Consider the following 57,671-nt stretch of genomic DNA (forward strand, 5'->3'; position numbering starts at 1 on the left):
CGCCCCGGACAATCTGCTCGATCTCCTGGAACTGTTCCGGCCCGCAGATCAGCGGCGGCGAGAACTGGATCACCGGTTCGGCACGGTCGTCCGCGCGGCAGTAGAGGCCGTTCGCGAACAGCTCCCGCGAGACGTGGTTGCGCAGAACGCGAGTGGATTCCTCATCGGTGAAGCGTTCCCGGGTGTTCTTGTCCTTGACCAATTCCACCGCCCAGAAGAACCCGGCACCGCGCACCTCGCCGACGATCGGTAGGTCTTCGAGCTTGGAAAGCGTTGTGCGGAAAGCCTCTTCGTTATCGCGCACATGCTGATACAGCCCCTCGCCCTCGAGGATATCGAGGTTGGCCAGTGCCACCGCGCAGGACACCGGATGTCCTCCGTAGGTGGAGCCGTGCATGAACATATCGTTCGAGCGCTGGAACGGTTCCATGATGCGGTCACTGATCATGACCGCGCCCAGCGGCGCGTATCCGGAGGTGAGCCCCTTGGCGGTGGTGATCATATCCGGCTGATAGCCGAAACGGTCTGCGCCGAAAGCGGTTCCGAGCCGCCCGAACGCGCAGATCACCTCATCGGAGATGAGCAGCACATCGTGCCGATCGCAGATTTCGCGCACCCGCTGGAAGTAACCCGGCGGCGGTACGAAACAGCCGCCGGTGTTCTGCACCGGCTCCAGGAATACCGCGGCCACGGTATCCGCGCCCTCGAAGAGAATGGCCTCCTCGATCCGGTCCGCCGCCCACAGCCCGTATGCCTCGTAATCGTCGGCATGTTCGGTCGCCCGATAGAAGTTGGTGTTCGGCACCCGAATGGTGCTCGGCACCAGCGGTTCGAAAGGTGCTTTGGCACTGGGGATTCCGGTGATCGACAGCGCTCCCAGCGATGTCCCGTGATACGCCATGGATCGGCTGATCGCCTTGTGCTTGGTCGGCTTGCCGATCACCTTGAAGTACTGCCGCGCGAGTTTCCATGCGGTCTCGACGGATTCGCCGCCGCTGACGGTGAAGAACACCCGATTCAGGTCACCGGGGGCCGAAGCCGCCAGCCGGTCGGCCAATTCGATGGCCGGGGGATGGGCGTAACCCCAGAGCGGGAAGTACGGCAGCGTCCGCATCTGCCGGGCCGCTGCCTCGGCGAGTTCCTCGCGCCCGTGCCCGACCTGGACGGCGAAGAGTCCCGCCAGCCCGTCCAGATAGCGCTTGCCCTTGTCATCGAAGAGATATGCGCCCTCGCCTCGCACAATCACCGGGGTGTCGGCCTCGTCCTGCCCGTTGTGGCTGGCGAAGTGCATCCAGAGGTGGTCACGGACGACGCGGGACGCGTCGACGGTATGGACGGGTTCGGCGGTGGCGGTCATGGTGGGACTCCTCGAAGTCTTGATGTACTTCGGTTATCCCATATTCAAGCCGCCTCGGCAACCGATTTCGTTGTTACAAGATTGTCAGCTTCGGATTTCGTTGCGACATTAGCGGGTGCCCCACTTGTACGTCTGTTTGTTCAGCTTGAGGTACATCATGATCTCCGCATGCCGCACCCCGTCCAGCGCGCGAATGTGGTTCGACACCAGGTCGAGCAGCGCTTCGTCATCCGGGCACACCGCCTCGCACAGCACGTCGTAGCGGCCCGCGCACACCACCACGTAGTTGATCTCGTCGATGGCGGACAGCGCATCGGCCACCACCTGCACCGGACCGTCCACCGTGATGGCGATCATGGCCTGCCGGAACAGTCCGACCTGTAGTGGATCGGTCACCGCGACGATCTGGATCACACCGGCGTCGGCGAGTTTCTGCACCCGCTGCCGCACCGCGGCCTCGGACAGGCCGACGGCCTTGCCGATGGTCGCGTAGGCGCGCCGCCCGTCTTCCTGTAGCTGGGCGATGATCCGCTTGGAGATGTCATCGAGCGCCGGAGTGCTCCGGCTGGAAGTCAGGTCGCTCACCCCGATCATCCTTCCGGACACGGTGGTATCCCACCAATCGTGCTCGGGGCGAGTCGTCCCCGCGCATATGGCTCGCACACCTCGCGGCAGTGCATTACGGTGCGGTGGCGGCCGCAGTTCGGCAACCGCTGATCGCGGCCGAAGGCGAGCGGGAGGGCGCGAGGCCATGGCGTTGGCAGCGGGATCGGTGTTCGCCGGATTCACCATCGACATCCTGTTGGGCGCGGGCGGTATGGGCGAGGTCTACCGGGCCCAGCATCCGCGCCTGCCGCGCATGGTCGCGCTGAAGGTGCTGTCCGACAGCACCGCGGCCGATCCGTCCTTCCGCGCCCGCTTCGATCGCGAGGCCGATCTGGCGGCGCGGCTCAACCACCGCAATATCGTGACCATCCACGATCGCGGGGTCGAGGCCGAGCGGCCCTGGATCTGCATGGAATACGTACCGGGCACCGATGTCGCGCACGCGATCAAACAGCAGGGCGACGGCTTGAATCCCGCACGCGCCGTGCACATTCTCACCGAGGCGGCGCGCGGCATCGACCACGCGCATTCGAACGGCCTGCTGCACCGCGATATCAAACCCGCCAATATCCTGCTCTCACCCGGTGATCCGGGCGACCCGGAACGAGTCGTGGTGTCCGACTTCGGCATAGCCCGCCGCGTCGATCAATCCACCGCCCTCACCGAAACCGGCACCTTCGTCGCCACCCTCGCCTACGCCGCCCCGGAAATCTTCACCGGCGATCCGGTCGATCACCGCACCGACCTCTACGCCCTCGGCGCGACCCTCTACGAAATGCTCACCGGCACAGTCCCATACCCCCGCACCACCCCCGCCGCCGTCCTGCACGCCCACCTCATGCAGCCCCCGCCCAAACTCACCGCGCACAACCCCGCCCTGCCCCGCGAACTCGACGACATCATCGCCCGTGCACTGGCCAAGAGCCCCGCCGAAAGATTCAGCACCGCAAGAGAATTGGCGACCTCGGTAGCCGGGGCGCTGTCACGCCCGCAGCCCCTCCGTTCACCAGCTCAGCCGCCCCGCCCGACCCCGCCGCAGCCACCGCGCACCACTCTCGAACAGGGGCGGATCGCACCACCCCCGCTCGCCGAGGGCGCGCCCGCCGCGCGGCGTGAGCGGTCGCACGCCGCATCGAGTGCACCCCCAACTCGAACACCGGTCGATCCCGCTCCCACCGCGCCGCCCGGCCGCTCCGAATCGGCCGCGGCCGCTGCGGGGCAGGGGAGCGGCCGCCGCCGGTCGCGTATCGGCCCGCCTTATCGGCTGGCGATCATTTCGCTCGCCGTCGTGCTGATCCTGACACTGGGGATTCTCGTGCTCTACACGGCGGCTCGCCGTGACTACTACATCGCCGAGGACAACGGGGCCGTGGTGATCGAGCGCGGCCGACCGGGTTCGGTGCTGGGGATGTCATGGCACAGTCCGGAATTGATCGGCTGTGTCACCGTCGCCGGAGAGCTGACCCTGTCCGCCACGGCATCGGGTTTTCCCGCGGGCTGCCGGGCGTTGCGGATCACCGACCTCACCGCATCCGGCCGGAATAGCCTGCGGCAGGGGCTGCCGCGCGGTTCGCTCGTCGACGCGACCAAGTGGTTACAAGCGCTCGTCACCAGCGAACTGCTGCCGGCCTGCGAAAATGCCCCTGCTCCCGGCGGATTGGCCCAGGCCCCGACCGGGACGGCCACTACCACCCGGAGCGTCGTGCCCACCGCCCCTCCCTTGGGAAGCGCACCGACCACATCCGGTTCCCCAGCTCCCGTCACACCCGGCCAGATCTGTCGCACCACGGGGTGAGACTTTTCTCCCCCGGCCACCAGTGCCCGGTACGGGTATCGTCGTGGCGGGGGAATCGACGGCATCGGGCACCGGTCCACGCCAATGTATTCATGAGGATTGACTCTGTTGAACCGAATTCCCCGCCAGGTGTTCATGCTGGTGATTCCGGCGCTGCTCTTCCTGGTCCCGTGGTGGCTGCTGGTCTTCACCACCACTTCCGGTGCGGTGTGCTGGGCGTTGTCGGCGTTGTTCGTGCTCGGCTATATCGGCCTGCCGCTGGCCATGTTCACCGGTCACGGACCGAAACAGTCCGATACCGCCGCACTGATCGGTGATACCGCGCTCGGTGTGATGTGGGTGCTGTTCAGCTGGTCGGTGATCGGCACGGTGGTGCGCACCGGACTGATCATCGCGGGCGTGGATGATCCCGCCCGCTCACTCATCGTCGCCCTTGGCGTGCTTGCGATTTCGGCCGCGCTCACGGTGTGGGGCATCTATGAGGCCCGCCGCATTCCGCGCGTGAAGACCGTCGAGGTGACCATCCCCAAGCTGGCCCCCGGTCTGGACGGCCTGCGCATGGTCGTCATCACCGATACCCACTACGCCGCCACCGACCGCCTGCGCTGGTCCGAGCGCGTGGTCGAGATCGTGAACGAGCAGCGCCCCGATATCGCCTGCCACGCAGGCGATCTGGCCGACGGTTCGGTGGTCAAGCGCCGCGCCCAGGTCGATCCGCTGGGCAAGGTGCAAGCCGAGCTCGGCCGTTTCTACATCACCGGCAATCACGAATACTTCGGTGACGCCGCGGGCTGGATCGAGCATATGGCTGGCCTGGGCTGGCAGCCCATGCACAATCAGCACGAGGTCCTCACCCGCGACGGTGACCGCCTCATCATGGCGGGCATCGACGACCCCACCGGCGTCTCCCTCCCCGGCCACGGCCCCGACCTCCCCGCCGCCCTCTCCGGCGCGGACCCCGACCTCCCGGTAATCCTGCTCGCCCACCAGCCCAAGCAGATCACCGACGCAGTCAAAGCCGGTGTGGCCCTGCAAATCTCCGGCCACACCCACGGCGGCCAAATCTGGCCCTTCCGCTACCTGGTCCGCTTGGACCAGCCCGTGGTCGCGGGCCTGAGCCGCCACGGCGACACCCAGCTCTACACCAGCCGCGGCACCGGTTTCTGGGGCCCTCAACTCCGAGTCTTCGCCCCCAGCGAGATCACGGTGCTGATCCTGCGCAGCCCGCAGCAGTAACGATCCGATCCCAGGGCCCGCGAACAGTCGTGGCGCGCCTTCGACGGGGTCCGAGCCCACGTCGAAGGCGCTCGGTTTCCGGCCGCGAACGCTGAATTCACCCGCGGCCGGGGATGGTTCGGCCGAGCCTCAGCTGTCGAACCCCAATCCGGTGGCGTCCATGATGCGCAGCCACAGGTTTCGTTTACCGCCGTGCTGGTCGGCGCGGGCCAGTGACCAGCGGGTCAGCTGAATGCCGATGGAGCGGAACGGCTCCGGCGGCATGGGGAGCGGGCGGGATTTCACCATGCGCAGCCGGGTGCGTTCGGTGTCGAGGTTCCAGAGCCGGTCCAGCATTACCTCCGCGCCGAATCGTGTTGCGCCGACGCCCAATCCGGTATATCCGACGGCGTAGGCCAGCTTGCCCTTGTACGCCCTGCCGAAGAATGCGCAGAACCGACCACAGGTGTCGATGATGCCGCCCCAGCGGTGCGTGAAGCGCACACCGTCCAGCTGCGGGAAGATCTGGAAGAAGTGCTGGGAGAGCCGCTCGAAGGTTTCCTCGTTGTAATCCTGTGCGGGAGAGATCTTTCCGTTGTAGTGGTAGATCGCGTCGTAGCCGCCGAACAGAATGCGATTATCGCTGGTCAGGCGGTAGTAGTGGAACCGGTACGAGGCATCGCCCAGACCCATGCGGTGTTTGCCCCAGCCGATCGAGTCCAATTGCTCCTCGGTCAGTGGTTCGGTCATGAGCGCGTAGTCGTAGACGGGCACCACATGCCGGGACACCTTGGCCAGCGGTCCCTGGAATGCGCTGGTGCACAGCGCGACCCGGGGTGCGCGCACCTCACCGTGCGGGGTGTGCAGGGTCAGCGTGCCGCCGCCGGACTTGGAAATGCGCTGCACCGGTGTGCCTTCGTAGATGCGCACACCCTTCTCCAGACAGGCGCGCCGCAGTCCCCAGGCCAGGCGAGCCGGATCCAGCATTGCCACGCCGTCGCGGTCCCACCAGCCGCCGAGGTAGGTGGGGGAGTGGACGAGGTTCTGCACCTCCTCCGCGCTGAGTAGCTCACTGCGATAACCGAGTTCGATCGCGGCGTCATGGCTCTCCTGCAGCCATTCCAGCTCGTGCGGCGCGGTGGCGACTTCGAGTTCGCCGGTGCGCTCGAAATCGCAGTCGATGTTGTACCGGCGGATGGTGGCCTCGATGGCGTCCAGGTTCTCCCGGCCCATCCGTTCGAGGACGTCGATCTCATCGGGGAAGCGGTCCACACCGTTGGAGAGCCCGTGCGTCAGGCTGGCCGCGCAGAAGCCGCCGTTGCGGCCGGAGGCGGCATGCCCGCATATCGCGGATTCGACCAGTACGACATCTATTTCGGGGTACCTCTCCTTGGCCAGCAACGCCGTCCACAGCCCGCTGTAGCCGCCGCCGATGACGGCCAGATCGGCGGTCGTGGCAGTGGTGAGCGGATCATTGGGGTGCGGACGCTCCGGCCGGTCGGTCCAGAACGGCGTCGGCGCTGCCTCGGAGAGTGCCGACGCCAACAGTTTGCTTCCTTTGGCCTGCATGGCCGATCAACTCCTTCTCTCTTGCCGCACGGTCCGGCCGCGCGGCCCAACTCACTGTTGTGTTGGTCTTGGTGGGGGTACGCGAAAGCCGCCGGCGGTCGCTACGACCTGGCCCGGCGGCTCGCGGGGGAATCAGCTGGTGGCGGCGCGATCGTCCGAGCGGCGGCGATTACGCAGCTGCCCGGCGATGACGAAGACCAGCGATAGCAGGAAAGTGAGGCTGGCGACCGCGTTCACCTGCGGCGGAATACCGCGCAGGTTGATACCCCAGACATACATGGGGAAGGTTTCGGCGGTGCCCGCCGTGAAATTGGTGACCACGAAATCATCGAAGGACAGCGAGAACGCCAAAAGCGCCGCCGCCATGATGCCGGGCCATACGAGGGGGAGCACAACGGACCGGAACGCCTGCACGGGCGTCGCGTAGAGGTCCATGGCCGCCTCCTGGAGCCTGGGGTCCAATCCCGCCAGTCGCGCTTTTACGGTGACAACCACGAACGACAGGCAGAACATGACGTGTGCGATGAGAATAGCCCAAAAACCGAGCGGGATACCGAATCCGATGAACAGTGTCAGCAGTGACGAACCCATTACGATTTCCGGCGTCGCCATCGGCAGGAAGATCAGCGCCTGCACCGCGGAGCGCCCGGTGAAGCGATAGCGCGCCAGCGCGAACGCGATTCCGGTGCCGAGCGCGGTCGCGATGATCGCGGCCAGCGCACCGATGAGCAGGCTCAACAGCAGTGCGTCCCGCAGCCCGGCCGGATCGAACATATTCGTCCAGTTGTGCCAGGTGAAATGGAATTCATCGAGGTTGAGCACATAGGTGGTGTTGCGGCTGCCGGGTTGATTGAACGACAGCAGAATCACCACGGCGATGGGCGCGAGCATGTACGCCAGAATCACGAGGCCGAGCATGAGCACCGCGTTCTTGCGAATCCAGGACCACAGTCGATGTGCCATCTAGACCACCTCATCGGTATCGGTCTTGCGCAGATACAGCATGACCAGCACCAGAATCGCCACCATCAGCACCACCGACAGCGCGGAACCCACGGGCAGATCCTTGACCACCAGCAATCGGGACTGAATGACATTGCCGATCATGGTGGTATTGGTATTGCCGAGCAACTGCGAATTCACATAGTCGCCGGTGGCCGGGACGAAGGTGAGCAGTGTTCCCGCCACGATGCCGGGCATGGTGAGCGGCAATGTGACTCGCAGGAAGGTGCGCACGGGTCCGTGTGCGAGATCGGCCGAAGCCTCCAGCAATCGCGGATCCAGCTTGTCCAGGGAGGTGTACAGCGGCAGCACCGTGAACGGCAGGAAGTTGTAGACCAGCCCCGCGATCACCGCGATCGGCGTGGCCAGCAACCGCCCGTCCGGTCCGAGCAGATGCACCGCCCGCAGGACCGAGACCAGCGGACCGGTATCGGCGAGAATGGCTTTCCACGCGAAGGTGCGCACCAGGAAGCTGGTGAAGAACGGCGCGATCACCGCGATCAGCATGAGGTTCTTCCACCGCCCGCCCTTGAGCGCGATGGCGTATGCCAGCGGATAGCCGATCACAATGCAGAGCACCGTGCAGATGAGCGCGTACGCCAGCGACCGGAAGATCTGCGGCTGATACAGATTCCACGCGTAGCCGAAGTTGTCCAGCGAGAACGTCTGCGCGTAACCGGTTTCGATGGATCCGGTGCGGTCGTACATGCTGGCCGCCAGCAGCTGCACGGTCGGCACCGCGAAGAACACCAGCAGGAAGATCAATCCGGGCGCGAGCAGCAGATACGGTGTGAGACCGCGCTTTCCGCGCGGTGCGTCGACGGAGGCCGCGGGTGGTGCGGCGGCCGCGGACGCGGGCAGTACGGCGGGCATCAGGACCGCCCGAGCAGGAATGCGTGTTCGGGTTGCCAGTGCACCGCCACCTGCGAACCGGGCGCGATCACATTGCCGGGTCCGGCGTTCGGCACCTGCGCGGTGAGCTCCTGCCCCCAGGGCGCACGCACCAGATACTGCGTGGACACACCCAGGAAGATGGCATCGGTGACGACGCCGGCGACCTGCGCCCGGCCTTCCGGGACGGTGTCGGAATCGCTTGCGAGGGCGACTTTTTCGGGCCGAATGCCGAGTGAGGCCGCACCCGAGGTGGCCCGGCAGCGCGTCGAGGGCACCGCCAGCCGATGCCCCTGCGCGTCGATGCTCACCGCATCCCCGCTCCCGGTGACGGTCGCCTCGATGAGGTTCGTCTGCCCGAGGAAATTGGCCACGAAGGCGCTGGCCGGAAAATCGTAGATCTCCTGCGGCGCACCGGATTGCTCCAGCTTGCCGCCGTTCATCACCGCCACGGTATCGGCCATGCTCATGGCCTCCTCCTGATCGTGGGTGATGTGCACGAAGGTGATGCCGACCTCGGTCTGCAACCGCTTGAGCTCGAGCTGCATCTGCCGCCGCAGCTTGAGATCCAGTGCGCCCAAAGGCTCGTCGAGCAGCAGCACCTCGGGATGATTGACCAGCGCGCGGGCCAGCGCCACGCGCTGCTGCTGCCCGCCGGACAGCTGTGCGGGCTTGCGCCCCGAGAATCCTTCCAACTGCACCAGTTTCAGCATCTGATGCGCCTGTTCGCGGGCGGCGGTCTTACCGATCCCCTTGCGCCGCAGGCCGTACGAGACATTGTCCTCGACGGTCATATGCGGGAACAGCGCATAGCTCTGGAACACGGTGTTGATCGGTCTTCGATACGGGCGCAGGGCGGTGATGTCCTTATCGCCCAGCATGATTCGCCCGGCGGTGGGCTCCTCCAGCCCGGCGATCATGCGCAGCGTGGTGGTCTTACCGCAGCCCGATGCGCCGATAATGGCGAAGAAGGAGCCGTCCGGAATGGTGAGGTTCAGATCGTCGACGGCATGGAAATCGCCGAAACTCTTGGTGACGCCCTCGATACGTAAGTCTTGTGCGGACATGGCGATTATCACGCCCCCGTCAGGGCCTGGAACTTGGACTGATAGTCCTTCTCCTTGGCCTCGGTCAGCGACATGAAGATCTGCAACTTCTTTTGGGTCTCCACGGACGGGAAGATCAATTCGTTCTGTGCCAGTTCGGGATTGAACTTGGCCATCTCCTCCTGCGCCCCGGCGACCGGGCATACGTAGTTCACGAATGCCGACAGCCGCGCCGCGATGGCCGGGTCATAGTAGAAGTCCAGCAGTGCCATGGCATTCGCGGCATGCGCGGAGGTGACCGGGATCAGCGCCTCATCGGAGTAGAGCACCGCGCCCTCGTCCGGGCTGATGAACTTGATCTTCGGATCGGTGGCATTGAGCTGAATGACATCGCCCGACCACGCCATACAGGCCGCGATATCGCCCTTGGCCAGATCCTGGACGTAATCATTGCCGGTGAACTTGCGCACGTGCCCGGACTGAACGGCCTTCTGCAACTTGGCGATCGCGTTGTCGTAGTCGTCATCGGTGAACTTGGCCGCGCTCTTGCCGATGGAGTGCAGCATCAACCCCATGGTGTCCGGCATTTCGGTGAGGCAGACGACCTTGCCCTTGAGATCGGGCCGGGTGAGCAATTCATCGATGGTGTGCACCTCACCGGTGACATTGGTATTCACCCCGATGCCGACCAGACCGGACTGCCACGGCGCCATGCGATTGTTCTGCGGATCGACATCGCTGCCGCGCAGCATGGGATGCAGATTCTTGGCGAAGTTCGGCATCTTCGACACATCGAGCGGCTGGGTGTAACCCTGCCGGACCACGCGCACCGCGGTGGAATCCGAGAGCACCATGATGTCGCGCGAGATGCTCTGACAATTGGTCAGCTGCGCGCTGACCTTGCCCCAGAACTCGTTGTTGTCATTGACATCCGCGACATAGGAGACCTTGACCCCGGACTTGGCGGTGAATTCGGCCATGGTCGGATGCACTTCGGCATTGCCGGGCGCCTCATCGAGATATCCGGGCCAATTGGAGAAGTTGATCGTCTTCTCCGCGGCCGAATTGTCGGCGGGCGGTGTGCACGCGGGGGAGCCGCTATTCGAGGACGACCCCTTGGTGCCGCAGGCGGCGAGGGTGCCCGCGGCGGCGATGAGGCCACCGGTGCGCAGCAGGCCGCGGCGCGAAGGCCGGGCGGAGAGCAGGCTACGTAGCTCGGGAGGCAGGGAGTCCGGGGACTTGTTCATGAGGGTCGCACCTTCACCGGGACGGAATATCGAAGCTCGCAGCGAGGCTGCGGTGTGGAACTGATAGTTCCATAGTCCCGTTGCAAATCAAGCGATTCCATTGAAAATTCCACGTTACGCAACTGATTTAGTTGTGGGACATGGAATGGCTGCACAAGGCACGACTGTGAGGACGGACGCCGATGGGGTACATCGGCGGCCGCCCTCGGTGGGCGCTATTCGATTGGGGAAGTGTGCTATTCGGCCGTGAAGATCACGTCGTGCCACGGCTTGTGCGCGGCGGCGGTGATATCCGACATGACGTGCTTGATGTTGGTGTACTCGTCGAATGCGTACGCGGACATGTCTTTTCCGAATCCGGACGCCTTGTATCCGCCGTGCGGCATTTCGCTGATGATCGGAATGTGATCGTTGATCCACACGCATCCGGCCTGGATCTCCCGGCTCGCGCGTTGCGTGCGATACACATTCGTGGACCAGGCCGATGCGGCCAGGCCGTAGGCGGTGTCATTGGCGAGGGCGATGGCCTCGTCATCGGTATCGAACGGCAATACCACCAGCACCGGTCCGAAGACCTCGTTCTGCACGATCTCCGAATCCTGTGCCACCCCGGTGATCAACGTGGGCTCGTAATAGGAGCCGCCCGCCGCGGTGTGCTCGGGAATTCGCCCGCCGCGCACCACTTTCGCGCCGTATTCGCGGGCGCGATCGACCATGCCGATCACCTTGTCCCGGTGCTGCATCGAAATCAGCGGTCCCAGATCGGTTTCCGGATCCTCCACCGGCCCAATGGTCACCTGATCCATGATTTCGGCTACCCGCGAGACGAATTCGTCGAACAGCGGCCGCTGCACATAGGCGCGGGTGGCGGCGGTGCAATCCTGGCCGGCATTGATCAGCGATCCCGCGACCGCGCCGCGCGCGGCGCCTTCCAGATCGGCGTCGTCGAACACCACGAACGGCGCTTTACCGCCGAGTTCGAGATGCACCCGCTTCACCGATCCGGCCGCGGTGGCGGCCACCTGACGGCCCACCACGGTGGACCCGGTGAACGACACCATGGCCACCGCGGGATGTTCCACCAGCGCCTGACCCGCGATCGGCCCGACGCCGGTGAGCACATTGATCACCCCCGCCGGAACACCCGCCTCGGTCGCGATCTCCGCGAACAACAGTGAGGTCAGCGGCGTCAATTCGGAAGGTTTGAGCACAATGGTGTTCCCGGCCGCGACGGCGGGCAGAATCTTCCACGCCGCCATCTGCAACGGGTAATTCCACGGCGATATGGAGCCGACCACGCCGATCGCCTCGCGGCGAATCGCGGAGGTGTGATCGGCGGAGTACTCCGCCGCCGCCTTCCCCTCCAGATTGCGTGCCGCCCCCGCGAAGAACGCGGTGTTGTCGATGGTGCCGGGCACATCGAATTCGGTGGCGAGCCGAATCGGCTTACCGGCATTGCGGCTTTCGACGGCGGCGAGCTCATCGGCCCGCTCGCGCAGCAGTCGCGCCCAGTTGTGCATGATGTCCGACCGCTCACCGGGGGTCATGCCCGACCACTGCGGGAATGCCGCCCGTGCGGCCGCGACGGCGGCCTCCACATCGGCGATGCTCGCGCTCGCGCCGGACGCGATGACCTCACCGGTGGCCGGGGCGATGACGGACAGCGGCTCACCCGACCCGGGTCGGCGGAGTCCGCCGATGAATTGCAGTTCCTGCGTACTCACTGCTCTCCTAGCTTGTGTCGGTGCACCGTAGCGACACCGTATGTTCGCTTTGTTACCGGTGGTTTGCCAGCGGCCTGTGCGGTATTCCGCACAGGCCGCCATAGCGAACGACTACTACAGGTGCGAATCCGCCACTGTCAGAGCCTGATCCAGGATCGCCAGCCCCTCCTTGGCCTCGGCCTCGGAGACGGTGCACGGCGGAACCACGTGGATGCGATTGAAATTCATGAACAGCAACAGTCCGGCGGCCTTGGCGGCGGCGATCGTCTCGGTCATGGCCGCACTGGTGCCGCCGTACGGTGCGAGCGGTTCCCGCGTCGCGCGATCACTCACCAATTCCAGCGCCCAGAACACCCCGAGCCCGCGCACCTCACCGATGCTCGGATGCCGCTCGGCCAGTTCCCGCAGCGCGGGGCCGAGCACGTTCTCACCCATATGCGCGGCATTCTCGACAATGCCCTCATCGCGCATGGCGGTGATGGTCGCCACCGCCGCCGCCGTGGCGAGCGGATGTCCGGAGTAGGTGAGCCCACCCGGGTACGGGCGATCATCGAAGGTGGCCGCGATATGCGGTGCGATGGCGACGCCGCCGAGCGGGACATAACCCGAGTTGACGCCCTTGGCGAAGGTGATCAGATCCGGCACGACACCGAAATTGTCTATGGCGAACCACTTTCCGGTGCGCCCGAACCCCGCCATCACCTCATCGGCGATGAACACGATGCCGTGCCGATCGCAGATCTCCCGCACGCCCGCCAGATATCCCGGTGGCGGCACCATGATTCCGGCCGTCCCCGGTACCGACTCCAGCACGATCGCCGCGATGGTGTTCGGCCCCTCGAACGCGATGGTCTGCTCGAGATGCTCCAGCGCCCGCTGCGACTCCTGCTCCTCGGAGTCGGCGTGGAACTGCGACCGATACAGGAACGGCCCGAAGAAGTGCCCGATCCCGCTGTTGCCGTGGTCATTCGGCCAGCGCCGCGGATCACCGGTGAGGTTGATCGCGGTCTCGGTGCCGCCGTGGTACGAGCGATACCGGGACAGCACCTTGTACCGCCCGGTGTGCAACCGCGCCATTCGCACCGCGTGCTCGACGGCATCCGCGCCGCCATTGGTGAAGAAGATGCGGTTCAGCTCACCCGGGGTGCGCTCGGCGATCAGCCGGGCCGCCTCCGAGCGCGCGTCGTTCACATGCTGCGGTGCGATCGTGCACAGCTTGGCGGCCTGTTCCTGAATGGCCGCAACGACTTTCGGATGCTGATGCCCGATATTGGTGTTCACCAGTTGTGAGGAGAAGTCCAGCAGCCGGTTGCCGTCGCCGTCCCACACGTACGAGCCCTGGGTGGCCGTGACGACCATCGGCTTCAGTTGCGCCTGCGCCGACCACGAATGGAATACGTGTTTGCGATCGAGTTCATAAGCGCGCGCGGCCTGTTCACGTGCGTCCGCCTCGGAGAGGCCATTGGGAAGTGTCATCGCAACGTCCTGTCAGCTGTTCTGCGGGAAACCGAGATTCAGGCCGCCGTGGCTCGGGTCGAGCCAGCGTGAGGTGACGGCCTTGGTGCGGGTGAAGAAGTGCACGCCGTCGATGCCGTGCGCATGCGAATCGCCGAAGAGGGAGTTCTTCCAGCCTCCGAAACTGTAGTAGGCCATGGGTACCGGGATCGGGACGTTGATGCCGACCATGCCGACCTCGACCTCATTGTGGAAGCGCCGGGCCGCGCCGCCGTCATTGGTGAAGATGGCGGTGCCGTTGCCGTACTGGTTGGCATTGATGAGAGCCAGTGCCTCGTCATAGGTTTCGACGCGCACCACCGAGAGCACCGGACCGAAGATCTCATCGGTGTAGACGCTCATATCGGTGGTGACATGGTCGAGAATGGTGGGGCCGAGCCAGAATCCGGCATCCTCGCCATCGGCCTGCACGCCGCGACCGTCAAGTACCACCGTGGCTCCGGCGGATTCGCCCGCCGCGACATAACCGGCGACCTTATCGCGATGCGCTGCGGTGACCAGCGGGCCCATATCGGTGCCCCGGGTGCCGTCGCCGGTGCGAATGGTCTTGGCGCGCTGCGCGATCCGGGCCACCAGATCATCCGCGATCGGCCCCACCGCGACCAGTGCGCTGATCGCCATGCATCGCTCACCGGCGGAACCGAAGCCCGCGTTCACCGCGGCGTCGGCGGCCAGATCCAGGTCCGCGTCCGGCAGCACCACCATATGGTTCTTCGCCCCGCCGAGGGCCTGCACGCGCTTACCGTGCGCGGTGCCGCGCTCGTACACGTACTTGGCGATCGGGGTGGATCCGACGAATGAAACAGCCTTGATGGCGGGGTTTTCCAGCAGTTCGTCCACGGCGACCTTGTCACCCTGCACGACATTGAACACGCCCGCGGGCAGTCCGGCCTCTTCCCACAGCGCCGCGGTCCACAGCGCCGCCGATGGATCCTTCTCGGAAGGCTTGAGCACCACGGTGTTTCCGGCGGCGATAGCGACCGGGAAGAACCACATCGGCACCATGGCCGGGAAATTGAACGGCGAGATGATCGCGATCGGCCCGAGCGGCTGCCGGATGGAGAAGATATCCACCTTGGTGGACGCGTTCTCGGTGTATCCGCCCTTGAGCAGATGCGGTATGCCACAGGCGAATTCGACGACCTCCAGCCCGCGCGTCACCTCGCCCAGCGCATCGGCGAGCACCTTGCCGTGTTCGGCGGTAATGATCGCGGCCAGTTCGGTCTTGCGTTCGTTGAGTAGCTCGCGGAACCGGAACAGCACCTGGGTGCGCTTGGCCAGCGAGGCGTCCCGCCACTCCGGGAACGCGGCCGCGGCGGCGTCGACGACCGTGCGCACATCGGCGATATTGGCCAGGGCGACCTGTCCGGTCACCACCCCGGTCGCCGGATTGGTCACGGGCGCGGTGGCCTCGCTGGTGCCGGCAAAGGGCTTGCCGTCGAGCCAGTGCGCGATCGTCTGCATATCTCCTCGATTCCTGAATGTTCCGTATATGGAGATGGACCCGTCCCCGTCACCGGCATGACGGGAACGGGCCGCGGGAGGCGGGCGGGACTGCGGTGGCCCGAGTCCAACTCTGCACCATGCGAGCTATCTAGCGGGCCGACATTCTGTACGGATTCGAGGGTTGCGTATTACGATTCGTCGGTGCTCCTTTCTGTTGCTGACGTTCTGGCGATTCCGGTTGTGCGTGCGGGAGAGCCCGAGGTCATCGGCGGTGGATCGCTGGATCGTCCGGTGCGCTGGGTGCACGTCAGCGAATTGTCCGATATCGCGAAAGTGCTGGTCGGTCGGGAATTGATCCTCACCACCGGCCAGGCGCTATCCCTGGGCGACGAGGCCACCGTCGCCTACCTGGAATCCCTCGCCGCCGCGGGCGTCTCCGGACTGGTGATCGAACTCGGCACCTACGTGAAGGAACTGCCGCCCGTCGTCGCCGAAACCGCCGACCGGCTGCTGCTGCCGGTGGTCGCCCTCGCCCAGGTGGTGCGCTTCGTCGAAGTCACCGAGGCGGTGCACCGCGTCATCGTCGCGGACCAGTACGCCGAACTGGAATTCGCGCGCACCGTGCACGAAACCTTCACCGCGCTGAGCGTGCGCCGCGCCGCACTCGCCGAAATCGTGAAAACCGCCGCGGGCATGCTGGACGCCTCGGTCGTATTGGAAGACCTCACCCATCGCGTACTCGCCTCGACCGCACGGCATACCGCCACCTCGACCCTGCTCGAACACTGGGAGAACACCTCCCGCCTGCTGCCCGACCATGACGCGAACGTGGTTCCGGTCGGCCCGCACACCCAGCGCTGGGGCCGACTCATCCTGCGCTCCAGCCGGGTTCCCAATGCCCGCGCGCGCATGGTGCTCGAACGCGCCGCGCAAACCCTGACCCTGCACCGCATGGTCGAACGCGATCGATTCGGCCTGCACCGGCAGGCGCAGACCGGATTCATCGACGATATGGTCACCGGCCGCCTCACCGATGAGAGCGACGCCCTCGCGGTGGCGGCCTCCCTCGGCCTGGCCCGCCGCTCCCGCTACATCCCGCTCTCCATCGACGTCGCCGCACCGATCGAAACCGATCCCGTTGCCCAGCAACGCCGTACGGCCGCCATCGTGGACGCGGCCATGCACGGCGTCGGCCTGGCCCGCGTCACCGCCCTCGCCGCCCCCGATCACGGCAATCGAGTCAGCATGATCCTCGCGATCTCGCGCACCGTCGACCTCGACGCCACCCTCACCGTGGTGTGCACCGGCATGCTCGGCGAGATCCGCCGCGTCTCCGGGGTGGAACGCGCGGTGATCGGCGTCGGCGTCGAATCGGACTCCCTCCTGGACACCGCCCGGGAACTATCGCAAGCCGCCCACGTCGCGGAAGTCGCTCTCGCCCTTGGCTCTTCATCCACACGCCCCTACTACCGCAGCGGCGATGTCCGCCTGCGCGGCCTGCTCTCCCTGATCCGCGACGAGCCCGGCGTACAGCGTTTCGCCGAAACCGAACTGGGCGCACTCCTGCGCTACGACATCCGCCAGGCCACCGACCTGACCCGCACCCTGCGCCAATTCCTCGACCTCGCAGGCAATAAGACCGAACTGGCCAAGCGCCTCAACATAAGTCGGCCCACGCTGTACGACCGGCTCGCCCGTATCGAACGCATCCTCGATGTGGACCTGGACGATGGTGAGACCCGTACCTCGCTGCACGCGGCCCTGCTGATTCGAGAGCTGCATGCGTAAGTGAAAACTTGCAGTTCAGAAGGGGTTTCGGGTGTTATCGGGTGGTCTTGGTTGGTAGAATTAGAACATGAGTTCGATGGGGGTGGATGCGAGTGAGGTGGCGATCGGTCAATTGGCCGACGTGGTAGCCGCCCTGCTCGAAGTGCCCCTGGGGGATTTGAGTAACGACGGGGTCGTCGAGGCCATGCAGCGGGTGGAAAGCTGTGCGCGGCAGTTGGTTTGCGTGTCGCGGCGGTTGACCGTGGAGGCGGTCGAGCGCAAGCTGCCTGAGATTTTGGGGCTGGGAACCATCAAGAAGTTCCTCAGCGATACGCTGCGGCTCTCCGGGCCGGATGCCGGAGCCCGTGCGCGGGCCACGATGATGCTGGGGACCTGGCACGATCTGCTGGGGAATCCGGTCCGGATTCCGCTGGGGATGGTGGCCGAAGCTCAAGTCGCGGGGGATATTTCGCCGGATCACGTGCGGGCCATCGAAGCGGTGATGAAGCGAATTCCCGATAGCTGCACTCCGGCCGATCGTGAAGCCGCACAGGATCAGCTCGTCACCTACGCGCGCACCGGCTGGCCCGAGGACATTCCCGCGGTCGGGGATCGCATTCTGGGATACCTGGATCCCGACGGCACACTTTCCGGGGATAAGGACCGTGCGCGGATGCGCGGGATTGTGCTCGGGCGTCAGCGGGCGGATGGGATGCGCACCATCAAAGGTGAGATCACCCCCGAACTGTCGGCGCTGCTGGACCCGGTACTCGCCAAGCTTGCCCGGCCCGGTATGTGCAATCCGGATGACGCGGAAAGCCCCACCACCGCAACATATGTCGATACAGAGGTGCTGCGGGCCGCTGCCGGGCGTGATTCCCGCACCAGCGCTCAGCGCAACCATGACGCGTTCCTTGCACTGCTGCAACCCGGTGTGACTCCCGATGGATTGGGATCGCACCGCGGGCTGCCGGTGACCACGATTTTGACCATGACGATCGATCAGGTCGAAGCAGCCGCCGGGGTGGTGACCACCGCTACCGGGGGCACCGTCCCGATCTCGACGGCACTCAAGCTCGCCGAACGATCCAAGCCGTATCTCGCGGTGTTCGATCACGCCGGGTTGCCACTGCACTTGGGCCGCGAGAAACGGCTGGCGACACCGGCACAACGTATGGCGTTGATAGCCTCCATACGAGGCTGTTCACGCCCGGGATGCGATGCGCCCGCGTCGATTTCGGCGGTGCACCACGTCTCCGAATGGGTCAAGGGCGGTCCCACCGACTTGGCCAATGAAACCCTCGCCTGCGATCGCTGCCATGCCCTCGTCCACGACGGCCCCGGCGGCTGGCAAACACGCGTCCTCGGCAAGGAGTCGCCCTACGCGGGCCGCACGGCCTGGATCGCGCCCCGTCACCTCGACCCCACCGGCACCCCGAGGGTGAACCACCGCCACCACGCAGGCGAGCTGCTCGCCCAGACCGTCGCGCGCATCACCGTCCGCAATGAACGCGAAGCCGAAGAACGCCGGAAACGCTGGCAGCGCATGCACTCTCACGCCCCAGCCTGGCTGAAAGGTTCTGGTCCGGTCTAAAACCAAAACCCAAAACCCAAAGCCCAAAACCTCCTCAAGTATTGAGGGAGCTGGAAGGTGAGATAACCCCGTATCCACCTGTCGCGTAACGCAACCACAGCCACCCAACCAGGCTGGAAGGGCGTATTCGCTCCCAAATGGTAAAGAAAATCGGGTACGCCCCCCAACCCAGCCCCACGGCCGGTTCTGGCTCTGCCAGCCGCTCCAAAGCAACCCCTTCCCCATCCCGACCAAACACATGGGTCGGCCACTATCCGCCCGTACGAATCCAGGGCACCCGTCAGGCGGGATCCGCCCCCATCGGGTTCGGATAGGGAACCGCACCACTGCGTGCCACCGCTTTCGCAGCCGGTGTCAGTACAGCCAATGCGTCAGCAATGGCAGGCACGGACTCATATGCGGTCATGGCGAGAGCATCGGTACGAGATTCGATATGTGCGCGCAGGTCTCGCCCGGCGTCAGTCAGGCCGGTATCGGAGATCAGATCGCGCGATCGCAGGCGGGATTGAGCCGCAGCCCAATCGGATTCGGTCCAACCGCGATTGGCCTGCCACCAGTCCGCCGGGGTGCCGCTGTGGGCGGCGAACAGCACGTGCGCCTCGCATCCGTCGATGCCCTCGGCAAGCAGGCAGGCGACGTGGCCGTCGCCACGATGTTCACGCAGTGTCGTGGCCGCTTGCCAGAGAGCCTCGACGGGATCGGCGGGAGTGGGTAGATCGCGGTTGGCGGCGAAGAGCGCACGTCCCGGTGCGGCAGCTGATTCGATCGCGGCATGCAATGTGGGAAGGGTTGTGGCGGCTACGGTTTCGATATCCGGCGTGATCGAACGCAATACCGAGGCGGCGGCCGTGCGGCGAGTTTCCAGCACGGCCTCGGGAGTCGCGAAGGTCCAGGCATCCGGAATGGCGCGTCGGATCATCGCCGGATGGAAGTTGTAGAACGTGGCCTCCACCAGATTCGGTCCCGCCGCGCCGAACGGGGCCGATCGGGTCGCGAAGTAGCCCATCCAAAATCCGCGCAGCCCAACGGCCTTATTGGCGGCAACGCACTCCGGGCTGAAGTAGGTGATCGCGTGCAGCGGTTCGAGTACCCGCCACATGGTCCGCGCGAAGCTGTTGTCCATACCCATCCTTGACACTCCGTAAGTCTTCGGCGTTGAATTCTTGCCGATCGTAAGAACTGTGACGCAGGGCACATTATTGATAATCGCCGGTAACCCGGATTCATATTCAGGCAACACGCTCGACCCCACAATTCTCACAGGTCGGGCGAGCCCGACAGTGAATGTGGTGCTAGCTGGAGGCGAAAACGAGTGGCAGTGACCGATGAGGGGCAAACCGTCTACGGCGACCGTGTCATAGCCGTCGAACCCGGCGGTGATGATCACATCCCCGATAGCGCCCGGCACGGCACTCCCCGAAAATTGTTCTGGACCTGGATGTCTCCGAATATGGAGTTCGCGACGATCTTCGTCGGGGTGCTCGCGGTGACCTTCTACGGCATGAACTTCTGGCAGGCGAGCCTCGGTCTCGCGGTCGGTATCGGTCTCGGGGCGATCGCGCACTATCTGTTGTCGGCGCGCGGACCGCTTTACGGCGTACCGCAAATGGTCTTGGGCCGCTTAGGATTCGGTTATCGCGGCAATGTGCTGCCCGCCGGATTCATGGCCGTCATGTGCGGGGTGGGCTGGTTCGCCACCAATAGCGTGAGCGGGGCCTTCGCCTTGAACTCGCTGACCGGACTGCCGAAACTGCCGTCATTGATCGTGATCGTGCTGGCGCAAACGGCTTTCGCGTTCTTCGGGCACAACCTGGTGCAGGCGTTCGAGCGAATCGCGTTCCCGCTCTTGGCGATCGTATTCGCCATTGTCACCGTGGTGATCTTCAGCAAGGCCGATCTGGGCGCGGCCGCCCCGGCCGGGGGAGTGGGCGGCATCGGCGGCTTCCTGCTCACCGTCGGTACCGCGTTCGGCTATGCCGCGGGCTGGAATCCCTACGCGGCGGACTACTCCCGGTATCTGCCGTCCTCGGTTTCCAAGACCGCGACCGGGCTCTACGCCTCCGCCGGACTGTTCATCTCCTGCCTCTGGTTGACCATGGTCGGTGCGGCGTCGGCAACCGTGGCCACCACCGTGCAGGGCAGCCCCACCGATGTCTTCACCGCGAATCTGCCGTCGTTCCTGGCGAAATTGACGCTGCTCGCCATCGCCGTCGGTGCCGTGGCGGCCAATGCGCTGAATGTGTATTCGGGTGCCATGGCATTCGTGACCATGGGCTTCAAACTCCCGGTCCGCACCCAGCGGGCATTGGTCTCAGCCGTATTCGGACTCGTCGGCTTTCTGGTCGCCTGGTGGGCGCTGCCCGACGCGGCCGCCAACTATGAGGCGTTCCTGCTGATCGTCGCGTACTGGATCGGCCCGTGGGTGGGCATCGTCTTCGCCGACGAATATCTGCGCCGCGGCGAGCGCATCGACCATCTGCTCTACGACCGCGCCTATACGAACTGGCCCGGTGTGGCCGCCTTCCTGATCGGTCTGGTCGTCTCGGTGCTGCTGTTCTCCAATCAGGCCAAGTTCGTCGGCTATGTGGTGCGGCAGGTGCCCGAGCTGGGGGATATCACCTTCTTCATCGGATTCCTGATCTCCGGCGGCGCCTATCTGCTGTTCGGACGCTCCAGGATTTCTCAGACTCCGGTGGCAGCATGATCGGCATGATCAACGCAAAGGAGCTGCTGATCGCGGCTGTCGACGAGGCGCGACTGGGGCTGGCCGAGGGCGGTATTCCGATCGGCGCGGCACTGTTCGACTCCGACGGCAACCTGCTCGGCCGGGGCCACAACCGGCGCGTGCAAGTCGGTGACCCCAGCCTGCACGCCGAAACCGACGCCTTCCGCAATGCCGGTCGCCGCCGCGACTACCGCGACACCATCATGGTCACCACGCTCTCGCCGTGCTGGTATTGCAGCGGCCTGGTGCGCCAGTTCAATATCGGCGCGGTCATCGTCGGGGAAGCCCGCACCTTCAACGGCGGCCACGAATGGCTTGCGGAGCACGGTGTTTCGATCACCGTGCTCGATGATCCGGACTGCGTGGACATGATGGAGAAGTTCATCAGGGACCGGCCCGAACTGTGGAACGAGGACATCGGAGTGGCCGAGTGAACGCCATCGCCACCGTCGACCTGGATCGCTGGCGAAGCGGTGGCGCGGATGCCGCCCGGGTGCTGCGCGAGGTCGACGAAGGCATGCAGCGCGCCGGATTCCTGCTGGTGCGCGGACACGGTGTGCGGCAAGGACTTCCGGGCGAGCTCCGGGCGGCCGCCAGGCGCTTCTTCGCCCTGCCTGCCGAGGTGAAGCAGCGCTACGCCACCGCCGTCGGCGGGCGCGGCTGGATCGGTCCCGGAATGGAGGCCAACGGCTATGCCGAGGGCACCGAGACCCCGCCCGATCTCAAGGAGACCTTCGCCATCGGCGCGGACACCCGCACCGGCGACGCGGCGGTCGATTCGGTCTGGTTCCTCGACAATGTCTGGCCCGCCGAGATCACCGAACTGCGCGAGCTGTTCACCACCTACACCGATGCCATGCGCGTGCTCTCGGATGAGCTGCTCGCGCTCTTCGCCGCCGCACTCGACTTGCCGCACAACCCTTTTCAAGGTTTGGCGAGCTTGCCCACCTGGACCTGCAATATCAACTGGTATCCGCCGCTGACCCAGGTCGGCGCTCCCGAACCCGGGCAGTTCCGCATCGGCCCGCACACCGACTTCGGCACCGTCACCGTGCTCGATCGTGAACCCGGTGCGGGTGGGCTTCAGGTCTACACCGATGAGGGCGGCTGGGCCGACGCGCCTTTCGATCCGGACGCCCTCACCGTGAATATCGGTGATCTGCTGGCACATTGGAGCGGTCAGCGCTGGCCCGCCGGTCGGCATCGCGTCCTGCCCCCGCAGGCCACCGCGCCCGATGAGGATCTGGTCTCGCTGATCTACTTCTACGAGCTCGACCACGATGCGCGCGTCACGCCCCTGGCACCCCCGATCGGCCGCATCGGCGGACTCGAACCGGTGGTGTCCGCGGAATTCCTGCGCACCCGACTCGACGCCATCTCCCTCGGCTGAGACTTTCCGGCGAGTTCCCACGGCCGTCGTCCGGCGGCGGCCGTGGGGGCGAATCCGCCACCGCTCGGCGCGGGAACATCTTCCCAGCCGTGGGGGTTGGCCACAGATATGACGACACTGGGACTGATCGGGAGCGGCAATATCGGCGGAACACTGGCCAGATTGGCTGTGGCCGCCGGAATTGATGTGGTGCTGAGTAATTCCCGGGGGCCGGAGACGCTGTCCGTCCTGGTGGCGGAACTGGGGGACCGGGCCAAGGCCGGAACGCCCGAGGAGGCCGCGGCCGCCGGGGATATCGTCGTGGTGACGGTGCCGCTCAAGGCGTATCGCGAGGTGCCGTCCGATCCGCTGGTCGGCAAGGTCGTCATCGACACCAATAACTACTACCCGGACCGCGACGGCGAATTCCCGGATCTGGCGGCGGGTGTCGCCACCAGTAGTGAACTGCTGCAACGGCATCTGCCGCGATCGCGAGTTGTCAAGGCGTTCAACAACATCTACTTCAAGCACCTCGCCGTACTCGGCCGCCCCGCCGATGCCCCCGATCGCACCACGCTGCCTATCGCGGGTGACGACTCCGAGGCGAAAGCCGCTGCGGCACAGCTGATCAGCGCGCTCGGGTTCGACACCCTCGATATCGGCGGTGCGAGCGACAGCTGGCGCACCCAGCCCGATACCCCGGTGTACGGCACTCCGTACTCGGCATCGGAGCCGTTCTGGGAGAGCGAGGCCGCCCCGGCCGATGCCGAGACGGTCCGCAAGGCGGTCGACGCCGCCGAGCGGTGAATGTCGCCGTCAGGCGGTGGTGGGCGCCCAGGCGTTGGCCGTGATCTCGAATCCGGGCAGCGCCTCGGGTGCCATCTTGGCCTCGAAGATGCGCTTGTATCCGGTGCCCGAGATGCGCCATACGCCGTCTTCGAGGCGGTAGGTGTCGGTGTAGTACGCGGCGCCGCGAATCAGGAAGTTATACTCCGGTGCTATCACCGTATCCTCCAGAAGCCAACTGCCGGAGGCGGTCTCGCCGTCCACCGTGATCTCCGGATGGGTGGCCACGTGCACGGTGATGATATTGCCGCTCAGCGCGCCCCGCATATAGTCGACAACCGCGTCCCGACCGGTGAATTCGAGCGGCTGGCCGCCCGAGGGTGAGCCGTACGAGGCCACGATGTCCTTGCTCAGGGTGTCGGCGAAATCGTCCCAGAGCTTGAGATCCAGCGTCCGAAGGTAGCGGTGCTTGAGCGCCCGGATCTGCTCCATTGCAATCGAATCCATGATGAATTTGAACACAGCGCAACCGATCTCGCATCGGTCGATGCGCTGGAACAAACACCGGTCCCGGTGATCGGGAATCTGCTTGCTTCAAACCGCCTCCCTACCTACCAAGCGGTTGCTAGGCTCGCCGCATGATTTCCACCCTGGTCTGGGGCACCGGCAATGTCGGCCGGGCCGCGATACGCGCTGTCGCCGCGCATCCCGCGCTGAAACTCACCGGAGTGCTCGTGCACAACCCGGACAAAGTAGGCCGGGACGCGGGCGAACTAGCGGGACTCGACACCGAGCTGGGGGTGGCGGCCACCGACGATATCGCCGCCGCACTCGCCACCGGTCCCGGCGCGGTCGTGTACGCCGCCTCCGGCGAAATCCGGCCCGATGACGCGCTCGCCGATATCGTGCAAGCCATTCGCGCCGGAGCCGTCGTGGTCACCCCCGCGCTGTACGCCCTCTACGACCAGCGGAACGCGCCTGCTGAAATGCGCGAACCCGTACTGAAAGCCATTGCGGAAGGCGGCGGTTCGCTGTTCGTCTCCGGAGTCGACCCGGGCTGGGGCAACGATGTGCTGCCCCTGCTGATCAGCGGCCTCGGTCACACCGTCGACGTGGTGCGCTGCCAGGAGATCTTCGACTACACCACCTACGACCAGCCCGATTCGGTCCGCTATCTGGTCGGCATGGGCCAGCCCATGGACTACGACCCGCCCATGCTGATGGCCACCGTGCCATCCATGGTGTGGGGCGGGCAGATTCGGCTCATCGCGCGCGGACTCGGCGTCGAGATCGAGGAAATCCGCGAGGTGGTGGATCGCCGCGCACTCGAGACCACCGTCAGCACCGAATTGATGGGTGATTTCGAGGCCGGCACCCAGGGCGCGATCCGCTTCGAGGTGCAGGGCATCGTCGACGGTGAGCCCCGCATCGTCATCGAACACGTCACCCGCATCCACGCCTCCTGCGCCACCGACTGGCCCGCGCCGCCCAGCGGAGCCGGCGCACACCGCGTCATCATCGAAGGCCGCCCGAACATCGAGGTCACCATTCAGGCCACCGATGAGGGCGGCAATCACTCGGCGGGCGGAAACGCCACCGCCGTAGGCAGATTGGTGCACGCCATCGACTGGCTCGTCACCGCCGAACCCGGACTCTACGACGCCCTCGACATCCCCCTCCGCCCCGGCACCCTCGGAAGGAACCAACCATGATTATCGACATCCCCGAAGGCAAAGACCCCATCGGCTACGTATGGGGCGAAATGGTCCCCGGCATCGGCGTCGCCGCCGCGGCCTTCTCCCTCGCGGTCTACGAGCACACCACGCTCGGCCTGCGTGAATTCGAAGCCGCCCGCCTGCGCATCGCGCAGATCAACGGCTGCCTCTTCTGCCTGGACTGGCGCACCGACCGCAATGGCGAGAAGGTCGAAGAGTCCTTCGAAGACGACGTAACCAACTGGCGCACAACGGAAAACTTCGACGACCGCACCCGCCTGGCCGCCGAATACGCCGAACGCTACGCCGAAGACCACCACAGCCTCGACGACGAATTCTGGCAGCGCATGTTCGCCCACTACTCCCAGGCCGAAGTAGTGGAACTGTCCATGTGCCTGGGTTCCTGGCTCGCCTTCGGCCGCCTGAACCACGTCCTCGGCCTGGACGCCGTCTGCGTCCTCCCGAGCCACGCCGCCGGAAAGTAATCACCACCGGGTGTTGTCCGAGGTTGGCGGACAACACCTTCCCGTTCACTCGAGACCGGAGAGATAGCCCCGCAGCAGCGTGTTCACCTCCGCGGCATGCGTGATATTCACCCCGTGCGTAGCTCCCGCGATCGTATGGAACTCCGCCGCACCCCCGAATTGCTTTGCCAGCCTTGCCATATCCTCATGGCTCTCGGCCTGATCGTGCTCCCCGCGAATCAAAACCACCGCCTGCTCGAGCCCTCCGATGGCCTCGGCCACCGACTCCCGCTCGATCAAACAGTCCGCGGCGAGCCGAATCCGGCCGCGATCACCGGTGCACCACTTGTCGATCCACGGCCGCTGATCCTCCGGGCTCCCGCCGATCATCGTCTTCGCGGTCACCTCCGCCATCGGCTCGAACGGCGTCATCCCCATCCACGCCTTCATGATTCCCCGATACCGCGCCTGCTCCTCGGGCGTATACGGCTCCGCCGACGTGGCGATGAGAATCAGCCCGCGTACCCGTTCCGGCCGCTGCAACGCCATCCGCATGGCGGTGTACCCGCCCTGCGACATGCCGCCCGCGACCACCTTCTCGATACCCAGCGCATCCACGACCGCCCACACATCGTTCGCCAGATCCCAATACGTGAACGGCTCCCCGGCATCCTCGGTCAACCCGTGCCCGCGCGCGTCCACCGCGATGATCCGGTACTCGGTTCCCAGCTCGGAAGCCTGCCGGGCGAACATCTCATGGTCCAGGAAGAAGCCGTGACTCAAGATGACCGCGGGGCCGTCACCACCGGTATCGGTGAAATGAACCCTGGTCCCGGCGGCGGTCACGAACGGCACGGCGATCTCCCATCACTTCGAATCCGCCGTCACCCTAACTGAAACCAGTTCCAGTTCCGTGTCGCCGCCCGCTCGTCGTAGGCTCGGGTTAGGTCAGCACGAGAAGTTCGGTGGGCGAGGCGATTTCGCAGCGCAGGCCGAACTTCTCCGCCACTCGCGCCAGTCCGTTGATATCGGTCGGCTCGGCGCGTGAGAGCACCAGTGCTCGCGCGAGCAGCCCCTTGTGATGTTTGTTGAAGTGGCTCACCACGGTTCGGCTGCCGTCGGGACGCTCGGTGAGGACCGTCGCGGTGACCGCGCCGTGGACGCGCCCCAGGTTCTGATACGTCCCCGAGCGCAGATCCACCGTCAACTGCCCGCCGGCCTCCTCGCGCAACGCCTCCGGCAGCACCTGCTTCCACAGCGATTGCAGCGTGGGCAGGCCCGGCAACTTCGACCCGCCCGAAAGCCGATACGCCGGAATCGGATCCCCCGCCCGAATCACCCCGAACAATGCCGACCCGATCGCCAGCCGAGCATCCGCCTTGGCCCGCTGCGCCTTGGTGAACCCCGGCGCATCCAACGCGTCATAGAGCACCCCGGTGTACCGATCCAGCGCCGCGCGGGTGGGGGAGCTGCGCAGGGCGGCATTGCGCGCGATTTCCGTGTCAGCCCCCTTGCCCAGCCCGAGCGCACTGCGCGAGGCATCCGGATCCCCGGCCAACTGACTCAGCTCGGTCACCAACTTATCGCGCACCGCCGTGAGCTGCGGCATCGCAAGGGCATCCAGGTCCAGGGGACCGCCCGAACCACCGTCGGACTTGGTTTCTGAGGGAGGCAGCAGCACCAGCACGAGCCAACACGGTAATGCCTTGTGAGCATCTCGTACGCAGCGGCTAGTCTGTGGAGCCGTGATCACCCGCCTCTCCCACCTCTTCCTGCGCACCCTGCGCGACGATCCCGCCGACGCCGAGGTGCCCAGCCACAAGCTGCTGGTCCGCGCCGGATATGTGCGGCGCATTGCCCCGGGTGTGTACTCGTGGCTGCCGCTCGGGCTGCGCACGCTGCGCAAGATCGAGAATGTCGTTCGCGAGGAGATGGACGCCATCGGCGCCCAGGAGATCTCACTGCCGGCGCTGCTGCCGCGCGAACCGTACGAAGCCACCAACCGGTGGACCGAATACGGTGACGCGCTGTTCCGGCTCAAGGACCGCAAGGGGCAGGACTACCTGCTCGGACCCACCCACGAGGAGCTGTTCGCGCTCACCGTGAAGGGTGAATACAACTCGTACAAGGATCTGCCGGTCACGCTGTACCAGATCCAGAACAAGTACCGCGATGAAGGCCGTCCGCGCGCGGGCATCCTGCGCGGCCGCGAATTCATCATGAAGGATTCGTACTCGTTCGACCTCGACGAGGACGGGCTCAAGAAGAGCTACAACGCGCACCGCGAGGCCTACCAGAAAATCTTCGAGCGCTTGGGCGTGTCGTACGTGATCGTGGCCGCCACCTCCGGCGCCATGGGCGGTTCCGCGTCCGAGGAATTCCTGGCCGACAGCCCCGTCGGCGAGGACACCTACGTGATCTGCCGCGAATCCGGTTATGCCGCAAACGTGGAAGCCGTGATCACCGCCGCACCGCCGGAGATCGCCCTCGAGGGCTTGGCCGAGGCCGTCGTACACGAGACCCCCGGCACCCCCACCATCGCCACCCTGGTCGACTGGGCCAATGGCGCGGGCATCGCCGAACAGTTCGGCCGCCCCGTCACCGCCGCCGACACGCTCAAGAACGTGCTCGTCAAGCTGCGCTACCCGGACGGCAAGACCGAGATCGTCGGCGTCGGCGTCCCCGGCGACCGCGAGATCGACGAGAAGCGCCTCGGCGCGTCGGTCGAGCCCGCCGAGGTCGAACTCCTCGACGATGCCGACTTCAAGGCCAACCCCTTCCTGGTGAAGGGCTACATCGGCCCGAAAGCACTGCTGGCCAACGGCGTTCGCTACCTGGTCGACCCGCGCGTGGTCTCCGGCACCGCCTGGATCACCGGCGCGGACGAGCCCGGCAAGCATTACGTCGGCCTGGTCGCGGGCCGCGACTTCACCCCCGACGGCACCATCGAGGCCGCCGAAGTCCGCGACGGCGATCCCTCGCCCGACGGCCGCGGCGTCCTGGAAGCCGCGCGCGGTATCGAGATCGGCCACATCTTCCAGCTCGGCCAGAAGTACACCGACTCCTTCGAGGTCGACGTCCTCGGCGAGAATGGCAAGCCGGTCCGCCTCACCATGGGCTCCTACGGCGTCGGCGTCTCCCGCATGGTCGCCGTCATCGCCGAGCAGATGCACGATGACAAGGGCCTGCGCTGGCCCCGGTCCGTGGCCCCGTACGACGTGCACGTCGTCATCGCCAACAAGGACGACGCCGCCCGCGAAGGCGCGGAACAGGTTGTCGCCGAACTCAACTCGGCCGGCCTGGACGTGCTTTTCGACGACCGCAAGGCCTCCCCGGGCGTGAAGTTCAAGGATGCCGAACTGCTCGGCATGCCCCTGGTCGTGGTCATCGGCCGCGGCTGGTCCGAGGGCAAGCTGGAACTGCGTGACCGCTTCACCGGCGAGAGCGAGGAGTTCCCGGCCGAAACCGCCGTGGCGAGCATCATCGCCCGCGTGCGCGGCTGATCGGCGAATCACCCCGGCACACAACGCGAATCGAGCCGCGCACCCTCGGGTGCGCGGCTCGGCGATTTTCGGGCTCGGTCGCTAGTTGAACGCCTTCGCGACGCCGTCCAGTAGATGCTCGAGGGTGTCGTAGTTGGGCGGATCCACCACATCGATGAGGTTGGGCACCACTGGAACCCGGTGCTCGGTGGTGACCTTGGTGAACAGCGATGCATCGGCGGGCCGGAAGCCGTGCTCGGCGGCCAGGCGCTGTAGCTCGGGATCGGTGGAGAGCAGCTTGCCGATGGTGTCGCCCTTATCGTTCAGGGGCACCACGGTGTGCTGGGACATGACCGTGGGGGATGGGTACATGAGCACCATGTCCGGCTTCAGCTGATTGTGCACGGCCGCGTCCACGTACTGGGCCTCGTAGATCCACACCATGGGTGTGGGCCCCATGCCATTGGCGAGGTACTCCTTGAACGGCCCGTCGGTGCTGTTCTCGGTGTAGCCCTGACGCGTGAACAGGCGCGAAATACGGGACACCGCATAGTCTTCCGCCTTGCCGCCGCGCACGATGGTGTTGTCATTGGCGACATAGGCGGTCACGGCGAGATACATGGCCGCGGAGTTGGATGTGCGCGGATCGGTGGTCCCCACCAGTACGTTCTTGCGCACCGGATAGGTCGTATTGCCTTCCAGCTGATCCCACTGCACCCCCTTCTCGGCGAGCGCGAGGTACTTCTCGACATCGAAAGCCGGTGTCGGACCGGGCTGTACGACCCCGGCGGCGGTCAGCAGATCCACGATCGGCTTGAAGGTGGCGATCGCCATCGGCGAGGAGAACGGCGTGTACTTGCCGCTCACGTTCCTCAGCCGCTGAATCCGTTCCGCCGCTGCCGAACTGGACGGGAAGGCGAAATCGTATCTGCCCAGGTCCACCGAGGTCGCGATCTGCCGCGATCCGGCCGGATCCACCTCGATCTTGACCCCCTGCTTGGCCAGCGCGTCCACCACCCGCTGATCGGAGAAGAACGCCATCTTCTCCGACCCGACCACCCCGCGCACCGTGGTGAGCCCGGCCGGTGCCGCGGCGACAGGCTCGGAATCCGGCCCCTGCACGGCGATCACGGTCACCACCCCGACCACCGCGACCACGGCCGCCGCCGCACCCACCAGTACGGTCCGCCGCTTCACCCCCAACCGGTCCAAGGTGTCGAACAGATGACTACTGGCCGAATTCGAATTGTCCCCCAATGGAATTGCTTCCGAATTATTCGAATTCGATTGTTCGGCATTATTTTCCACTTCGACCGGAGTGAGCTCGCGCCGCACAATCCGCTCGATCAGAATGGGAACGAAATCGCGCACCTTATGACCGTCGAACCGCTGCCGGACCGCACCCACCGCAGCCTCGACCCGCTCCGCCGAATACTCCTCGCCATAACGCTCTACCAGGCGATTCGTAACCTCACGCAGTGCTTTTTCTTCCCGGGCAGCATCAACCGCCACAGCCACTCCTCGACTCACACCGGAATTGAATTGCGCGGCAAAAAGATTACGCCCAACCGCGTCCGGACAACCCTACCGGTATTCCCAGCCTCAGGACTGCCCCGGAAAAGCGTTGGTGGCGGGATTGTTCCCGAGAATGGTGTTCCAAGTGGCTTCGCGGAGAGCGGATTCGGTGAGCGCGTCCAGTGCGGTGCGACGGATTTCCGGGGTGTCCGCGCGTTCCAGGGCGGAGTGCCACGCGGCGGCGGTATCGGCTTCGACGGTGACGGCGAGCTTGGCCGCCGGGATGGGATCGTCGACGGTGAAGGGGACGGTATAGGCGGCGGCGGGAGCGGGGACGGTCGCGCCGAGCGCCTTCAAGGTGTCGATGGTCGCGTCGCGCCGGGCGCGATGGGCCGCGGTGCATTCGGAGACGTACTTGTCGCGATCGTTATTGGCGTAGGCGGCGATGACGCCGTAGGCGTAGACGGCGGCGTACTCGGCACTCAGCGCATCGGTGAGTGCCTGCTGATCGGGGAGGGTCATGCGAGCAGGACTCCCGCCTGGGTGGCGCACGCGGCGCTGATCGAACCGAGCAGGCCCGCTCGGTAACCGGAGAGCTGAATCGAGAGATCGGCGGCCGAGCGCTGCGCTTGGCTCAGACCGGCTTTGAGCTGACTGACCGCGGGCGGCGGCACGGGCACCACGGGGGTGGGCGGTGCGACGCGCTTGGAGGGTGTGGTGCCGTCACCGTAAACGCCTATGGCGCGGTCGATTTCGGCCCGCAACGCATCGGCGTGCGCACCGCGCTGCGTCGCGATGGTCTGCAATGCGACGGCCTTGTCCGGGTTGGTGGCGATGGCCGCCTGCGCGGACGCGGCATCCGAGCGCGCCGACTCCTCCTGTGCCAGAAGGGGATCCGGCAGTTCCGGAGCCGCTTCGGTGGTGCACGCCGTCAACGCGCCGACGGCGGCGACGGCGAGCGCGCCACCACCGGCGAGGCGCAGCACGGCACGGCGGTCCATAGCGGATCCGGGGGGCTCGGGCAATTGCGTGACACCGGCCATAGGGCCGCTCAGACTGCTGGGCACCCGTACATGGTGCCAGCCATCGCGGCGCACCCCCGTCGTCAGGGCCGTCGGATAGGCTGTGATCTCGATCGATACGTTGCCGCGATGGGCGAGTCGGCAGCCAACACGCCGTCGCCCGGTAGCGCCGACCATGCCGAAGTCGTGAACCTCGGCTGGTCCTTTACACTCTTTCCGCGCGTTACGCTAGACCTCCCGGTGCGCAAATTCACCGGAAACTCGCACCGCCACAACCGACAACTCAATCCGTCACAACTGAACCAGGAGCCGCCCCACATGCCGATGCCGACCGAGGAAAGGGTGAGCCAGCTAGTTGCTGAGCTCGTCGAACGCCGGGGATTCGATCTCGAAGGCGTTTCGATTTCGGCTGCCGGTACAGCGCATGCCAAGGTGAAGGTGACGGTCGACAGCGATGAGGCGGCCCCACTGGACGCCGTCGCGAAACTGAGTTCGGAAATCTCGGAAATCCTCGACGAGGCAGGCGACTTCGGCGAGACCCCGTATCTGCTGGAGGTCACCACCCCCGGCATCGATCGACCCCTGACCGAGCTACGCCACTGGCGGCGCGCACAGGGCCGCAAGGTGAAGGTCACGCTCCGCACGGGCGTGCAGTCCCCGGAGGAGAAGGGCAAACCGCGTTTCGAGGCACGCGTCGGCGTCGCCACCGCAGAGCAGGTGGCGCTGGTCCTCGGCGGCAAGCGGAATCCGCACCGGGTGACGGTGCCGCTGGCCGATATCGAGTTCGCCGTGGTCCAGGTGGAGTTCTCACCACCCGGAGCCGCTGAACTGGAACTGGCTGGGGGAGTGGCGCCGGGCCGTCCCCAGCCCGGTGCGGAGGCCGTCGACACGGGTGCGCCACCCGATGACGACGATGACGACGACGAAGCAACAGACGAAGCAGTATCCGATTCACCGACCGAAGGGATCGTGGAATGAACATCGAAATCGAAGCCCTGCGCGCGATAGTCGCCGACAAGGGGATCTCGATGGAGACCGTGATCTCCGCGATCGAGTCCGCGTTGCTCACCGCCTACCGGCACACCGAGGGGCATCAGCCCAACGCTCGCATCGACATCAACCAGAAGACCGGTGTGGTGCGCGTGATGGCCCGCGAGGTCGACGCCGACGGCAACATGATCTCCGAATGGGACGACACCCCAGAGGGTTTCGGCCGCATCGCGGCAACCACCGCCCGCCAGGTCGTGCTCCAGCGACTGCGCGACGCGGAGAACGAGAAATCGTTCGGCGACTTCGCCACTCATGAGGGCGATATCGTCGGCGGCGTCGTCCAGCGCGACGCCCGCATGAACGCCCGCGGCACCATCGTGGTCCGCATCGGCAGCGAGGCGCACGGCGCGGAGGGCGTCATCCCGCCCGCCGAGCAGGTACCGGGCGAAACCTATGAGCACGGCGATCGCATCAAGTGCTACGTGGTCGGCGTCTCGCGCGGTCCGCGCGGCCCGCAGATCACCCTCTCGCGCACGCATCCGAATCTGGTGCGCCGCCTGTTCGCACTCGAGGTCCCGGAGATCGCGGACGGTTCGGTCGAGATCGTGGCCGTGGCCCGCGAGGCCGGGCACCGCTCCAAGATCGCGGTCCGCTCCACCGTGCAAGGCGTGAACGCCAAGGGCGCGTGCATCGGCCCGATGGGTCAGCGCGTGCGCAATGTGATGAGCGAGCTCGCCGGCGAGAAGATCGACATCATCGATTACGCCGAGGATCCGGCCGCCTTCGTCGGGAATGCGCTGTCCCCGTCGAAAGTTGTATCGGTCACGATCGTCGACCCCGACGCCCGTGCGGCGCGGGTCGTGGTGCCGGACTTCCAGCTCTCGCTGGCGATCGGCAAGGAAGGTCAGAATGCTCGTCTCGCCGCCCGTCTCACGGGCTGGCGAATCGACATTCGCAGTGATGCGGCCCCCGATGTGGCCGGTTCGGTGCGCACCGAGGCGCACCGGAGCTGAGTAGGGGTTGATCTTGCCGGAGTGCTCCGGCCCGGTCGGTCCCGAGATTTGGTAAACAGACCCCCTGGATGACAGCTTGGTAACTTCCAGGGGGTACGGATGCGGAGATCGGGACATGACAGCGGTAGAGTGGACGCAGGCTCAGCGCGAGTCTTCGGCTTCTTTGCGCGCTGCACGGGTGAAATCAAGATCAGAACCCATGCGGACCTGCATCGGATGCCGCAGGCGAGAGCTGACCGTCGAACTGTTGCGGATCGTCGCCCGGGAAACCGCGGTGATTCCCGATCCGCGGCACAGACTGCCCGGAAGGGGTGCCTGGTTGCACCCCGTTTCGTCTTGTCTGAGCAATGCGGTTCGGCGCCGAGCATTCGGCAGAGCACTACGAGTGTCCGGACATCTGGATATCTCAGCCCTGGAGCATTACGTAGAGAACAGGCACGAGCACTCATGAGCACACCGTGAAGCACCAACGATGATCGGCCATCGGAAATAATCTGAGGTCGTGCGGGCCATCCCCACAAGGGTTGCCGCGCTCGACCTCTCAGTGAGGAGAGCAGTGGCAGGCAAGGCCCGCGTGCACGAGTTGGCGAAAGAACTCGGTGTCACTAGCAAGGAACTACTCGCAAGGCTCAAGGAGCAGGGCGAGTTCGTGAAATCGGCGTCGTCGACGGTGGAGGCCCCCGTCGCACGTCGCCTGCGTGAGTCCATGACGCCCAAGAGCACCCCGGCGAATGGCGCCGCGAAGCCGGCATCCGGCACCCCCGGCGGTCAGTCGCCGCGTCCGGCTGCCAAGCCGAACCCGGGTGCGAGCTCGGGACCGCGTCCCGGCGCACCCCGTCCGTCCGCACCGGCTCCGGCGCCCGCGCCGGTTCAGGCCCAGACCCCGGCTCCGGCCGCCCCGAAGCCCGTCGCCCAGCCCGAGCAGACCGCCCCCGCGGCCGCCGCTCCGGCTCCGGCCGTGCGCCCGGGTCCGTCCATCAAGCCCGGTCCGGCCCCCAAGCCGGCCGTGCCCGAAACCCCCGCTGCCCCAGCGGCTTCCGCGGCTCCGGCCCCGGCTCCCGCCCCGCAGCAACAGGGTCAGCGCCCCACCCCGGGTGCTCCCCGTCCGGCGCAGCCCGCGCCGCGTCCGGCGCAGCAGGCCGGTGGCCAGGCTCCGACCCCGGGCGCTCCGCGTCCCGCGGGCCCGAAGCCGGGTCCCAAGGCCCCGCGCGTCGGTAACAACCCCTTCTCCTCCGCTCCCGAGCGTCCCGCGCCGCGTCCGGCTCCCGGTCAGGGCGGTCCCCGCCCGGCTCCGGGCCAGGGTGGCCCGCGTCCGGGTCCCGGCCAGGGCCCGCGCCCGGGTCAGGGTCAGAGCGGTCCGGGTCAGGGTGGTCCGCGCCCCGGTGGCGCCGGTCGTCCGGCTCCCGGTCAGGGTGGTCCGCGTCCGGCCGCCGGTCAGGGCGGTCCCCGTCCCGGTGGCCCGCGTCCGAGCCCCGGCTCGATGCCGCCTCGCCCGAACCCGGGTGCGATGCCGTCGCGTGCCGCGCGTCCGGCTCCCGGTGGCGGTCGTCCCGGTGGTCCGGGTCAGGGTGGTCCGCGTCCCGGTGGCGGCGCAGGTCGTCCGGCCGGTGCCGGTGGTCCGTACCGCGGTGGCCAGGGCGGTGCCCCGGGTACCGGTGGAGCTCCGGGTGCCGGTGGCGCTGCCGCGGGTGGTTTCCGCGGTCGTCCCGGCGGTGGCGGCGGTGGCCGTCCCGGTTCCGGTGGTGGTCGCGGCGGTGCCGCGGGTGCCTTCGGTCGTCCCGGTGGCGCGCCCCGCAAGGGTCGTAAGTCGAAGCGGGCGAAGCGCGCCGAGTACGAGAGCATGCAGGCTCCCGCCGTCGGTGGCGTGCGTCTGCCCCGCGGCAACGGCGAGATCATCCGTCTCGCCCGTGGCGCGTCGCTGTCCGATTTCGCCGAGAAGATCGGCGCCAACCCGGCCTCGCTGGTACAGGCGCTGTTCAACCTCGGTGAGATGGTCACCGCTACCCAGTCGGTGAACGAGGAGACCCTCGAGCTGCTGGGTTCGGAGATGAACTACGTGGTTCACGTGGTCTCCCCGGAGGACGAGGACCGCGAGCTGCTCGCCAACTTCGACCTCACCTACGGCGAGGACGAGGGCGACGAGGACGATCTGCAGATCCGTCCGCCGGTGGTGACCGTCATGGGTCACGTCGACCACGGTAAGACCCGACTGCTGGACACCATCCGTAAGGCGAACGTCCGTGAGGGCGAAGCCGGCGGTATCACCCAGCACATCGGCGCCTACCAGGTGCTGTCCGAGGTCAACGGCCTCGACCGGCTCATCACCTTCATCGATACCCCGGGTCACGAGGCGTTCACCGCCATGCGTGCCCGTGGTGCCAAGGCCACCGATATCGCGATCCTCGTGGTCGCGGCCGATGACGGCGTCATGCCGCAGACGGTGGAGGCCATCAACCACGCGCAGGCCGCTGATGTGCCGATCGTGGTGGCGGTCAACAAGATCGATAAGGAAGGCGCGAATCCGCAGAAGATTCGCCAGCAGCTGACCGAATACGGTCTGGTCGCCGAGGAGTACGGCGGCGAGACCATGTTCGTCGACATCTCGGCCAAGCAGGGCACCAATATCGACTCCCTGCTCGAGGCCGTCGTGCTGACCGCGGATGCCACCCTGGATCTGCGGGCCAACCCGGACATGGACGCGCAGGGTGTGGCCATCGAAGCCCACCTGGACCGCGGTCGCGGCCCGGTCGCCACCGTCCTCATCCAGCGCGGCACGCTGCGCGTGGGTGACTCGATCGTGGCGGGCGACGCCTACGGTCGTGTGCGCCGCATGGTCGACGAGCACGGCGACGACGTCGTGGCGGCCCTGCCGTCGCGTCCCGTCCAGGTCATCGGTTTCACCTCGGTGCCGGGTGCGGGTGACAACCTGCTCGTGGTCGAGGAAGACCGGATCGCGCGTCAGATCGCCGATCGCCGCAACGCTCGCAAGCGCAACGCCCTGGCCGCGCGCAGCCGCAAGCGGATCTCCCTGGAAGATCTGGATGCCGCTCTGAAGGAGACTTCGGAGCTGAACCTGATCCTCAAGGGCGACAACTCCGGTACCGTCGAGGCCCTCGAAGAGGCGCTGCTCGGTATCGATGTCGGCGACGAGGTGCGTCTGCGCGTCATCGACCGCGGTGTCGGTGGCGTCACCGAGACCAACGTCAACCTGGCGTCGGCCTCGAACGCGATCATCATCGGGTTCAACGTCCGTGCCGAGGGCAAGGCGACCGAGCTGGCGAACCGCGAAGGCGTGGACATTCGCTACTACTCGGTCATCTACCAGGCGATCGACGAGATCGAGAAGGCCCTCAAGGGTCTGCTCAAGCCGATCTACGAAGAGGTCGAGCTGGGTCGGGCGGAAATCCGCCAGATCTTCCGCTCCTCCAAGTTCGGCAATATCGCCGGTTGCTGGGTTACCAGCGGTTCGGTCAAGCGCAATGCCAAGGCGCGTCTGCTGCGTGACAACGTAGTGGTCGCGGAGACGGTGACCATCGCGTCGCTCCGTCGTGAGAAGGATGACGCCACCGAGGTTCGTGAAGGCTACGAATGCGGTATGACGTTGACCTACAACGACATTCGCGAGGGTGACATCGTCGAGGCCTACGAGCTGCGGGAAAAGCCGCGCGACTAGGAGCAGTACGCGATCCCGCCGGGCCCCTCGGGTCCGGCGGGGTTGTGCCCCTTTCCCATCCGGGTAACACACGCGCATTTCCCGGGGCGCGTTCATATGACTGAAAAGCTGTTTTTCGGAGCGCTCGAGTTCGATATCTTGCTCGGTGATGTGCATTCACTGAAGGAGAAGCGCTCCGTCCTTCGCCCGATCATCGCCGACCTGCGCAGGTTCGAGGTCAGCGTCACCGAGGGCGGAGATCATGACCGGTATCGCCGGACACTGGTAGGTGTGGCCATGGCCAGCTACGGCATGAATCACCTGACCGAAGTGCTGGACAAGTGTGAACGGCATGTCGCCAATCGTCCGGAGTTACAGTTGCTGGCGGTACGCCGCCGCGTCTTCGGACCCGAAGACTGAATCTATCCAGTGAGGAGGGCACGGCCATGGTGGATCAAGCCAGGGCACGCCGACTCGCCAAGCGGATCTCCTCGATCGTGGCTACGGCCATCGAGTACGAGATCAAGGATCCGCGGCTGCGTTTCGTCACCATCACCGATACCAAGATGACCGGTGATCTGCGAGAAGCCACCGTCTACTACACGGTGATGGGGGAAACCCTCGACACCGAACCCGATTACACCGAAGCGGCCGCGGGTCTGGAGAAGGCCAAGGGCATTCTCCGTTCCAAGGTCGGCGCGGGTACCGGGGTGAAGTTCACCCCGATCCTGTCATTCCAGCTCGACATGGTTCCGACCGCCGCGAAGGAGATGGAGGAGCTGCTGGCCCGCGCCCGCGCCGCCGACGCTCGGGTCGCCCAGGTCGCGGTGAACGCCAACTATGCGGGTGATGTCGATCCGTACAAGAACGACGACGATACGGACGACGAAGACTGACCTGCGGTCTCCGGACCGGGAGGAGACGCCGGTGACCGAACCGGTCGACCTGTCCGAGGCGGTGTCGATTCTCGACACCGCCCGATCGGTGACGGTGCTGTGCCACGTACAGCCCGACGCCGATACCATCGGCAGCGGACTCGCCCTGGGTCTGGTGCTGCGCCGGCGCGGTGTGCCGGTGCGGGTGTCGTTCGCCGAGCCCGCCGAACTACCGGTGTCCATGCGGTCGCTGCCCGGTACCGAACTATTGGTTGCGCCGGAACAGGTTCCGCGTGCGGTGGACGTGCTGGTCACGGTCGACTGCGGCAGTGCGGGGCGGCTCGGCGCGCTCAAGGATCGGCTCGACGGTGCGCGCATCACCTTGGTGCTGGACCATCATCGGTCCAATACCCGGTTCGGTGCGGTCAATGTCATCGATGAGAATGCCGAATCCACAGCGGGATTGATCGCCCGGGTGCTCGATGCCTGGGGCGAACCCATCGATCGCGATGTGGCGCACTGTCTTTATGCCGGGCTGGTCACCGATACCGGGTCCTTCAAATGGGCGCGGCCCGGCTCGCACGCGCTGGCCGAGCGGCTGCTGGCCACGGGTATCGATGGGGCGGGCATCACCCGCACGCTCATGGACACCCATCCCTTCCAGTGGTTGCCCATGCTGTCCCGGGTGCTCGGCTCCGCGCAGCTCGATCGTGCGGCGGCCGGGGGCGCGGGGCTGGTCTATGTCTTCGTGCGCCGGGAGGACACCGTTGGGGTGCGCTCGGAAGAGGTCGAGAGCATTGTCGATCTGGTGCGCACGACCGCGGAGGCGCAGGTCGCGGCGGTCTTCAAGGAATGCCGGGGCGAATCCGAGCACTGGACCGTCTCACTGCGCTCACACGATGCCGCCGATGGCGGTCTCGGCGTGGATGTCTCCAAGGTCGCGACCGCGCTCGGCGGTGGCGGACATCGTTATGCCGCAGGCTATTCCAGCGTCGGTACGCCGGAGCGACTGGTCGCGGCGCTGCTGGCGGAACTGGGCTGACGCGTCGCCGAGCTCGGTTACGGTGTGGCCCAGCCGAGTTCGGCTGACATGAACCCGGCCGGGTTCGGCCGATATGAGCGCAGCCGAACCCGGGTGACGGGCCCTGTCTGTCAGTCGTGCAGGCCGTCGATGACCACACCCTTCCCGGCTTCCACGCGATAGCCGAAGGTGATGGTCGACTGGGCTTGCGGTGCGAGCTCGAGTTTCCAGGTGAGGATGCCGAGATCGCCGCGTTCGGCCGGTTGCGGTTTGGCGGTGGTCTCGCGGACGGTGACGGCGGCATCGCGGGCAACCGGGAGGCGATCGAGCACCGTGACGTTCGCGGTGCGGCCGGTGTGGTTGCTCACGGTGATCGCGTACTCGGTTTCGATGCGCCGCGCCGAGCCGAGGGTGGCCTTGGAAGCGTTGCGGCGCACCAGTTCTCGTTCGACCCGAATGCGATCGTCCACGCCCAGGGCCAGTTCGCGCTCTTCGCCCGGAGCCCAGGTGTCGAGGTGGGTGGCCCCGACGAATTCGGATTCGTGGAACAGCGCGGCCCGGCCGGACGGCAGGGTGTGCTCGGAGGTATTGCGCGCGGTGGCGCGCAGCACCGCTTCCAGGGCCTGCACCGGCGCCGTCACATGGTCCAGCTCGGCCTCGAGGTCGAGCGCGGTGATGACCGTGCGGTGGTCGGTACCGTCCGAGGCCACCGCGACAGCCCGCTGTGGCGTGTAGGTCGCGGCGGTGACGCCGTGTTCGACCTCGGCCACGGATTCGCGAATCGGCGCCGCCTTGCGCGCCATGGCCGGTGGCGCCGCCGGTGCGGGCGCGCCGTAGCCGACCGGCACCGCGTCCATCGACGCGCCGCCCGCCACCATGGACCGCATCACCGGCCGCGGTATCTCCACACCGATGAACCAGGGATCGAGTTCGGGCACGTCGAGCGCCCGGGCGGGCCGGGCCGTGGACAGTTGCAGACGGCATTCCGGCCAATCCTCGCCGGTGCGCTGTTCCACCAGGCCGAACCAGCGCAGCGTCAGGCCCGCATCGGTGAGGCGCAGGTCGTAGCTCGAGCTCCAGCTCGCGCCGAGCACGACATAGGAGATATCCAGATCCACGGTCACGGCCTGTGCCGCTTCGACGGTGATGATCGCGACCTCGGTATCGGTGCGATTCTTACCGCGCAGATCGCCGAGCTGCCGCTGTGCCGCCTGCTGTTCGCGAATATGCCGCTGCCGCAGCTTATCTCGCTCACGACGCGCGGTATTGACGGTCTCGTACTGCGCTTCGAGATCGTCGACGAACGCGCTGACCCGTCCACTGTCCGCCGCGGCGAGCGATTCCGCCGAACGCCGGGCGAGCCTGTCCAGGAAGACGATTCGCGCATCGGCCGCGCGATCGGAGTCGCCGAGCGCGGTGATCGCCACCTCGAGTTCGCGAATGCGTTCCTCCAGTGCCGCGACCTGCTCATCGGTCACCGCGATCTGCCGCTCGGTCGTGATGTCGACCCCGAGCACCACCACCTCGCCCTGGCCCGCCACCCGAATCGAATCCCGCAGCAGATCCCGCGGTAGCGGCGCGACCCGTATCCGGTGTTCGCCCGCGGGCACCTCCACCTTGCCGGATCGCGTCACCCGCGCCCGATCGGGATAGACGGTGACCGCGGTGATGGCAGTGTCGAGTGAGATCATGCCCCCAGCCTGCCTCGAGTCGGCGGCTCCGCGCACGGGCTTTCCGGGCGGAACCGGGCGGGTGGCGCGGTGATCAATTCCGCAGCGCCCGTTCGATCATCGGCCAGGAGTCGTGCAGATCCTGCTGCCAGTAGCCCCACGAGTGCGTGCCGACCGGGCGCAGGTTGAAGGTGGCCGGGATGCCGAGGTCGTCCAGGCGGTCGCGCAGGGCATGCGCGCATTGCGCGGTGATGGCTTCGAGGAAGCCGCCGCTGGTGAGCTGGGCGAGCAGTTTCGGCGCGTTGCCGCGAATGCCGGGCGCGTCGAGGGTGTCCAGGGGTCCGGCCAGCCCGGTGCCGGTCGAGACGTAGATGGCGGTGCCGCGCAACTGTTCGGCGTGCAGGTACGGATCGTTGGCGAGCCAGGCGGGATCGTCCGGTGGACCCCACATATTGACCGGATTGCCGTGCCAGCGCACCACCACCGCGTCCACGAACAGGCGGCCGATCGGATCGCTGGTGCGGGCGCAGCCGCTGTACGCGCCGATGGCCCGGTAGCGGCCGGGCGCGTCCAATGCGAGCTGGAAGACCGAGGTTCCGGCCATGGAGATGCCCGCGATGGCGTTCGCGCCGCTGCCGTGCAGCGCGGAATCGATGATGGGCGGCAATTCCCGGGTGAGGAAGGTGCTCCAGCGCATGCGGCCCAGTAGCGGATCGTCGGCCTGCCAGTCGGTGAAGTAGCTGCCGTTGCCGCCCAGCGGGGTGACCACGGTGACCTGTTTGCCGCGGAAGAAGTCGACGATATCGGTCTGTTCGGGCCAGCTGCTGGCATCGGAGCCGCCGCCCGCGCCGTTGAGCAGATAGAGCACCGGGGCCGGGACCGAATCATCGGGTGCGCGAAGCACTTTCAGTGCGATATCGGTGTTCATGGCGGTGGAGTGCACGCGCAGATCGAGCAGGCCGTCCGGACTCTCGGCCGCCGTGAGCAGACTGGAACCGTCGGGTGCGGGCCGCGCGGATTCCAGTGCCGCGGCGGGTGTGCTCGGTTCCGCGTGTGCGGGGACCCCGGCACCCAGCCAGGGGATAGCCATGGCCAGAACGAGCGCGGTGAGCGGGCCTGCCGAATGCACCCTGGACCTCCGATTGCCGCGGATGGGGACGGACGGCTGGTGACGTTAGGTCGAATCCGATTCCCGGACAACGCGGATCGGCAAACTTTGGGAGACCATCCGGGCGTGGCGGACTCGGCTTGGGAATGGTCACAGACTTTGGCTGCGGTGCTGGTCAGAGCGTGGGCGGGTGGCGTTCACTCGAAAACCTGATTCATCAGGGAAGTGGAATCGAGGTCATTCATGGTCGCGTTCGGACTCTTCGGCGACTGGCAGCCCGGTCTCGGGCGGCTCACCACCTGGACGGCGTCGCCCGCCGCCCGGGCCGCGATGCGGCGGGCGCCCGCGTACGAGGTCGGACCGTCGTATCAGCAGCAGACCTATCTGCGCGCGACGCATCGCAATTCCAGGGTGGGACTGCGGGTTTCGCGGTTGTGCATGATCTCGTTCGATCTGCCCGGGCAGCCGGACGCGCGAGCGCTGAACGCCGCCCTGACCGCCTTCCTGCGCAGGCACGACACCTTCAGCAGCTGGTTCGAACTGGAGCCGGACGGTCGGATCGTGCGGCATGTCGGCGAACCGGAGATGATCGAGCTCGCCGCCACCGACCACGGCGAGTTCACCGATCTCGTGGAGTTGCGCGAACGGGTGCAGGCCGAAACGCCGGGACCGTTCGAATGGGATTGCTTCTCGTTCGGCGTCATCGAGCGATCCGAGTCGTTCACGCTGTACGCCGCGGTGGACCACCTGCACACCGACGGTGTGGCGCAGGCGCTTTCGTGCGTGGATCTGCTGCTGCTATATTTCGCCGAACTGTCCGGTAACCCCGCCGAACTGCCACCGGTGAGCGGTCATATCGACTATTGCGCGCGGGAGCGGCGCATCAACGAGCGGCTCAGTCTGGAGTCGCCCGAGGTCTGGCAGTGGCTGGATCTGCTGCGGCACAACGGCGGTGACGTCCCGCGCTTCCCGCTCGAATTGGGTGGCGGCGGATATGCCCGGGGCGCACAGCAGACGCTGCCGCTGCTGCGCGAATCCGAGATGCTGCGATTCGAGCAGGTGTGCGCCGAGCACGGCGGGAGGTTCCTGGGCGGACTGTTCGCCGCGGCCGCGCTGGCGGAGTTCGAATTGGCGGGCCGGGAAACATATTTCGGCCTCTCCCCGGCCAATACCCGTTCCCTGCCCGGTGAGTCGGCATCGGTGGGCTGGTACACCAACCTCATCCCGGTGGAGATTCCGGTGCGGGCCGAGGACAGTTTCACCTCCCTGGTGGGGACGGCGCAGCGGGCGACCGAACGGGCCAAGGACCTCACCGATGTATCCCTGCACCGGGTACTGGAATTGGTGACGCCGGACCTCGGCATCCGGGTCACGCCGGGCTTCACCGCGCCGATGGTGTCCTATGTCGACGTCCGCAAGATGGCGGGGGCGGATCTGTTCGACGCCATCAAGGGCGGGCTGTTCGGCAGTGAGGCCAGTGCGGGCGAAGTGTTTTTGTGGGTCAACAGGTTTCACGATGTGACCACGCTGACGCTGCTGTTCCCCGATACGGTGCAGGCGCATGCATCGGTGGTGCGCTATGTGCGGACGCTGACCGCGATCATCAGCGCGGTGGTCGCCGACGGGGACTACGCGGTGCGGGTCCCGGCGCTGTCATGACGGCCGGGATCACCGGCCGCGCCGCGGAATCGGCGCTCCGCCCGGGCGCGTGGATCGCCCTGGCCGCATGCCTGATAGCGGTGTTCATGCAGATGCTGGACCTGACCATCGTGCATACCGCCATGCCCGCGGTGGCGCTGGATCTGCGCGCGGACGGACCCGCCGAACTGCTCATCGTGAGCGTGTACGGGCTGACCTTCGCGTGCACACTGCCCACCGCGGCCCGGCTCGGTGATCTACTGGGGCGGCACGCGGTGTTCACGACCGCCCTGTCCGCGTTCGCGGCGGCATCGGTCTGGTGTGGAACAGCTTCCAGCGCAACGGAATTAGCGCTCGCCCGGGGATCGGCGGGGATCGCGGCCGCGCTGGTCTCCGCGCAGACCATCGCGATCATCACCGGGGAATTCCCGGAGCGACTGCACGCCACCGTCTTCGGTATCTACGGTGCGATCGCCGGATTGGCGGGTATGGCCGGGCCGCTGCTGGGCGGTGCGCTGGTGGACGCCGACGCGTTCGGATTGAGCTGGCGCACCGTATTCCTCATCAATATCCCGCTGGCCGGAATCGCGATGGCGCTGGCGCACCGGCACCTCGATATCGTCGCGGACGCGCCGGGCACTCGTCCGCGCCGGTCAGTGCGCCGCCGGGGCGAACGCTGGGTGCTGGTGCTTCACCAGCTCGATATCGGGGGTGCGGTGCTGTCCGCGGTGGGACTCGGGTTGCTGGTGTATCCGCTCACCTTCGGCAGGGCGCTGGGCTGGCCGCCGATAACCCTTGTGCTGCTGGGGCTTTCGATACCCGTGCTGGCGTTCTTCGGATGGGGACAATATCGCCGTGCCGCACGGGGCGTCGAGCCGCTGGTGCGACTGGAGCTGTTCGGCGATCGCGGGTTCGCCGTGGGGTCGGTGCTCACCGCGATGTTCTACGGGGTGTTCACGGCGCTGCTGTTCACCGTCTCGGTCGCGGTGCAGTCCGGCCTGGGGTGGTCGGCCTCGCGGGCGGGCCTGGTCATGCTGCCCTTCGCGGTCGGAGCCGTGGCCGGTGCGCTGTCCTCGCCGATTCTGATGGCGCTGTGGGGAACTCGGGCGCTCACCGTGGGGGTGACGGTATTCGCGGTCGCGCTGGGGGCGATCGCGAGCACCGTGCACGCCGCCGGGCCCGCGCTGGATATTCGCGAACTGGCGGGTCCGGTGCTGGCGGCCGGAGCCGGTATGGGCTGGTTCGCCGCACCCCTGCCCGCGGTGATGCTGGCCAGGGTGGTCGATCGCGCTACCGGATCGGCCTCGGGAATCGTGCCCACGGTGCAGCAGATCGGCAGCGCACTGGGGGTCGCGGTGCTGGGTACGGTGTTCTTCACCCGAGCCGCGGCAGGGACCTATCTCGCGGCGATCACCACGGTGCTCTGGGTAATGGCGGGACTGGCCGCGCTATTGGCGGTAGTCACGCTCGCACTGCCCCGGCGGCAGCCGTGATCGCCCGCCGCGCAGGGAATCTCGCGGACAACATCGCCGCACGCGGCACCGGGGCCGATGCCGAACCTCGTTCCATGCCGGAAATGGCGAAGGTGAGCGCTCCGCGGTCCGATACGGCGGCGGAGAATCCGCCGCACGGTCGCGATGCGGCCGCGGATACGCGTCCCGAATCCGAGACATCGGCGGATTCCCTGGGGCCCGTCGAGTCCTCACCGCCGCATTCATCGACTTCGGTTGCCGGGATTCCGTCGGCGGCGGGGACTGGAGCGGAGCGTGTGCCGCCTGCCTTACCGGGTGGACAGCGGTGCGGGCGGCGAGATGAGCTGTCGCCGTGGGATGTCCGTGGTGCGGTGGTGATCTCGGGGGTCGCGGCGTTGCTTCTGTGGCTGCGGGCGGGGCGGTACGGGTATTTCGGTGACGAGCTGTATTTTCTGGCGGCGGGGCGGCGGATCGCGGCCGGGTATGCGGATCAGGGGCCGGTGTTGCCGCTGCTGGCGCGGGCGGCGGATTGGGTTGCGCCCGGATCGGTTACGGTGCTGCGGTTGCCCGCCATCGCGTGCGGGGTGGCGGCGATCTGGGTGTGTGCGGGGGTGGCGCGGGAGTTCGGGGGTGGGCGTCGGGCGCAGCGGCTGGCGGCACTGGGGTGGGCCACGAGTCCGTTTCTGATCACCGCCGCCGCGAGCCTGTCCACCTTCGCCATCGATGCCACACTGTCGGCGGTGCTGCTCTGGATAGTGGTGCGCTGGTGCCGAACTCGCGATGATCGGCTGTTTCCGGCCGCTGCGGCCGTGGCGGTGCTGGCTCTTCAGGTGAAGCCCCTGTTACCGGTGCTCGTTAGCGGAATCGCGCTTGGCGTAGCGGTTTTCGGGCCGCGGCCGCTGTTCCGGCGGGCGGCGCTGTGGGCGGCGCTGGTGGTGGTCGCGCTGTCCGTCGTGCCGAGCCTGTGCTGGCAGGCGGGCCACGGCTGGCCGCAATTGGCGATGGGGTCCGTCATCGCGGATGAGCAGCGGGCGGCGACGGGCGGACTCGCCGGATTGCCGATTCAAGTGGCGCTATTGCTCGGTGTACTGGGGACGCCGCTGGCCCTCGCCGGAGCGTGGGCGCTGTTCCGAATGCCCGCGCTGCGCGCCTACCGATTCGCCGGTGTGGCCGTACTGGTGCAGGCGCTGTTCGTGCTGGTCACGGTATCTCGGCCCTACTATCTGGCCGGATTGTTCCCGGTGCTGCTGGCGGCGGGCGCGATGTGGTGGGAGCGGTACGAACATCGGAGATGGTGGCGCGCGATCCGCGTGACGGCGGCCGCATCGGCCGGTATCGCGCTGGCCGTGGTCCTGATACTTCCGCTGTCGGCCTTCCGGCTGGATGATCCGACCGATACCCAGCGCGCGCTGTCCGCCCGCATGCGCCTGTACGGCGTCGACGGCTGGTCGGAACTCGTTGCCACCGTGGACTATCAGGTCCGGCGGCTGACTCCGCGCGAACGTGCGAATACCGTGCTGATCACCCAGAATTATTGGCAGGCAGCGGCGCTCGATCAGCTCGGCGCGGAGCTGCCGCCGGTGTACAGCCCGAATCGGGGGTTCGCGTACTTCGGGATGCCGCCGCCGACCGCGACCACCGTGCTCTATATCGGCGCTGATTCGGCGGAATCCACACTGCACGGCGCGTTTTCGGAGGTGCGGCCGCTGTCGCGGCTCGATGCCCCGCTCGGATTTCCGGGCATCACCAGACATGTCGTGCTGTGGCGCTGTGACCATCCGAACCGGCCGTGGCAACAGATCTGGCCGGTATGGCACACCACCGCACTCGATTCGGGCGAAGGGACAACATGATGATCCACTGGAAGGGTTTGGCCGACATCACCTGGTTTCACCGGGAGTGGTCGTTGCCGGAGCTATTGGAGCACAAGGGCGGTCGCACCGTATCGGTTGTGCTGCCCGCATTGAACGAGCAGGCGACCATCGCGGGCGTACTGGCGTCGATCCGGCAGCTGGTGGGCACACTAGTGGACGAACTCGTGGTCATCGACTCCGGATCCGAGGACGACACCGTGCGCATCGCCCGATCCGCCGGGGCCACAGCGGTATTCACGCGTGAGGAGGCGCTGCCCGACCTGCCCACCCGGCCCGGTAAGGGGGAGGTGCTGTGGCGATCGCTCGCGGTGACCACCGGTGATCTCATCGTCTTCGTGGATTCGGATCTGCTCGAACCGAGTCCGCGTTTCGTGCCCGCGCTGCTCGCGCCGCTGCTGCTGGGTGAGGGCGTCGAATTGGTGAAGGGCTACTACCGCCGTCCGCTGGAACTGGACCCGACCGGTGATGTGGACGGCGGCGGCCGCATCACCCAGCTGGTGGCCCGCCCGCTGCTCACCGCGCTCGCGCCCGAACTCGGCGATATCCTGCAACCGCTCGGCGGCGAATACGCCGCGACCCGAGATCTGTTGCACGGCATACCTTTCGCGCCCGGCTACGGCGTGGAGATCGGCATTCTGCTCGATGCCTGGCAGCGGCACGGCGCCGCCGCCATCGCGCAGGTGGATCTGGGCACCCGCAGACACCGCAATCGCCCCACCCACGAATTGGCGGAGATGAGCCGCCAGGTCATCGCGACCCTGCTGGACCGGCTCGGCATCTGCGATTCGGGTGTCGGCCTGGCCCGCTACCGCCCGGAGGGCGCCACCTGGCATCGCAGCGTCGGCACGGTATCGCTCGCCGACCGCCCACCCATGGCGACCACCCGCCCGCTGGCGGGAGTTACCCACCCCGGCTGGGTCGAGAGCCGCCCCAGCCGCGGCATCCGATGATGCCCCCGCCTATCGAGATCGCCAACTGCTGACTCGAGGTTGCCGCGCTCCCCACTCATGTCAGGGCCCTATGGGAGGGTGGCTGCATGGCGGAGACCGAGGTGGGGGTGGCGGCGGTGCAGGCGGGGCCGGGGCGGATTCTCGGGATCGCGGTGCCGACCCTCGGAGTCTTGGTTGCCGAACCGGTGTACCTCCTCTTCGATATGGCTGTTGTGGGGCGGCTCGGGGCGCTGGCCCTCGCGGGGCTGGCGGTCGGCGGATTGATTCTGGCGCAGGTGAGTTCGCAGTTGACGTTCCTGAGCTACGGGACGACCGCGCGGGCGTCGCGGCGGCACGGGGCGGGGGATGAGCGTGGGGCGATTGTCGAAGGCGTGCAGGCCAGCTGGCTCGCGGCAGGGGTCGGCATCGCGATTGTCGCCGTGCTGCAAGTCTTCGCGGGTCCGGTGACCCGAGCCATCGCGGGCGGCGACGAAATCGCACCCGGTGCCGAGTCGTGGTTGCGGATCGCGCTGTTCGGTGTCCCGCTGATTCTGCTGTCCATGGCCGGAAATGGCTGGATGCGCGGCGTGCAGCAGACGCGCAGACCGCTGCTGTATGTGGTTGCCGGGCTGGCGCTTTCGGGCGTGATGTGCCCGGTGCTTGTGCACGGCCTGCTCGGTGCGCCACGGCTCGAGCTGGAGGGTTCCGCCGTGGCGAATGTGGCCGGGCAGGTGGTGACGGCGTCGCTGTTCGTGGCTGCGCTGGTGGCGTCGCGGGTACCGCTCGCACCGCATATCGCGATCATGAAGGCGCAGTTGGTGCTCGGCCGCGATCTGATCGCCCGCAGTCTGGCCTTCCAAGCCTGCTTCGTATCCGCCGCCGCGGTGGCCTCCCGCTTCGGGGCGGCCTCGGTGGCCGCGCATCAGCTGGTCCTGCAGCTGTGGAATTTCCTGGCGCTGACCCTGGATTCGCTGGCGATCGCGGCGCAGACCCTGGTGGGTGCGGCACTGGGCGCTGGAAACGCCAGGGGCGCACAGGGTTTGGCGCGGCGCATCACCGCATGGTCGACGATCTTCGCGCTACTGCTGGCCGCCGTCTTCGCCGCCGGGTACGCGGTGATCCCGAACCTGTTCACCACCGATCCCTCGGTACTGGATCGCACCCACGTGGTGTGGTGGTTCTTCGTCGGCATCATTCCCATCGCGGGCGTGGTGTTCGCCCTGGACGGCGTCTTACTCGGCGCGGGTGATGCCGCGTTTCTGCGCAATGCCACGCTGGGTTCGGCGCTGCTCGGCTTCCTGCCCGCGATCTGGCTATCGCTGGCCTATGACTGGGGCATCGCCGGAATCTGGACCGGCCTGGTCGCTTTCATGGTGCTGCGCCTGATCGCGGTGTCCGCGCGCGCCCTGTCCGGCAAGTGGGCGCGCGTCGGCGCGGAGGTGCCGGGGCGGCTCGCCTAACCCTGTTCGGCCGCCCGCCGGGCCAGATTCTCGGCGACCTCGGCCTCCCAGTTCTCATTGGCGTGCGTGGTGTCCACCTCGAATTCGAAGCGGGCCGTCATCTCGGGCTTGATATCGGCGACATCCACATAGAACTGCTCGTACCAGCGGCGATGCTGATACACCGGTCCGTCCTCCTGGGTGAGCAGCGGATTGTCGATGCGCGTCTTGTGTTTCCAGATCTCGACGTCCTGCAGGAAGCCGACGCCGAAGCTCTTGCCGAACGCCTTGGCCAGCGATGCCGATTTGGCGGGCGGCAATCCCTCGATGCGCTGCACGCTCACACCCCACTGCAGCATGAACGAATTGTGCGTCACCGGATAGTGGCAATTGATCAGCGCCACTTCGACGGTCCGCTCACCGAAGTCGTTGTGCAGATAGTTGATCATGTACGACGGCCCGAAATACGAAGCCTCCGAACGCAATAGCTGCATCTCGGTGGAATAGTTCGAGGCCGTGTGCACATCCGGCCGCCCCTTGGAGTGCAGGAACTGCGTCGCCACATGCCCTTCGAACACATTCTTGAAGAACACCGGATAGGCGTAGTGGATATAGAAGAAGTGCGCCATATCCACGTTGTTGTCGATGATTTCGCGGCAGTGCGCGCCCTCGATCAACAGCGAATTCCAGTTCCACTCACTCCACAGATCGGTACCCATCCCCTCGATATGCGGTATCGCGACCTCGGGCTGCGGCGGATTGCCCTCGGGATCGTTCCAGACGAAGAACTGCCCGTTCTCCTCGCAGGTGGCCCACGATCGCGTCTTGGCCAGCGGCGGCACCCGGCGCGCGTAAGGGATTGCGGCGCAACGCCCGTCGCCGCGCCAACGCCAATCGTGGAAGGGGCAGGCGATATTGTCGTCCTTCACGCTGCCGTAGGACAGGTCCGCGCCCATATGGCGGCAGTAGCCGTCGAGCGCGTGCAACTCGCCTTTGCTGTCCGACCAGATCACGATCTTGGTGCCGAATGCCTCGATCGAGTGCGGTTGTCCGTCCCGGAAGCTTTCGGCCAGTCCGAGGCAGTGCCAGCCGCGTGCGAAGCGGGTCATGGGCTGTCCGACATCGATGCTGCGATACTGCATGAGCCGAGATTAAGCATCCGCGCTTAAGTTGTGAAGCGTTTTCGCTTAATCCTTATGGCGGCGAACGATCACCCGCGCGGGCCGGACGGATCGAGCGGCAATGGTCAGCCCGGGTTGCAGCACGCTGTCCACGGTGCGATCGGCCTCCGGATCGGCCGTGGCCGTCACATCGGCGGCCTCCATGGTCAATGCGTCGAACCCGGCACCGGCGACGGGACTGACGATCTGCCCGCCGCGACCGGTCAGCAGCCGTTCCACCCGGCCCGCGAAGGTCTCGAAGGCGGCCTGTTCGGTCTCGGAATGCGCGGTGGCGGCCAGCGACAGCGCATCCCCGTACAGCGCGAACAGTTCCACCACCAGCGGTACGTCCGCACCAGCGCGCTCGCGCTGGGCTCGCGCCTTGGCGTCATCGGCCAGGCGCTCCAGGGTGTTCGCCTGCCGGGCGATCACCCTGGTCAGATCGTCGATGCGCTCGGCCAGCACGCCCGTGCCGTCCGCGTCGCGTTCGGGTGCTGGCCCGGTATCGCCGTCGCGATCGGGTTCGATTGCGCTGTCAGGGTTCCCGGTCGCCGCCGCGGGTTCGGTCATGCCCCGAACCTTAATCCCGATGGCCGGACATGGCTGCTACGATCGCCGCCATGGGGGTCTTCGGCATCGACCTGGGCACAACGAATTCGGCTATCGCGCGGATCGACGCGGACGGACGCCCGGAAATCCTGATCGGCATGAACGGGGAGCCGACGGTGCCCTCGGTGGTGCTGTTCGCCTCCGCCAACGACCATGTGGTGGGCGAGGGCGCGCGCAGGCAGTCGCGCCTGGATCCCGAGCATGTGTGCGCACTGGTGAAGCGACGCATGGGCGATGCCGAATGGCGCTTCATGGCGCACGGGCAGAGCTGGTCCGCGCCCGCGGTCTCCTCGCTGATCCTCAAGAGCCTGGCCGCCGATGCCGAATTCGGCGGTGGCGGCACCGTACAGCGCGTGGTCATCACCGTGCCCGCCTATTTCGGTGACGAGGAGCGGCGCGCGACCATTCAGGCCGGCACCTATGCCGGTTTCGATGTAGCCGGTGTGCTGTCCGAACCCATCGCCGCGGCGCTGTCCTACGGTTTCGGCCGCCTGGACGGCAGCATCGATATCGGCAAGTCCGGCGGTCGCGAGACCGTGCTGGTGTACGACCTGGGCGGCGGCACCTTCGACGCCACGGTGATCGAACTGTCCGATCGGCGCATCGCGGTGCTCGCGGTCGAGGGTGATCATCAGCTCGGCGGCGCGGATTGGGATGAGCGCATCGCCCTGCACCTGTCCCAGCAGTTCTGCGCCGCCAACCCGGATGCCGAAGACCCGCTGGATGATTCGGCCGGATCGCAGATGCTGGTGCTGGCCGCCGAACGCGCCAAACACGAACTCAGCGAGGCCGAGCAGACCGAGGTGCTGGTCGCGCACGACGGTGCGCGCGCGGTGATCACACTGACCCGCGCCGAGCTGGAGGCCATGACGGCCTCGCTCATGCGCCGCACGCTCGATCTCACCAAGGCGTGCCTGGCCGCGGCCGGACAGCGCGGGGTCGGTCAGGTGGATCGGGTGCTGCTGGTCGGCGGTTCCTCGCGAATGCCCATGGTGGCGAATCAACTTCAGCGGGAACTCGGCCTGGTCGGCGAGCTGCGCGATCCGGATCTCTCGGTGGCGCGCGGTGCCGCGCTGTACGGCGAGAAGCTGGAAATGGAACGCCTGGTCGTCGCCGATCTGGTGACGCGCGGCCGCCTGCGCGACGGTGCGGAATTGCGTGATGCCGATCCGCGCGAATTGGAGCAGTCGATCGCGCGGGTCGCCGCATCCTTCGGTCAGCCGGTGAGCCTGGTGCGGCGCATGCTGGAAATCCAGGTCGACACCGTGGTGTCGCGCGGATTCGGTGTGCTCGCGCTGGACAGTTACAACGGCCTGGCCGCGAGCTGGCTGGTGCACCGCAATCAAACGCTGCCCATCAAGGTGCGGCGCTCCTACGGCACCGTGCGCGCCGATCAGGATCAGATCGAGCTGACCATCGTGGAACAGCAGGGACAGGCCGCCTCGACCCGGCCCGAGGATTCGAAAATACTGGTGGAGGGGCGGATTCGGGATATTCCGCCCGGCTATCCGGCGGGCAGTGAAGTGCGGGTCACCTTCGAGATGGGCTTCGACGGTGTGCTGCACGTCACCGCCTATCACGTGGACGCCGATCTGCCCCTTGCCCTTTCGGTGCAGACCGGCGCGACGCTGTCGCAGGCCGATGTGGCCCGCGAACTGGATCAGCTGCAGCGCACGCGCCGCCGCGCCGTGTAGAACCAGAGCCATGCACGCCTTCGACCCGAACGACTATCGCAAGCGAGTGCTCGCCGCCGTGGAACGCCGCGGCGGCATCGAGGCGTCGGATGCGTTCGAGCTCTATGACATTCCGCTCGATGAGGCGGGCACGCTCGGCGATGCCGAAGTGCGTGCGCGCATCGAGGAAGTCTGGGGGTTCTGGCAGAAACAGCGCGACCACCCCAAATATCGGGTGCTGGCCGGGCTGCTGGTGGATGAGCACGATGAGCTCTCCGCACCGCTGCTGCACGCCTCCTCGCGCCGGGTGGAGGCCGAACGCGTGGAGCAGTTGCGCGAACGCCGCGATTCCGAGCGGTACGAGATGATCGATGCCGCCATCGACCGGCTGGTGCAGCGGCACGGCGGAATCCCGGCGGGCAAGGTGCCCGGGCTCGAAGATATCGGCAAGCTCAGCGGCCTGACCCCGGATCAGGTTCGTGCGCGCCTGCGCCGCCACCGCATCCTCGACGAGGCGGCAGCGCCCGCACCCGCCGCCACCGGTGTGAGTCCGCAACGGCGGCAGCAGATTCGCAAACTGCTCGCCGAATACGACCGCCTGCTTCCGGGCGAACCGGTGCCCACCCTGCTCGCGCTGCTGGGCCTGGACTTCACAAAGGCCCGCCAAGCCGGTGAAATCCATTTGCGCGCAGAGGCTTTGCGCGCACGCACACGTGAGCTCCCGCCGGGCCGCGTCCGCGTCGTGCTCGATGAACTACTCGTCCACGTCAGCGACCTGCTCGAGGGTGACGCTGTCGTGGACGACTACCTCCGGGCCATCATCGACGATGCCACCGATCTGCTCCGCCCCCAGGTTCGCGCCGCGGTCCTGGTCGAAGACAGCCTGGTGGCAGGGGATTACGAATTCCTCGTCGGTGAGGCCATCGCCGCCGGAGTCGATCGCGCCGCCGCCGAGAAGATCATCCTCGCCCTGGCAGCCGAACTCGGCACCACGGTCGAGGGCAAGGACGTGCCCTCGAATTCCGCTCCCGCCCAACAGGGTTCCGGCACACCGCCGATTTCCTTCGCACGCCCGGACCGCACCGGCGGCACGACGCGCTCCAGCGGTTCGGAGCATTCCGATGCGGCGCAGGGCGGTTCCAACTATCGGCGGGTGCCGCCGCTGCCACCCCCGCCGCCCGCGCGGGCATGGGAAGAGCCGTTGAAAGCGGCTCGGGCGGCGCTGCGGGCGGGACATCCGCTCGCGGCGAAAGATCATGTGGCACAGGCGCAGCGGTACGTGGGCGCGGACAGCGCCGGGACCACGGCGGTGCGACCGGTCGCCGAACTCGTGGAGCGGGTGCTGGCGGAGGCGGCGACGCATTGGCGCGGTGCCACGACCGCGAGTGCGGGTAAGCGATTCATGGAGGCGCTCGGGCATCTGGAATATCTGGAACGTTCCGCCTCCGATATCCCCAATCCCGACGGTCGCGGTCCCGCTCTGGAACAGCTACTGGCACAGGCGCGTTCGGCGCTCGCCGAGGCCGACCGCCTGTTCGCGGCAGCGCCGCCCGCGCCCGCTGCCGCACGAATGCGGGCGCTGCGAGCGGTTTTCGAGGTGTGCGCGGATCATGCGGGCACCGTCGCCGCACTCACGGACCTGCCTGTCGAAGCGCCCGGCCCGGTGACCGCCACCCGCCAGCCCGACGGCACCGTGGTGATCACCTGGTCGCCGTCCGCGACCGAAGAGGTCGAATACCGCGTCACCCGTGTACAACCCGATGGATCCGCGCGAGTGGTGGGCCGCACCCGCGGCACCACTCTCGAGGACGGCGCGGCAGGCACCGGTGCGATCCCCGTCTACGGCGTGGTCGCGTCGGTGGCAGGCCGGGCCTCGGAGATGACTCGCTCGGAAACCGGCGCACATGCGGGTTCGGGCGGTCGGGCAGGCTCGGACGGTCAAGTGCACTCCGATGGTCAGCCCGGCTCGTTCGGCCGGGTGCGTCCGAATGGTCAGGCGAGCCAGGGCGGTCCGCACGGCGGGGCGAGTCCGGCCGCCGCCACCGACACCGCCCCCGGCGGCATGCCGACCGTCACCGCACTGTCCGAGCGCGCGGGGCTGCTCACCTTCACCTGGCCGGTGGGTATTACCGAGGTCATGGTGGTCGCCCGCGTCGACGCCCCGCCCCGCATTCCGGATGACCCCGAAGCCGATCGCAAGTGGAAGGTCACCAACACCCGCTACCAGATCGACGGCGGCGCGAAACTCCCCGTGGACCTGCCGCGCCCCTGTCACCTCGCCATCGCCTCCTGCCGCCGCGAACCCTCGGGAACCCTCACCGTCGCAGCCGGTTTCGCAGACATCGCCCGCATCCACCTGGACCGCTGACAGCCTCAGCCGGGGGGACCTGCGGCCCGCCGGGATGCGCATGGGAATCTGATGGGGGCCGCCGCCGTTACCGCGAAGGCTGGTCTCGACAGGAAGGGCGGAACTGCGTGATTCCGAAACTGATGGCGGTGAGCGACATCCATGTCGGTCATTCGGGCAATAAACCCGTGGTGGAGGGGATTCGGGCGGATTCTCCGGAGGACTGGCTGATTCTCGCCGGTGACGTGGGGGAGAAGACCGATGACTTCCGGTGGGCGCTGGAAACGCTGCGCCGCCAGTTCGCCAAGGTCATCTGGGTGCCCGGGAATCACGAATTGTGGACCACGGCAAAGGATCCCGTGCAGATGCACGGTGCGGGCCGGTACGACTACCTGGTGTCCATCTGCCGCGATCTCGATGTGCTGACCCCGGAGGATCCGTTCCCGGTGTGGACCGGTGCGGGCTCGGAGGAGTACGGCGGCGCGGTGACGCTGGTGCCGATGTTCCTGCTCTACGACTATTCGTGGCTGCCCGCGGGCACCACCACCAAGGCCGAGGGCCTGGCGCTGGCGCGCGAGCGCAATGTGGTGGCGACCGATGAGTTCCTGCTGTCCTCGGAGCCGTACCTGACCCGCGACGCCTGGTGTCATGCCCGCGTGCAGTACACCCAGCGCCGCCTGGACGCGCTGCCCGCGGACACCCCGGTGGTGCTGATCAATCACTTCCCGCTGCTGCGCGAGATCACCGATATGCTCTGGTACCCGGAGTTCGCGCTGTGGTGCGGCACCGATCTCACCGCGGATTGGCACACCAGTTACAACGTGGTCTGCTCGGTCTACGGGCATCTGCACATCCCGCGCACGACCTATCACGACGGTGTGCGCTTCGAAGAGGTCTCGCTCGGGTATCCGCGCGAATGGCAGCGCCGCGGTCTGCCGGAGAAGCTGCTCCGCCAGATCCTGCCGACGCCGGATTACGGCGACACCCTGAACGAGTGGGGTGGCCACTTCAAGATCACTCCCGAGATGCAGGCAGCCGCGCTGAAGATGCGCGAGGAAGCCCAGCGCCGCCGGGGTCTGGCCTAGTCGCGATCCGGGGACCCGGTATCGGCCCACCACCGGCCCGCATGTTGCGCTGACGTTGCTATCTCGTGTGCGTGCGAGCGTGCTCGGCATCGGGCGGCGATGATGGAGGTATGCGCGATGTGCTGCCCCAGCTGATCGACCGGGTCCGAAAAGGCCCGGTGGTGCTGGCCCGGGTGGTCGCGGTCACCGGGGCCGGACCGCGAGAGATCGGTGCGGCCATGGTCGTGACCGGCTCGGGCGAGGTGATCGGTTCGCTCTCGGGTGGCTGTGTCGAAGCGGCGGTGGTGGAATCCGCGCGCGGCGTGCTTGCCGACGGCGAGGCGGTGCTCGAGCGCTTCGGCATCGCCGATCCGGACGGATTTGCTGTCGGTTTGACGTGCGGCGGCGAGATGGAAATCTGCCTCGAACGCGTCGATGCCGCCCGGCTCCCGGAATTGCGGGCACTGGATCGAGAGATCCGCGCCGGGCGAGCGGTCGCACTGGCGACGACGCTCACCGCGAACCCGTCATGGCTGCTCGTGCACCCGGCCGAGCGTGCCGTCGCGCAATCGGAGGCCGGTGCGCGGGGAATGGTCGACGGCGGTGCGGCACCCGATGGCGAGGTGCGAGCGGTATCCGGCGGCGGCGCACTGGTGAGCCGCGATGCGCTGAATATGGCGCGCGCCGGGCGAACCGGAATCATCGGGTCCGACGAATGCGCGGACAGCGCCTTCCCCCCGCGCTCCTTCGTACAGAGTTTCGGCCCGCCCGCGCGCATGATCCTGGCCGGTGCGAATGATTTCGTGCGCGCCCTGAGCCGCCTCGGCGCGCAGCTCGGATATCGCGTCACGGTCGTCGACGCCCGCGAAACCTTCACCACCGCAACGCGATTCCCCGCCGCGCACGAGGTGGTGGTGGATTGGCCGCACCGCTATCTGCGCGGCGAATACGCGAGCGGCCGGATCGACGATCGCACCGTGGTGTGCGTGCTCACCCACGACAGCAAATTCGATGTCCCGATGCTCGCCGAGGCGCTGAGCATCGAGCGCATCGCGTTCATCGGTGCGCTGGGTTCGCGCCGCACCCATGCCGATCGAGTGGAACGTCTGCTGGCGGCGGGCGTTGCGCCGGAACAGCTCCGGCGGCTGCGCAGCCCGCTCGGCCTGGATTTGAACGCCTCCACACCGGACGAGACCGCCGTTTCCATTGCGGCGCAACTCATTGCCGAGTCCGGACGCGCCTCGGGCCGCCCGCTCGATGAGACGGACGGCCCGATTCACTACTG

General features: G+C 66.8%; 48 protein-coding genes (2 of these 48 only partly in view). 27 read left to right on the top strand and 21 right to left on the bottom strand.

The window, feature by feature from the left end:
• Window positions 1–1,357, bottom strand: partial view of an aspartate aminotransferase family protein gene (locus AB0L82_RS04360; protein ID WP_364630838.1) — the 5' portion only. Its footprint begins 29 nt before the window's first position; the window shows 1,357 of its 1,386 coding nt (coding positions 1–1,357); it begins with the start codon at window positions 1,355–1,357; its stop codon lies off the left edge, out of view.
• A gap of 108 nt (window positions 1,358–1,465) precedes the next feature.
• The gene (locus AB0L82_RS04365; RefSeq protein ID WP_364632766.1) at window positions 1,466–1,951 is read right to left on the bottom strand and encodes an Lrp/AsnC family transcriptional regulator; all 486 of its coding nucleotides are present in this window, start codon (window positions 1,949–1,951) and stop codon (window positions 1,466–1,468) included.
• A gap of 157 nt (window positions 1,952–2,108) precedes the next feature.
• Here AB0L82_RS04365 and AB0L82_RS04370 point away from each other — a divergent pair, with 157 nt between their 5' ends.
• Both AB0L82_RS04370 and AB0L82_RS04375 read left to right on the top strand, forming a co-directional pair.
• The gene (locus AB0L82_RS04370; protein ID WP_364630841.1) at window positions 2,109–3,758 is read left to right on the top strand and encodes a protein kinase; all 1,650 of its coding nucleotides are present in this window, start codon (window positions 2,109–2,111) and stop codon (window positions 3,756–3,758) included.
• Between the two features lie 108 nt (window positions 3,759–3,866).
• Complete coding sequence (locus tag AB0L82_RS04375) at window positions 3,867–4,994, top strand: metallophosphoesterase (protein ID WP_364630844.1); 1,128 nt, start codon at window positions 3,867–3,869, stop codon at window positions 4,992–4,994.
• Window positions 4,995–5,123: 129 nt separating this feature from the next.
• On the opposite strand, the gene AB0L82_RS04380 is transcribed toward AB0L82_RS04375, so the two are convergent.
• The 8 genes from AB0L82_RS04380 to AB0L82_RS04415 form a co-directional block, all read right to left on the bottom strand.
• The gene (locus AB0L82_RS04380) at window positions 5,124–6,542 is read right to left on the bottom strand and encodes an FAD-dependent oxidoreductase (protein ID WP_364630847.1); all 1,419 of its coding nucleotides are present in this window, start codon (window positions 6,540–6,542) and stop codon (window positions 5,124–5,126) included.
• A gap of 132 nt (window positions 6,543–6,674) precedes the next feature.
• Window positions 6,675–7,505: an ABC transporter permease gene (locus AB0L82_RS04385; protein WP_364630850.1), complete on the bottom strand. Its 831-nt coding sequence runs from the start codon at window positions 7,503–7,505 to the stop codon at window positions 6,675–6,677.
• Entirely contained in the window at window positions 7,506–8,417 is a 912-nt protein-coding gene (locus AB0L82_RS04390; RefSeq protein ID WP_364630853.1) for an ABC transporter permease, read from the bottom strand.
• Window positions 8,417–9,502, bottom strand: a complete 1,086-nt coding sequence (locus AB0L82_RS04395; RefSeq protein ID WP_364630856.1) for an ABC transporter ATP-binding protein — start codon at window positions 9,500–9,502, stop codon at window positions 8,417–8,419. The genes AB0L82_RS04390 and AB0L82_RS04395 overlap by 1 nt, the downstream gene beginning before the upstream one ends.
• 8 nt (window positions 9,503–9,510) lie before the next feature.
• Entirely contained in the window at window positions 9,511–10,728 is a 1,218-nt protein-coding gene (locus AB0L82_RS04400; protein ID WP_364630859.1) for an extracellular solute-binding protein, read from the bottom strand.
• Between the two features lie 236 nt (window positions 10,729–10,964).
• Complete coding sequence (locus tag AB0L82_RS04405) at window positions 10,965–12,452, bottom strand: gamma-aminobutyraldehyde dehydrogenase (protein WP_364630862.1); 1,488 nt, start codon at window positions 12,450–12,452, stop codon at window positions 10,965–10,967.
• Window positions 12,453–12,566: 114 nt separating this feature from the next.
• Window positions 12,567–13,928 (bottom strand): aspartate aminotransferase family protein, encoded by a 1,362-nt coding sequence (locus AB0L82_RS04410; protein ID WP_364630865.1) that lies wholly within the window; start codon window positions 13,926–13,928, stop codon window positions 12,567–12,569.
• A gap of 12 nt (window positions 13,929–13,940) precedes the next feature.
• Window positions 13,941–15,431 carry a CoA-acylating methylmalonate-semialdehyde dehydrogenase gene (locus tag AB0L82_RS04415; RefSeq protein ID WP_364630868.1) on the bottom strand — a complete coding sequence of 497 codons (1,491 nt, stop codon included), beginning with the start codon at window positions 15,429–15,431 and terminating at the stop codon, window positions 13,941–13,943.
• Window positions 15,432–15,614: 183 nt separating this feature from the next.
• Between AB0L82_RS04415 and AB0L82_RS04420 the strand changes: the two genes are divergently transcribed.
• Window positions 15,615–17,201, top strand: a complete 1,587-nt coding sequence (locus AB0L82_RS04420; RefSeq protein WP_364630871.1) for a PucR family transcriptional regulator — start codon at window positions 15,615–15,617, stop codon at window positions 17,199–17,201.
• Between the two features lie 67 nt (window positions 17,202–17,268).
• Window positions 17,269–18,774 (top strand): DUF222 domain-containing protein, encoded by a 1,506-nt coding sequence (locus tag AB0L82_RS04425; RefSeq protein WP_364630873.1) that lies wholly within the window; start codon window positions 17,269–17,271, stop codon window positions 18,772–18,774.
• A 280-nt stretch (window positions 18,775–19,054) separates the two neighbouring features.
• On the opposite strand, the gene AB0L82_RS04430 is transcribed toward AB0L82_RS04425, so the two are convergent.
• Window positions 19,055–19,897 carry a hypothetical protein gene (locus AB0L82_RS04430; protein ID WP_364630877.1) on the bottom strand — a complete coding sequence of 281 codons (843 nt, stop codon included), beginning with the start codon at window positions 19,895–19,897 and terminating at the stop codon, window positions 19,055–19,057.
• Between the two features lie 189 nt (window positions 19,898–20,086).
• Between AB0L82_RS04430 and AB0L82_RS04435 the strand changes: the two genes are divergently transcribed.
• The 4 genes from AB0L82_RS04435 (at window position 20,087) to AB0L82_RS04450 (ending at window position 23,675) form a co-directional block, all read left to right on the top strand.
• Window positions 20,087–21,478: a cytosine permease gene (locus tag AB0L82_RS04435; protein ID WP_364630880.1), complete on the top strand. Its 1,392-nt coding sequence runs from the start codon at window positions 20,087–20,089 to the stop codon at window positions 21,476–21,478.
• A 5-nt stretch (window positions 21,479–21,483) separates the two neighbouring features.
• On the top strand, window positions 21,484–21,933 hold the full coding sequence (locus AB0L82_RS04440) for a nucleoside deaminase (RefSeq protein WP_364630883.1): 450 nt from the start codon (window positions 21,484–21,486) through the stop codon (window positions 21,931–21,933).
• Entirely contained in the window at window positions 21,930–22,889 is a 960-nt protein-coding gene (locus tag AB0L82_RS04445; protein WP_364630886.1) for a 2-oxoglutarate and iron-dependent oxygenase domain-containing protein, read from the top strand. The genes AB0L82_RS04440 and AB0L82_RS04445 overlap by 4 nt, the downstream gene beginning before the upstream one ends.
• A gap of 108 nt (window positions 22,890–22,997) precedes the next feature.
• Entirely contained in the window at window positions 22,998–23,675 is a 678-nt protein-coding gene (locus AB0L82_RS04450; RefSeq protein WP_364630889.1) for an NADPH-dependent F420 reductase, read from the top strand.
• 9 nt (window positions 23,676–23,684) lie between these two features.
• On the opposite strand, the gene AB0L82_RS04455 is transcribed toward AB0L82_RS04450, so the two are convergent.
• Window positions 23,685–24,215, bottom strand: coding sequence for a nuclear transport factor 2 family protein (locus AB0L82_RS04455; RefSeq protein ID WP_364630892.1), 531 nt, complete (start codon window positions 24,213–24,215; stop codon window positions 23,685–23,687).
• Window positions 24,216–24,292: 77 nt separating this feature from the next.
• Between AB0L82_RS04455 and AB0L82_RS04460 the strand changes: the two genes are divergently transcribed.
• Both AB0L82_RS04460 and AB0L82_RS04465 read left to right on the top strand, forming a co-directional pair.
• Entirely contained in the window at window positions 24,293–25,366 is a 1,074-nt protein-coding gene (locus AB0L82_RS04460) for a dihydrodipicolinate reductase (RefSeq protein ID WP_364630895.1), read from the top strand.
• A complete protein-coding gene (locus AB0L82_RS04465) occupies window positions 25,363–25,854 on the top strand; it encodes a carboxymuconolactone decarboxylase family protein (RefSeq protein WP_364630898.1) in 492 nt (163 codons plus the stop codon). The genes AB0L82_RS04460 and AB0L82_RS04465 overlap by 4 nt, the downstream gene beginning before the upstream one ends.
• Before the next feature lie 45 nt (window positions 25,855–25,899).
• Here AB0L82_RS04465 and AB0L82_RS04470 read toward each other — a convergent pair whose 3' ends face one another.
• Both AB0L82_RS04470 and yaaA read right to left on the bottom strand, forming a co-directional pair.
• On the bottom strand, window positions 25,900–26,688 hold the full coding sequence (locus AB0L82_RS04470; protein ID WP_364630900.1) for an alpha/beta hydrolase: 789 nt from the start codon (window positions 26,686–26,688) through the stop codon (window positions 25,900–25,902).
• A gap of 88 nt (window positions 26,689–26,776) precedes the next feature.
• Window positions 26,777–27,520, bottom strand: a complete 744-nt coding sequence (yaaA, locus tag AB0L82_RS04475; RefSeq protein ID WP_364630903.1) for a peroxide stress protein YaaA — start codon at window positions 27,518–27,520, stop codon at window positions 26,777–26,779.
• Between the two features lie 58 nt (window positions 27,521–27,578).
• Between yaaA and AB0L82_RS04480 the strand changes: the two genes are divergently transcribed.
• Window positions 27,579–29,336: a proline--tRNA ligase gene (locus AB0L82_RS04480; protein WP_364630906.1), complete on the top strand. Its 1,758-nt coding sequence runs from the start codon at window positions 27,579–27,581 to the stop codon at window positions 29,334–29,336.
• An 81-nt stretch (window positions 29,337–29,417) separates the two neighbouring features.
• Here the strand turns inward: AB0L82_RS04480 and AB0L82_RS04485 are convergent, their stop codons facing one another.
• From AB0L82_RS04485 to AB0L82_RS04495, 3 genes are all read right to left on the bottom strand, one after another.
• Complete coding sequence (locus AB0L82_RS04485; protein ID WP_364630909.1) at window positions 29,418–30,827, bottom strand: three-helix bundle dimerization domain-containing protein; 1,410 nt, start codon at window positions 30,825–30,827, stop codon at window positions 29,418–29,420.
• A 90-nt stretch (window positions 30,828–30,917) separates the two neighbouring features.
• Window positions 30,918–31,352 (bottom strand): ferritin-like domain-containing protein, encoded by a 435-nt coding sequence (locus AB0L82_RS04490; RefSeq protein WP_364630912.1) that lies wholly within the window; start codon window positions 31,350–31,352, stop codon window positions 30,918–30,920.
• Window positions 31,349–31,831 carry a hypothetical protein gene (locus AB0L82_RS04495; RefSeq protein WP_364630915.1) on the bottom strand — a complete coding sequence of 161 codons (483 nt, stop codon included), beginning with the start codon at window positions 31,829–31,831 and terminating at the stop codon, window positions 31,349–31,351. Before AB0L82_RS04495 ends, AB0L82_RS04490 begins: the two co-directional genes overlap by 4 nt.
• Window positions 31,832–31,981: 150 nt before the next feature.
• Between AB0L82_RS04495 and rimP the strand changes: the two genes are divergently transcribed.
• The 7 genes from rimP to AB0L82_RS04530 all read left to right on the top strand — a co-directional run bounded on the left by rimP (window position 31,982) and on the right by AB0L82_RS04530 (window position 39,424).
• Entirely contained in the window at window positions 31,982–32,830 is an 849-nt protein-coding gene (gene rimP, locus AB0L82_RS04500) for a ribosome maturation factor RimP (protein ID WP_364630918.1), read from the top strand.
• Window positions 32,827–33,855 (top strand): transcription termination factor NusA, encoded by a 1,029-nt coding sequence (gene nusA, locus AB0L82_RS04505; protein ID WP_364630921.1) that lies wholly within the window; start codon window positions 32,827–32,829, stop codon window positions 33,853–33,855. The genes rimP and nusA overlap by 4 nt, the downstream gene beginning before the upstream one ends.
• A gap of 199 nt (window positions 33,856–34,054) precedes the next feature.
• Window positions 34,055–34,306 (top strand): YlxR family protein, encoded by a 252-nt coding sequence (locus AB0L82_RS04510; RefSeq protein ID WP_364630924.1) that lies wholly within the window; start codon window positions 34,055–34,057, stop codon window positions 34,304–34,306.
• A gap of 105 nt (window positions 34,307–34,411) precedes the next feature.
• The gene (infB, locus tag AB0L82_RS04515; RefSeq protein ID WP_364630927.1) at window positions 34,412–37,528 is read left to right on the top strand and encodes a translation initiation factor IF-2; all 3,117 of its coding nucleotides are present in this window, start codon (window positions 34,412–34,414) and stop codon (window positions 37,526–37,528) included.
• Window positions 37,529–37,636: 108 nt separating this feature from the next.
• The gene (locus tag AB0L82_RS04520; RefSeq protein ID WP_364632768.1) at window positions 37,637–37,927 is read left to right on the top strand and encodes a DUF503 domain-containing protein; all 291 of its coding nucleotides are present in this window, start codon (window positions 37,637–37,639) and stop codon (window positions 37,925–37,927) included.
• A gap of 26 nt (window positions 37,928–37,953) precedes the next feature.
• On the top strand, window positions 37,954–38,403 hold the full coding sequence (gene rbfA, locus AB0L82_RS04525) for a 30S ribosome-binding factor RbfA (protein WP_364630930.1): 450 nt from the start codon (window positions 37,954–37,956) through the stop codon (window positions 38,401–38,403).
• A gap of 31 nt (window positions 38,404–38,434) precedes the next feature.
• Window positions 38,435–39,424, top strand: coding sequence for a bifunctional oligoribonuclease/PAP phosphatase NrnA (locus tag AB0L82_RS04530; RefSeq protein ID WP_364630933.1), 990 nt, complete (start codon window positions 38,435–38,437; stop codon window positions 39,422–39,424).
• Window positions 39,425–39,534: 110 nt separating this feature from the next.
• Here AB0L82_RS04530 and AB0L82_RS04535 read toward each other — a convergent pair whose 3' ends face one another.
• The gene (locus AB0L82_RS04535) at window positions 39,535–41,094 is read right to left on the bottom strand and encodes a DUF4139 domain-containing protein (protein ID WP_364630936.1); all 1,560 of its coding nucleotides are present in this window, start codon (window positions 41,092–41,094) and stop codon (window positions 39,535–39,537) included.
• A gap of 73 nt (window positions 41,095–41,167) precedes the next feature.
• Window positions 41,168–42,163, bottom strand: a complete 996-nt coding sequence (locus AB0L82_RS04540; protein WP_364632770.1) for an alpha/beta hydrolase family protein — start codon at window positions 42,161–42,163, stop codon at window positions 41,168–41,170.
• Window positions 42,164–42,424: 261 nt separating this feature from the next.
• Between AB0L82_RS04540 and AB0L82_RS04545 the strand changes: the two genes are divergently transcribed.
• The 5 genes from AB0L82_RS04545 to AB0L82_RS04565 all read left to right on the top strand — a co-directional run bounded on the left by AB0L82_RS04545 (window position 42,425) and on the right by AB0L82_RS04565 (window position 49,554).
• Window positions 42,425–43,840: a condensation domain-containing protein gene (locus AB0L82_RS04545; RefSeq protein WP_364630939.1), complete on the top strand. Its 1,416-nt coding sequence runs from the start codon at window positions 42,425–42,427 to the stop codon at window positions 43,838–43,840.
• On the top strand, window positions 43,837–45,312 hold the full coding sequence (locus AB0L82_RS04550; RefSeq protein WP_364630942.1) for an MFS transporter: 1,476 nt from the start codon (window positions 43,837–43,839) through the stop codon (window positions 45,310–45,312). The genes AB0L82_RS04545 and AB0L82_RS04550 overlap by 4 nt, the downstream gene beginning before the upstream one ends.
• Complete coding sequence (locus AB0L82_RS04555) at window positions 45,309–47,144, top strand: glycosyltransferase family 39 protein (RefSeq protein ID WP_364630945.1); 1,836 nt, start codon at window positions 45,309–45,311, stop codon at window positions 47,142–47,144. The genes AB0L82_RS04550 and AB0L82_RS04555 overlap by 4 nt, the downstream gene beginning before the upstream one ends.
• A complete protein-coding gene (locus AB0L82_RS04560; RefSeq protein ID WP_364630947.1) occupies window positions 47,144–48,115 on the top strand; it encodes a glucosyl-3-phosphoglycerate synthase in 972 nt (323 codons plus the stop codon). Before AB0L82_RS04555 ends, AB0L82_RS04560 begins: the two co-directional genes overlap by 1 nt.
• Before the next feature lie 86 nt (window positions 48,116–48,201).
• Window positions 48,202–49,554 carry an MATE family efflux transporter gene (locus tag AB0L82_RS04565; protein WP_364630950.1) on the top strand — a complete coding sequence of 451 codons (1,353 nt, stop codon included), beginning with the start codon at window positions 48,202–48,204 and terminating at the stop codon, window positions 49,552–49,554.
• Here the strand turns inward: AB0L82_RS04565 and AB0L82_RS04570 are convergent.
• Together AB0L82_RS04570 and grpE are read right to left on the bottom strand one after the other, a co-directional pair.
• Complete coding sequence (locus tag AB0L82_RS04570) at window positions 49,551–50,675, bottom strand: Rieske 2Fe-2S domain-containing protein (RefSeq protein ID WP_364630953.1); 1,125 nt, start codon at window positions 50,673–50,675, stop codon at window positions 49,551–49,553. The genes AB0L82_RS04565 and AB0L82_RS04570 overlap by 4 nt on opposite strands.
• Before the next feature lie 45 nt (window positions 50,676–50,720).
• Window positions 50,721–51,263 (bottom strand): nucleotide exchange factor GrpE, encoded by a 543-nt coding sequence (gene grpE, locus AB0L82_RS04575; protein WP_364630956.1) that lies wholly within the window; start codon window positions 51,261–51,263, stop codon window positions 50,721–50,723.
• Window positions 51,264–51,313: 50 nt separating this feature from the next.
• Between grpE and AB0L82_RS04580 the strand changes: the two genes are divergently transcribed.
• The 4 genes from AB0L82_RS04580 to AB0L82_RS04595 all read left to right on the top strand — a co-directional run.
• Window positions 51,314–52,996: an Hsp70 family protein gene (locus tag AB0L82_RS04580; protein WP_364632772.1), complete on the top strand. Its 1,683-nt coding sequence runs from the start codon at window positions 51,314–51,316 to the stop codon at window positions 52,994–52,996.
• Between the two features lie 10 nt (window positions 52,997–53,006).
• On the top strand, window positions 53,007–55,343 hold the full coding sequence (locus tag AB0L82_RS04585) for an Ig-like domain repeat protein (RefSeq protein ID WP_364630959.1): 2,337 nt from the start codon (window positions 53,007–53,009) through the stop codon (window positions 55,341–55,343).
• A gap of 107 nt (window positions 55,344–55,450) precedes the next feature.
• Entirely contained in the window at window positions 55,451–56,407 is a 957-nt protein-coding gene (locus AB0L82_RS04590) for a metallophosphoesterase (protein WP_364630961.1), read from the top strand.
• A 110-nt stretch (window positions 56,408–56,517) separates the two neighbouring features.
• A protein-coding gene (locus tag AB0L82_RS04595) for an XdhC family protein (RefSeq protein WP_364630964.1) crosses the window boundary here: on the top strand, window positions 56,518–57,671 show its 5' portion. It continues 1 nt past the right edge of the window; only the first 1,154 of its 1,155 coding nucleotides appear in the window; the start codon lies at window positions 56,518–56,520; only part of the stop codon is in view: it crosses the right edge, with 2 bases visible at window positions 57,670–57,671.

This window comes from Nocardia sp. NPDC052001 (assembly GCF_040680615.1).
Lineage (GTDB): Bacteria > Actinomycetota > Actinomycetes > Mycobacteriales > Mycobacteriaceae > Nocardia.

Bases quoted from the DNA above. Each gene is read 5' to 3' on its own strand.
- AB0L82_RS04440 (WP_364630883.1), top strand. From the start codon at position 21,484: ATGATCAACGCAAAGGAGCTGCTGATCGCGGCTGTCGACGAGGCGCGA.
- AB0L82_RS04570 (WP_364630953.1), bottom strand. From the start codon at position 50,675: ATGCAGTATCGCAGCATCGATGTCGGACAGCCCATGACCCGCTTCGCA.
- AB0L82_RS04410 (WP_364630865.1), bottom strand. From the start codon at position 13,928: ATGACACTTCCCAATGGCCTCTCCGAGGCGGACGCACGTGAACAGGCC.
- AB0L82_RS04385 (WP_364630850.1), bottom strand. From the start codon at position 7,505: ATGGCACATCGACTGTGGTCCTGGATTCGCAAGAACGCGGTGCTCATG.
- nusA (WP_364630921.1), top strand. From the start codon at position 32,827: ATGAACATCGAAATCGAAGCCCTGCGCGCGATAGTCGCCGACAAGGGG.
- AB0L82_RS04540 (WP_364632770.1), bottom strand. From the start codon at position 42,163: ATGGCTATCCCCTGGCTGGGTGCCGGGGTCCCCGCACACGCGGAACCG.
- AB0L82_RS04450 (WP_364630889.1), top strand. From the start codon at position 22,998: ATGACGACACTGGGACTGATCGGGAGCGGCAATATCGGCGGAACACTG.
- AB0L82_RS04430 (WP_364630877.1), bottom strand. From the start codon at position 19,897: ATGGACAACAGCTTCGCGCGGACCATGTGGCGGGTACTCGAACCGCTG.
- AB0L82_RS04380 (WP_364630847.1), bottom strand. From the start codon at position 6,542: ATGCAGGCCAAAGGAAGCAAACTGTTGGCGTCGGCACTCTCCGAGGCA.
- AB0L82_RS04510 (WP_364630924.1), top strand. From the start codon at position 34,055: ATGCGGACCTGCATCGGATGCCGCAGGCGAGAGCTGACCGTCGAACTG.
- AB0L82_RS04460 (WP_364630895.1), top strand. From the start codon at position 24,293: ATGATTTCCACCCTGGTCTGGGGCACCGGCAATGTCGGCCGGGCCGCG.
- AB0L82_RS04400 (WP_364630859.1), bottom strand. From the start codon at position 10,728: ATGAACAAGTCCCCGGACTCCCTGCCTCCCGAGCTACGTAGCCTGCTC.
- AB0L82_RS04565 (WP_364630950.1), top strand. From the start codon at position 48,202: ATGGCGGAGACCGAGGTGGGGGTGGCGGCGGTGCAGGCGGGGCCGGGG.
- AB0L82_RS04585 (WP_364630959.1), top strand. From the start codon at position 53,007: ATGCACGCCTTCGACCCGAACGACTATCGCAAGCGAGTGCTCGCCGCC.
- AB0L82_RS04465 (WP_364630898.1), top strand. From the start codon at position 25,363: ATGATTATCGACATCCCCGAAGGCAAAGACCCCATCGGCTACGTATGG.
- AB0L82_RS04425 (WP_364630873.1), top strand. From the start codon at position 17,269: ATGAGTTCGATGGGGGTGGATGCGAGTGAGGTGGCGATCGGTCAATTG.
- AB0L82_RS04415 (WP_364630868.1), bottom strand. From the start codon at position 15,431: ATGCAGACGATCGCGCACTGGCTCGACGGCAAGCCCTTTGCCGGCACC.
- AB0L82_RS04395 (WP_364630856.1), bottom strand. From the start codon at position 9,502: ATGTCCGCACAAGACTTACGTATCGAGGGCGTCACCAAGAGTTTCGGC.
- AB0L82_RS04370 (WP_364630841.1), top strand. From the start codon at position 2,109: ATGGCGTTGGCAGCGGGATCGGTGTTCGCCGGATTCACCATCGACATC.
- AB0L82_RS04560 (WP_364630947.1), top strand. From the start codon at position 47,144: ATGATCCACTGGAAGGGTTTGGCCGACATCACCTGGTTTCACCGGGAG.
- AB0L82_RS04535 (WP_364630936.1), bottom strand. From the start codon at position 41,094: ATGATCTCACTCGACACTGCCATCACCGCGGTCACCGTCTATCCCGAT.
- AB0L82_RS04545 (WP_364630939.1), top strand. From the start codon at position 42,425: ATGGTCGCGTTCGGACTCTTCGGCGACTGGCAGCCCGGTCTCGGGCGG.
- AB0L82_RS04365 (WP_364632766.1), bottom strand. From the start codon at position 1,951: ATGATCGGGGTGAGCGACCTGACTTCCAGCCGGAGCACTCCGGCGCTC.
- grpE (WP_364630956.1), bottom strand. From the start codon at position 51,263: ATGACCGAACCCGCGGCGGCGACCGGGAACCCTGACAGCGCAATCGAA.
- AB0L82_RS04580 (WP_364632772.1), top strand. From the start codon at position 51,314: ATGGGGGTCTTCGGCATCGACCTGGGCACAACGAATTCGGCTATCGCG.
- AB0L82_RS04390 (WP_364630853.1), bottom strand. From the start codon at position 8,417: ATGCCCGCCGTACTGCCCGCGTCCGCGGCCGCCGCACCACCCGCGGCC.
- rimP (WP_364630918.1), top strand. From the start codon at position 31,982: ATGGGCGAGTCGGCAGCCAACACGCCGTCGCCCGGTAGCGCCGACCAT.
- AB0L82_RS04495 (WP_364630915.1), bottom strand. From the start codon at position 31,831: ATGGACCGCCGTGCCGTGCTGCGCCTCGCCGGTGGTGGCGCGCTCGCC.
- AB0L82_RS04490 (WP_364630912.1), bottom strand. From the start codon at position 31,352: ATGACCCTCCCCGATCAGCAGGCACTCACCGATGCGCTGAGTGCCGAG.
- AB0L82_RS04550 (WP_364630942.1), top strand. From the start codon at position 43,837: ATGACGGCCGGGATCACCGGCCGCGCCGCGGAATCGGCGCTCCGCCCG.
- rbfA (WP_364630930.1), top strand. From the start codon at position 37,954: ATGGTGGATCAAGCCAGGGCACGCCGACTCGCCAAGCGGATCTCCTCG.